The 57,671-nt window shown below is 39.7% G+C and carries 42 protein-coding genes, 2 pseudogenes and 1 other annotated feature (2 of these 45 running past the window's edge); of the genes and pseudogenes, 26 read left to right on the forward strand and 18 right to left on the reverse strand.

Annotated features, from left to right (window positions below):
* The 17 genes from der to ACR30L_RS07255 all read left to right on the forward strand — a co-directional run.
* Positions 1-891, forward strand: the 3' portion of a protein-coding gene (gene der / locus ACR30L_RS07175) for a ribosome biogenesis GTPase Der (RefSeq protein ID WP_435237346.1). 576 nt of this gene lie to the left of the window's left edge; only the last 891 of its 1,467 coding nucleotides appear in the window; its start codon lies beyond the left edge, outside the window; its stop codon occupies positions 889-891.
* Complete coding sequence (locus tag ACR30L_RS07180) at positions 891-1,124, forward strand: zinc ribbon domain-containing protein (protein WP_435237347.1); 234 nt, start codon at positions 891-893, stop codon at positions 1,122-1,124. The genes der and ACR30L_RS07180 overlap by 1 nt, the downstream gene beginning before the upstream one ends.
* 132 nt (positions 1,125-1,256) lie before the next feature.
* The gene (gene nrdR / locus ACR30L_RS07185) at positions 1,257-1,706 is read left to right on the forward strand and encodes a transcriptional regulator NrdR (protein ID WP_435237348.1); all 450 of its coding nucleotides are present in this window, start codon (positions 1,257-1,259) and stop codon (positions 1,704-1,706) included.
* A gap of 11 nt (positions 1,707-1,717) precedes the next feature.
* On the forward strand, positions 1,718-2,863 hold the full coding sequence (ribD, locus tag ACR30L_RS07190) for a bifunctional diaminohydroxyphosphoribosylaminopyrimidine deaminase/5-amino-6-(5-phosphoribosylamino)uracil reductase RibD (protein ID WP_435237349.1): 1,146 nt from the start codon (positions 1,718-1,720) through the stop codon (positions 2,861-2,863).
* A 1-nt stretch (position 2,864) separates the two neighbouring features.
* Entirely contained in the window at positions 2,865-3,524 is a 660-nt protein-coding gene (locus tag ACR30L_RS07195) for a riboflavin synthase (protein ID WP_435237350.1), read from the forward strand.
* Between the two features lie 67 nt (positions 3,525-3,591).
* A complete protein-coding gene (gene ribBA, locus ACR30L_RS07200; protein WP_435237351.1) occupies positions 3,592-4,698 on the forward strand; it encodes a bifunctional 3,4-dihydroxy-2-butanone-4-phosphate synthase/GTP cyclohydrolase II in 1,107 nt (368 codons plus the stop codon).
* Between the two features lie 73 nt (positions 4,699-4,771).
* Positions 4,772-5,239 carry a 6,7-dimethyl-8-ribityllumazine synthase gene (gene ribH, locus ACR30L_RS07205; protein WP_435237352.1) on the forward strand — a complete coding sequence of 156 codons (468 nt, stop codon included), beginning with the start codon at positions 4,772-4,774 and terminating at the stop codon, positions 5,237-5,239.
* Positions 5,240-5,244: 5 nt separating this feature from the next.
* Positions 5,245-5,676, forward strand: coding sequence for a transcription antitermination factor NusB (nusB, locus tag ACR30L_RS07210; protein WP_435237885.1), 432 nt, complete (start codon positions 5,245-5,247; stop codon positions 5,674-5,676).
* A 111-nt stretch (positions 5,677-5,787) separates the two neighbouring features.
* A complete protein-coding gene (locus tag ACR30L_RS07215) occupies positions 5,788-6,507 on the forward strand; it encodes a DUF445 domain-containing protein (RefSeq protein WP_435237353.1) in 720 nt (239 codons plus the stop codon).
* Between the two features lie 408 nt (positions 6,508-6,915).
* Entirely contained in the window at positions 6,916-20,478 is a 13,563-nt protein-coding gene (locus tag ACR30L_RS07220) for an Ig-like domain-containing protein (protein ID WP_435237354.1), read from the forward strand.
* Positions 20,479-20,649: 171 nt separating this feature from the next.
* On the forward strand, positions 20,650-22,821 hold the full coding sequence (locus ACR30L_RS07225; RefSeq protein WP_435237355.1) for a type I secretion system permease/ATPase: 2,172 nt from the start codon (positions 20,650-20,652) through the stop codon (positions 22,819-22,821).
* On the forward strand, positions 22,818-24,191 hold the full coding sequence (locus ACR30L_RS07230) for an HlyD family type I secretion periplasmic adaptor subunit (protein WP_435237356.1): 1,374 nt from the start codon (positions 22,818-22,820) through the stop codon (positions 24,189-24,191). The genes ACR30L_RS07225 and ACR30L_RS07230 overlap by 4 nt, the downstream gene beginning before the upstream one ends.
* 29 nt (positions 24,192-24,220) lie before the next feature.
* A complete protein-coding gene (locus ACR30L_RS07235; RefSeq protein WP_435237357.1) occupies positions 24,221-25,567 on the forward strand; it encodes a TolC family outer membrane protein in 1,347 nt (448 codons plus the stop codon).
* Positions 25,564-26,169, forward strand: a complete 606-nt coding sequence (locus ACR30L_RS07240; RefSeq protein ID WP_435237358.1) for an OmpA family protein — start codon at positions 25,564-25,566, stop codon at positions 26,167-26,169. Before ACR30L_RS07235 ends, ACR30L_RS07240 begins: the two co-directional genes overlap by 4 nt.
* 57 nt (positions 26,170-26,226) lie before the next feature.
* A complete protein-coding gene (locus ACR30L_RS07245) occupies positions 26,227-26,877 on the forward strand; it encodes a transglutaminase-like cysteine peptidase (RefSeq protein WP_435237886.1) in 651 nt (216 codons plus the stop codon).
* Positions 26,878-26,883: 6 nt separating this feature from the next.
* Entirely contained in the window at positions 26,884-28,815 is a 1,932-nt protein-coding gene (locus tag ACR30L_RS07250; protein ID WP_435237359.1) for a bifunctional diguanylate cyclase/phosphodiesterase, read from the forward strand.
* A 356-nt stretch (positions 28,816-29,171) separates the two neighbouring features.
* On the forward strand, positions 29,172-30,443 hold the full coding sequence (locus ACR30L_RS07255; RefSeq protein ID WP_435237360.1) for an HD-GYP domain-containing protein: 1,272 nt from the start codon (positions 29,172-29,174) through the stop codon (positions 30,441-30,443).
* Positions 30,444-30,847: 404 nt separating this feature from the next.
* Here ACR30L_RS07255 and ACR30L_RS07260 read toward each other — a convergent pair.
* From ACR30L_RS07260 to ACR30L_RS07275, 4 genes and pseudogenes are all read right to left on the reverse strand, one after another.
* Positions 30,848-31,333: pseudogene (locus ACR30L_RS07260) on the reverse strand (IS3 family transposase); the annotation flags it as partial.
* A 68-nt stretch (positions 31,334-31,401) separates the two neighbouring features.
* Positions 31,402-31,878, reverse strand: a complete 477-nt coding sequence (locus ACR30L_RS07265) for a group II intron maturase-specific domain-containing protein (RefSeq protein WP_435237361.1) — start codon at positions 31,876-31,878, stop codon at positions 31,402-31,404.
* On the reverse strand, positions 31,830-32,918 hold the full coding sequence (ltrA, locus tag ACR30L_RS07270; RefSeq protein WP_435237362.1) for a group II intron reverse transcriptase/maturase: 1,089 nt from the start codon (positions 32,916-32,918) through the stop codon (positions 31,830-31,832). The genes ACR30L_RS07265 and ltrA overlap by 49 nt, the downstream gene beginning before the upstream one ends.
* Before the next feature lie 664 nt (positions 32,919-33,582).
* A pseudogene (locus ACR30L_RS07275) lies at positions 33,583-34,293 on the reverse strand (IS3 family transposase); the annotation flags it as partial.
* Between the two features lie 168 nt (positions 34,294-34,461).
* Between ACR30L_RS07275 and pfkB the strand changes: the two are divergent.
* Both pfkB and ACR30L_RS07285 read left to right on the forward strand, forming a co-directional pair.
* Positions 34,462-35,403: a 6-phosphofructokinase II gene (pfkB, locus tag ACR30L_RS07280; protein ID WP_435237363.1), complete on the forward strand. Its 942-nt coding sequence runs from the start codon at positions 34,462-34,464 to the stop codon at positions 35,401-35,403.
* 82 nt (positions 35,404-35,485) lie between these two features.
* Positions 35,486-36,844, forward strand: a complete 1,359-nt coding sequence (locus ACR30L_RS07285) for an MFS transporter (protein ID WP_435237364.1) — start codon at positions 35,486-35,488, stop codon at positions 36,842-36,844.
* A gap of 35 nt (positions 36,845-36,879) precedes the next feature.
* On the opposite strand, the gene mqo is transcribed toward ACR30L_RS07285, so the two are convergent.
* The 11 genes from mqo to ACR30L_RS07340 form a co-directional block, all read right to left on the reverse strand.
* Positions 36,880-38,388, reverse strand: coding sequence for a malate dehydrogenase (quinone) (gene mqo, locus ACR30L_RS07290; protein WP_435237365.1), 1,509 nt, complete (start codon positions 38,386-38,388; stop codon positions 36,880-36,882).
* Between the two features lie 81 nt (positions 38,389-38,469).
* Positions 38,470-39,099 carry a bifunctional phosphoribosyl-AMP cyclohydrolase/phosphoribosyl-ATP diphosphatase HisIE gene (gene hisIE, locus ACR30L_RS07295; RefSeq protein ID WP_435237366.1) on the reverse strand — a complete coding sequence of 210 codons (630 nt, stop codon included), beginning with the start codon at positions 39,097-39,099 and terminating at the stop codon, positions 38,470-38,472.
* Entirely contained in the window at positions 39,096-39,869 is a 774-nt protein-coding gene (hisF, locus tag ACR30L_RS07300; RefSeq protein ID WP_435237367.1) for an imidazole glycerol phosphate synthase subunit HisF, read from the reverse strand. Before hisF ends, hisIE begins: the two co-directional genes overlap by 4 nt.
* Positions 39,851-40,588, reverse strand: coding sequence for a 1-(5-phosphoribosyl)-5-[(5-phosphoribosylamino)methylideneamino]imidazole-4-carboxamide isomerase (gene hisA / locus ACR30L_RS07305; protein ID WP_435237368.1), 738 nt, complete (start codon positions 40,586-40,588; stop codon positions 39,851-39,853). Before hisA ends, hisF begins: the two co-directional genes overlap by 19 nt.
* Before the next feature lies 1 nt (position 40,589).
* The gene (gene hisH / locus ACR30L_RS07310; protein ID WP_435237369.1) at positions 40,590-41,192 is read right to left on the reverse strand and encodes an imidazole glycerol phosphate synthase subunit HisH; all 603 of its coding nucleotides are present in this window, start codon (positions 41,190-41,192) and stop codon (positions 40,590-40,592) included.
* Entirely contained in the window at positions 41,189-42,259 is a 1,071-nt protein-coding gene (gene hisB, locus ACR30L_RS07315; protein WP_435237370.1) for a bifunctional histidinol-phosphatase/imidazoleglycerol-phosphate dehydratase HisB, read from the reverse strand. The genes hisH and hisB overlap by 4 nt, the downstream gene beginning before the upstream one ends.
* A gap of 10 nt (positions 42,260-42,269) precedes the next feature.
* On the reverse strand, positions 42,270-43,340 hold the full coding sequence (gene hisC, locus ACR30L_RS07320; RefSeq protein ID WP_435237371.1) for a histidinol-phosphate transaminase: 1,071 nt from the start codon (positions 43,338-43,340) through the stop codon (positions 42,270-42,272).
* A gap of 114 nt (positions 43,341-43,454) precedes the next feature.
* Positions 43,455-44,744 carry a histidinol dehydrogenase gene (hisD, locus tag ACR30L_RS07325; protein WP_435237887.1) on the reverse strand — a complete coding sequence of 430 codons (1,290 nt, stop codon included), beginning with the start codon at positions 44,742-44,744 and terminating at the stop codon, positions 43,455-43,457.
* 23 nt (positions 44,745-44,767) lie between these two features.
* Positions 44,768-45,664: an ATP phosphoribosyltransferase gene (gene hisG, locus ACR30L_RS07330; protein WP_435237372.1), complete on the reverse strand. Its 897-nt coding sequence runs from the start codon at positions 45,662-45,664 to the stop codon at positions 44,768-44,770.
* Positions 45,665-45,686: 22 nt separating this feature from the next.
* Positions 45,687-45,810, reverse strand: a sequence feature (His leader region).
* Between the two features lie 120 nt (positions 45,811-45,930).
* Positions 45,931-46,098 (reverse strand): DUF2986 domain-containing protein, encoded by a 168-nt coding sequence (locus ACR30L_RS07335; RefSeq protein WP_435237373.1) that lies wholly within the window; start codon positions 46,096-46,098, stop codon positions 45,931-45,933.
* 109 nt (positions 46,099-46,207) lie between these two features.
* On the reverse strand, positions 46,208-47,371 hold the full coding sequence (locus ACR30L_RS07340) for an MFS transporter (protein WP_435237374.1): 1,164 nt from the start codon (positions 47,369-47,371) through the stop codon (positions 46,208-46,210).
* Between the two features lie 244 nt (positions 47,372-47,615).
* Here ACR30L_RS07340 and ACR30L_RS07345 point away from each other — a divergent pair.
* The 4 genes from ACR30L_RS07345 (at position 47,616) to ACR30L_RS07360 (ending at position 52,458) form a co-directional block, all read left to right on the forward strand.
* A protein-coding gene (locus ACR30L_RS07345) for an IS630 family transposase (protein ID WP_435237375.1) occupies positions 47,616-48,639 on the forward strand; the annotation gives its coding sequence in 2 pieces (ribosomal slippage) (positions 47,616-48,070 and positions 48,069-48,639; 1,026 coding nt in all).
* Positions 48,640-48,936: 297 nt separating this feature from the next.
* Positions 48,937-49,551 (forward strand): NAD(P)H-dependent oxidoreductase, encoded by a 615-nt coding sequence (locus ACR30L_RS07350; RefSeq protein ID WP_435237376.1) that lies wholly within the window; start codon positions 48,937-48,939, stop codon positions 49,549-49,551.
* On the forward strand, positions 49,548-51,461 hold the full coding sequence (locus ACR30L_RS07355) for a cation:proton antiporter domain-containing protein (protein ID WP_435237377.1): 1,914 nt from the start codon (positions 49,548-49,550) through the stop codon (positions 51,459-51,461). The genes ACR30L_RS07350 and ACR30L_RS07355 overlap by 4 nt, the downstream gene beginning before the upstream one ends.
* Before the next feature lie 55 nt (positions 51,462-51,516).
* Positions 51,517-52,458: a LysR family transcriptional regulator gene (locus ACR30L_RS07360; RefSeq protein ID WP_435237378.1), complete on the forward strand. Its 942-nt coding sequence runs from the start codon at positions 51,517-51,519 to the stop codon at positions 52,456-52,458.
* Positions 52,459-52,521: 63 nt separating this feature from the next.
* Here ACR30L_RS07360 and acuI read toward each other — a convergent pair whose 3' ends face one another.
* Entirely contained in the window at positions 52,522-53,502 is a 981-nt protein-coding gene (gene acuI / locus ACR30L_RS07365) for an acrylyl-CoA reductase (NADPH) (RefSeq protein WP_435237379.1), read from the reverse strand.
* A gap of 273 nt (positions 53,503-53,775) precedes the next feature.
* On the opposite strand from acuI, the gene ACR30L_RS07370 reads away from it, so the two are divergent.
* The gene (locus ACR30L_RS07370) at positions 53,776-54,027 is read left to right on the forward strand and encodes a hypothetical protein (protein ID WP_435237380.1); all 252 of its coding nucleotides are present in this window, start codon (positions 53,776-53,778) and stop codon (positions 54,025-54,027) included.
* Between the two features lie 32 nt (positions 54,028-54,059).
* On the opposite strand, the gene ACR30L_RS07375 is transcribed toward ACR30L_RS07370, so the two are convergent.
* Positions 54,060-54,560 (reverse strand): hypothetical protein, encoded by a 501-nt coding sequence (locus ACR30L_RS07375; RefSeq protein ID WP_435237381.1) that lies wholly within the window; start codon positions 54,558-54,560, stop codon positions 54,060-54,062.
* Positions 54,561-54,852: 292 nt separating this feature from the next.
* Positions 54,853-55,242, reverse strand: coding sequence for a nitrous oxide-stimulated promoter family protein (locus ACR30L_RS07380; protein WP_435237382.1), 390 nt, complete (start codon positions 55,240-55,242; stop codon positions 54,853-54,855).
* 78 nt (positions 55,243-55,320) lie between these two features.
* Between ACR30L_RS07380 and ACR30L_RS07385 the strand changes: the two genes are divergently transcribed.
* Together ACR30L_RS07385 and tsaB are read left to right on the forward strand one after the other, a co-directional pair.
* Positions 55,321-57,243: an ATP-dependent DNA helicase gene (locus ACR30L_RS07385; RefSeq protein ID WP_435237383.1), complete on the forward strand. Its 1,923-nt coding sequence runs from the start codon at positions 55,321-55,323 to the stop codon at positions 57,241-57,243.
* Positions 57,244-57,314: 71 nt separating this feature from the next.
* Positions 57,315-57,671 carry the 5' end (the start) of a tRNA (adenosine(37)-N6)-threonylcarbamoyltransferase complex dimerization subunit type 1 TsaB gene (tsaB, locus tag ACR30L_RS07390; protein ID WP_435237384.1) on the forward strand. Its footprint extends 357 nt past the window's final position, so only the first 357 of its 714 coding nucleotides appear in the window; it begins with the start codon at positions 57,315-57,317; its stop codon lies off the right edge, out of view.

Raw genomic sequence — 57,671 nt, forward strand, 5'->3', positions numbered from 1 at the left:
CAAGAACGCTTACAGAACTTGCCGATAAAGTTAGCGTTAATTGGGCGCCCTAATGTTGGTAAATCAACCCTAACTAACCGTATTCTAGGTGAAGAACGAGTGCTTGTGTACGATATGCCAGGTACCACTCGTGATAGTATTTATATTCCGATGACACGTGATGATCGCGAATATGTATTGATTGATACAGCGGGTGTTCGTAAGCGCAAAAAAGTGAATGAAACCGTTGAAAAATTCTCAGTAATTAAAACCTTAAAAGCCATTGAAGATAGTAATGTCGTTATGCTAATTATTGATGCGCGTGATGGTATTTCGGATCAAGATTTATCGCTACTGGGCTATACCCTAAATGCCGGTCGTTCACTCGTGATTGCGGTGAATAAATGGGATGGTATGTCAGAATACGATAAGGAGCGGGTAAAAAGCGAACTTGATCGTCGACTTGGTTTTGTTGATTTTGCTAAAATTCATTTTATTTCTGCCTTACATGGGACTGGCGTTGGGCATTTATATGAATCCGTTGAAGAAGCTTATGAATCTTCAACTAAACGTATTTCGACTTCAATGCTAACTCGAATAATGGGGATGGCTGTTGATGATCACCAACCACCGATGGTGCAGGGACGTCGTGTTAAACTACGTTATGCACATGCGGGTGGTTATAATCCTCCGTTGATTGTTATTCACGGAAACCAAGTTAAAAAACTAGCTGATTCATATAAACGCTATTTAATGAATTATTTCCGTCGTTCACTCGGTATTATGGGAACGCCCATTCGGATTGAATTCCGTGAAGGTAGTAATCCATTTGAAGGACGCCGTAATAAGTTAACACCAAATCAAATGCACAAGCGTAAACGTATGATGAAGTTCCATAAAAAAGGAAAATAATGATGTCGTTAACATGCCCTAAATGCGGACAAGCAATAGAAAATGCGGGTATTCAAAAAAAGAATTACCATTGCGATAGTTGTGGGAGTGATTTAAAAATTCAAGCCGCCTGTGACAAGTGTGGTGAGACTTTAGAATTATTGCAAGCTTGTGGTGCTGCAAATTTGTGGTGTAATAATTGTAATGAGCTAAAAAGTAAATCGTCTGCTATTTACAGTTTACATCAAAGCTAAGCATTACCTTGATTCTATATTTTGTTAGATAAGAGGCTGAATGAATAATTCGGCCTTTTTTATCATGCAATTTATTATTATTTGGTATTATCCTTACTCTATCGGATTGATTTATCTAAAGAGAGAAAAATTATGTATTGTCCTTTTTGTGGCGCACAAGATACCAAGGTTATCGATTCTCGTTTAGTGGCTGAGGGCTATCAAGTTCGTCGCCGCCGTTCTTGTAATGAATGTGCAGAACGATTTACGACTTTCGAAGTTGCAGAATTGGTTATGCCACACCTTATCAAGTCAGATGGTCGAAGAGAGCCTTTTAATGATGAAAAGTTACTAGTAGGCATTCACCGCGCATTAGAAAAACGTCCGGTAAGTATTGAAGATATTGAAAATGCAGTCAATAAACTTAAATCCACGATACGTGCTACGGGAGAACGTGAAATTTCTTCAAAAATAGTCGGTGAGTTAGTCATGGAGTTATTAAAAAGCTTAGATAAAATTGCTTATATTCGTTTTGCTTCTGTCTATCGTTCTTTTGAAGACGTTAAAGAATTTGGCGAAGAAATTGCAAAATTAGAAAAGTAATTGGATAAAAAATGAATACCGTAAGTTTTACAGATTTAGATAGGCAATACATGGCTTGCGCTATCACGCTGGCTAAAAAAGGGCGATTTACTACTTCACCGAATCCTAACGTTGGCTGTGTTATTGTGAATAACGACACCATTGTTGGAGAAGGGTTTCATCTTAAAGCCGGATTGCCTCATGCTGAAGTTAATGCATTAGCAATGGCGAAAAACAAAACCGTTGGTGCCACTTGTTACGTTACCCTTGAACCTTGCTCTCATTATGGACGAACCCCACCTTGTGCTTTGGCATTAACTAAAGCGGGTGTTAAACGGGTTGTTATCGCAATGGAGGATCCAAATCCTCAAGTGGCAGGGCGTGGCATCCAAATTCTACTCGATGCTGGTATTGAAGTTGCAGTTGGATTGCTTGAGTCAGATGCGCGTAATTTAAACCTTGGTTTTATCAAACGTATGCAAGCCAATAGACCACGTGTAACGGTTAAACAAGCTGCAAGTTTAGATGGTAAAACCGCGTTGAAAAATGGCCAAAGCAAATGGATAACGGGTTCAGAGGCTAGAATTGATGTTCAGTATTATCGTGCTCAACAAAGTGCTATCCTAACAGGTATAGGTACTGTACTTGCTGATAATCCGAGTCTAAATGTTCGATATAATGAGCTACAAAAAGCACCACAATTCTTAAATGAAGTTAATGAGAAATTAGTTCGTCAGCCAATCCGCATTATTTTGGACTCTAACAATCAACTAACATTGAATGAAGGTTTGTTTGAGCTACCGGGGAAAGTCATTATTGTTTCACTTTCTAAGCGCTCAGATATCCGTAATAAAATATTGATTGCGGAGGTTGAGCAGATTGTTGGCGTACCCGATAGTCAAGGGCATATTGACCTTAATGATTTGTTAAATCGCCTACCTCAATATGAAGTCAATGACCTGTGGGTTGAAGCTGGGGCAAAACTTAGCGGTGAGTTTTTTAGAAACAATCTGGTCGATGAATTTATTCTTTATCAAGCACCAAAATTAATGGGTGATTTAGCAAGAAACTTAGTAAACTTACCCAACTTTTCAAAAATGGAAGATGTTATTCAATTGTCGCTTAAAGATGTTGCGATTGTGGGTGATGATCTTCGTATAATAAGCAACCGAGATTAATATGTTTACAGGTATTATAGAAGCAATCGGCACCGTTAAAGCAATTAAGCATCACGCACAGGATGTTACCATTAATGTTGATTGTGGAGCGCTTGATTTAAGTGATGTTAAATTGGGTGATAGTATTGCGCATAATGGAGTATGCTTAACGATCACAGCGTTAAGTGATCATGGTTTTTCTGTGGATTTATCGCAGGAAACATTGAAGCGTAGTGGTTTTTCACAAATAAAAACAGGGTTTGAAGTTAACCTTGAAAAAGCGATGCAGATGAATGATCGCTTTGGTGGCCATATTGTCAGCGGGCATGTCGATGGTGTTGGAGAAATATGTTCAATTAATCAACTGGGTAATGCTGTTGAATATTGGGTTAAAGCGCCTGAGCAATTAGCAAAATATATTGCAGAGAAAGGTTCGATTACCGTTGATGGTATTAGTTTGACGATTAATGACGTCGAAGGTGCTCGTTTTAAATTAACGATTATTCCACATACTATTTCACAAACTATTATGGCTAATTATAAAGTAGGTACACCAGTAAACCTCGAAGTTGATGTGATTGCGCGTTATTTAGAGCGCTTATTGTTAGGTGAAAAGGCCAGTCAGCCAGAGAGTAAACAATCAACTATGGAGCTTCTTGCTAAAAGCGGCTTTATGGGATAGTTCGAAAAATATAATAATGACTTCGTTTTATGAGAAGCCTTCTAAGAAGAAATATAGGAATTCAATAATGCAATTAAATACAACAGCTGAAATCATTGAAGATATTCGCTTGGGTAAAATGGTTATCTTAATGGATGATGAAGACCGTGAAAATGAAGGTGATTTAATTATTGCTGCCGATATGGTCACTCCAGAAGCAATCAATTTCATGGCTAAATATGGGCGTGGTTTAATCTGTTTAACATTGACTGAAGAACGTTGTAAGCAACTAAAATTACCCTTAATGGTCGACGATAATACGGCGGCATTTTCAACTAATTTTACGGTTTCTATTGAAGCTGCAAATGGTGTGACTACTGGGATTTCTGCTGCAGATCGTGCTATTACGGTACAAGCTGCGATTGCCAAAGATGCAAAACCGGCTGATATTGTGATGCCTGGACATATTTTCCCACTTAAAGCCCAGCCAGGTGGTGTATTAACTCGTGCCGGACATACAGAAGCTGGTTGTGATCTTGGTCGTTTAGCCGGTCGTGAACCTGCAGCTGTTATCGTTGAAATTCTTAATGAAGATGGGACCATGGCACGACGCGCTGACCTTGAAATTTTTGCTCAAGAACATGGCATTAAATTGGGAACAGTAGCAGATTTAATTGAATATCGTAATAATAATGAAACAACAATTGAACGCGTAAGCAATTGTAAATTACCAACAGAATTTGGTGAGTTTGATCTAATTGCCTATCAAGATACCATTGATAAACAGGTTCACTTCGTTTTAAAAAATGGTGAAATAAAATCAGGTGAGACAACAAATGTGCGTGTTCATCTACAGAATACGTTCAGTGATAATTTCTTTTCCGATCGTTTAGCTGAGCGTACATGGCCATTGCGTAATGTGATTAAACGCCTTGCCGAAGACAGTGGTGTGTTGGTGATGCTAGGTAATCAAGAAACACCCGAATCACTGATTGACAGTATTAAACAAATTGCGATGCAAGATGCCGGTGAAACCATTGGTAGTAAGCCGCTTGGTACAAGTCGTCGAGTCGGCGTGGGATCTCAAATTTTACGTGATTTAGGTGTTGAAAAAATGGCATTGTTAAGTTCTGAGAAAAAATATCATGCTTTATCTGGATTTGGTCTCGAAGTAGTTGATTACATCACTGAGTAATCACCTTAACAAAGAAAATAAATGTGTTAGAATGCACAAAATTATGCAATAAATAGATGCAAGAAGGGTAAAAATGAAAATAATTGAAGGTGGCTTAACAGCCCCACAAGCGAAAATCGCAATCGTCATCTCTCGTTTTAATAGCTTTATTAATGAGCAGTTATTAGCCGGGGCCGTTGATACCCTTAAACGTACAGGTCAAGTGACAGAAGATAATATTACCGTTGTACGCGTGCCTGGTGCTGTTGAACTCCCACTAGCAACTAAACGTGTTGCTGCATCTAAAAAGTTTGATGCAATTATTGCATTAGGTACAGTTATTCGAGGTGGTACGCCACATTTTGAATTCGTTGCCAATGAGTGTAATAAAGGTCTTGCACAGGTTTCTCTCGACTTTGATGTTCCTGTTGCCTTTGGTGTACTTACCACCGATTCAATTGATCAAGCGATTGAACGAGCGGGTACTAAAATGGGTAATAAAGGTAGTGAAGCAGCATTAAGTGCACTTGAGATGGTTAATGTGATGGCGGAACTGGGATAATGAAAATGAAACCTGCTGAGCGACGTCGCGCTCGCCAGTTTGCAGTTCAGGCTGTTTACCAATGGCAAATAACGAAAGCAAATGCTGGTCAAATTATTGATCAGTTTACCGTTGATCAGGATTTATCAAAAACTGATGTCGCTTATTTTAAAGAATTATTAACCGGTGTTATTAATCGTGTTGATTCCTTAGACGAAAAGTTATCACCTTATCTTTCTCGTAAAATTGAAGATGTAGATATGGTTGATATTGCAGTCTTAAGAATTGCAATGTTTGAGCTAACTTATCGTACTGATGTACCTCATAAAGTGGTATTGAATGAAGCGATTGAATTAGCAAAAGATTTTGCAACCGATGAATCTTATAAATTCGTCAATGGCGTATTAGACAAAGCATTACGTAGTTTAAAATTACGTGAAGAAAGTAATAACGATTAATAAGTAACGTTTTATTGATTGATAATAGAAATCCAGTAACCATTTATTTAGTTACTGGATTTTTTTGTATATAGCGTTTATTAAAATATATTTATAGTCTTGGAGGGATTAATGAACAAAAGTTTTCTAACTAATCTATTGGCCGCCATTATTTTATTAGTAGGTCTATTAATGGGCGAAAAAGAGTATGGTTCTATATTAACAATGATTGGTTTATTTGCATTATCTGGTGCATTAACGAATTGGCTTGCTGTTTTTATGTTATTTGAGAGAGTGCCTTTTTTATATGGTTCAGGTGTTGTGCCTGCACATTTTGAAGAATTTAAAAGTGGTATTCGTACCTTAATGATGGAACAATTTTTCACCCAGGAAAATGTTGAACGATTTTTAAATGCGGGTTCATTATCACCACTAAGTTTTAATTTAACGCCTGTGATTAATAAAGTCGATCTTGATCCTACCTTTGATGGTTTAGTAGATGTAATCATGGCTTCTTCATTTGGTGGTATGTTAGGTATGCTAGGTGGCAAAGAAGCATTAGTTCCATTGAGAGAGCCTTTTATAAAGCATATGAAAACTTCTATTATTGAGTTAACTGAAGATGAAAAGTTTACTGAATTAGTTAAACAAGAAATTGGGCAAGCAGAAATGATGCACGATATTTTAATTAAAATAGAAAAAATAATTGAGCAACGCCTCAATGAATTAACACCACTTTTAGTAAAACATATTATTCAAGCAATGATAAAAAAACATTTAGGTTGGTTGGTGGTATGGGGAGGTGTTTTTGGCGGTTTAATTGGATTGATAAGCGCTTTAATTGTGGCGTAAATGATCTGCTTTTTGAACTTTGTCGTATACTTTATCAATAATTAAAGCTTTTATATTGATTGCCGTTACAGTGATAGATAGACAATATAAAGTGTAAATCCAATTGTAATATTATCGATTTTTGAAGTAATTAAAATAATATAAATGACACTATATCATGTAACAAATCATTAACAAAAGTAGGGGTGATTGCTTGATTTATTATTAAATTAATGTACTTTTAACCTACATCATCTATTTTTTATGTGGGGTTCAATTTTTTGAATCTTTCGTTTTAATAAGTTATTAATTTTTAGAGGTATTTTTGATGAAACAATTCACATATGCACGTTCAATATTTAACTTGAAAAATAGTTGTGCAAACATTAATCAAACAACCTCAACAGTTTTGAATGCGGAGCAGAAATAATGAGTACAAATGACGAAAACAATAATGAAAAGAAAGTTTCTGAAAATGACTCTATTGAAGCAGTTAATCAAAATATAACAGTTAATAATGAAGCTGAAGATAAAGTCAATTCTGAAGATGCGGTTAACCAAGATGCACAACCAAGTGTTGATGAACAAACATTGCTTGAAATAGAAGCAATTCAAGCGGCCATTGAAGCGCAAGAAGGCGAAGAAATTTTAGATGAAGATACTGAAACGGCAGCAGGTGAAACCTCTGATGGCGGTAGTTCTTCAGCCGTAGAGTTTGAACGAGATGGTACAGAAATTATTGCAAGTACTGATTTTCAAACAGAAGGTTTTGGCTTTGAAACGATTGAACCCATTCAAATAAACCAAGACCTTAATGCAGTAGATGCGGATACAGCAAATGCACCAATTGTAATAAACGTTGACCTTACAGAAGCGATTACTGAAGATGATGTGACTAGTGACACTATTATCGCAACGGTAAGTGCGACCGATGAAGATGGTGGCGATATCATTTATAGTTTGAGTGATGATGATTCAGCCTACTATATAATAGATAACGATACTGGTGTAATTACTTTAACAGATGAAGGAATTGCGCTAGTTAATAGTGGTGAAGATTTACCGAGTTTCACTGTTACTGCAGAGTCGACTTCAGGAATAACATCAACGGGCAGCCAAATCGTTGAACCTTCCGCAACTATAGTTACTAACGATCCAATTGAACTGACTGTCGAAACCACAGAACTTCTGACCGAAGATACGGTCACGACCGATACCGTGATTGCGACAGCCAGCGCGACTGATGAAGACGGTGGCGATATTACCTATAGCTTAAGCGATGACGACAGCACTTACTTTGTTATCGATAGCGACACCGGTGTAGTGACCTTAACCGATGCCGGTGTGGCATTAGTGAATAGTGGTGAAGACTTACCTGATTTTACTATTACGGCAGATTCTACTTCAGGTGAATCTTCAACGACCAGTGAAGAAGTTAATCCTGCTGATACTATTGAGTACAACGACGCACCGACGGCAGAGGCAGAAACTGCGGCAGTGATTGAAGGTGAGACGATCACCGGCAGCATTGCGACCGCTGATATTGATGGCACTGTTGTGAGTGTAGCGGTTAGCGAGGGTAGTACAACGCCAACGGGCTTAACTCTGAATGCCGATGGCAGTTACGAATTTGATGCGAGCAGTTACGACAGCTTAGCAGTGGATGAAACTTTAGAATTCGTAGTTCCCGTGACTGTGACCGATAATGACGGCGTAACCACTACCACGAACTTAACCATCACCGTGACTGGTACAAATGACGCACCGATGGCAGAGGCAGAAACTGCGGCAGTGATTGAAGGTGAGACGATCACTGGCAGCATTGCGACCGCTGATATTGATGGCACTGTTGTGAGTGTAGCGGTTAGCGAGGGTAGTACAACGCCAACGGGCTTAACTCTGAATGCCGATGGCAGTTACGAATTTGATGCGAGCAGTTACGACAGCTTAGCAGTGGATGAAACTTTAGAGTTCGTAGTTCCCGTGACTGTGACCGATAATGACGGCGCAACCACTACCACGAACTTAACCATCACCGTGACTGGTACAAATGACGCACCGACGGCAGAGGCAGAAACTGCGGCAGTGATTGAAGGTGAGACGATCACCGGCAGCATTGCGACCGCTGATATTGATGGCACTGTTGTGAGTGTAGCGGTTAGCGAGGGTAGTACAACGCCAACGGGCTTAACTCTGAATGCCGATGGCAGTTACGAATTTGATGCGAGCAGTTACGACAGCTTAGCAGTGGATGAAACTTTAGAATTCGTAGTTCCCGTGACTGTGACCGATAATGACGGCGCAACCACTACCACGAATTTAACAATCACCGTTAATGATGAAGGTGTGCCAACGGCGGTTGCCGACACGGCGACAACGACCGAAGAAGTGGGCGTTGATATTGATGTATTGGGTAACGATACGTTGACCGATGATGCCACCTTGACGGGGTTTGATAGTACCTCCGCCAATGGCGGCACGGTGACTGAGAATCCAGATGGCACCCTGAACTACACACCGGCGGCGAATTTTGAAGGGACCGATACCTTTGATTACATCATTACCGATGAAGATGGCTCCACCTCCACCGCGACGGTGACGATCACCGTTAATGATGAAGGTGTGCCAACGGCGGTTGCCGACACGGCGACAACGACCGAAGAAGTGGGCGTTGATATTGATGTATTGGGTAACGATACGTTGACCGATGATGCCACCTTGACGGGGTTTGATAGTACCTCCGCCAATGGCGGCACGGTGACTGAGAATCCAGATGGCACCCTGAACTACACACCGGCAGCGAATTTTGAAGGGACCGATACCTTTGATTACATCATTACCGATGAAGATGGCTCCACCTCCACCGCGACGGTGACGATCACCGTTAATGATGAAGGTGTGCCAACGGCGGTTGCCGACACGGCGACAACGACCGAAGAAGTGGGCGTTGATATTGATGTATTGGGTAACGATACGTTGACCGATGATGCCACCTTAACGGACTTTGATAGTACCTCCGCCAATGGCGGCACGGTGACTGAGAATCCAGATGGCACCCTGAACTACACACCGGCAGCGAATTTTGAAGGGACCGATACCTTTGATTACATCATTACCGATGAAGATGGCTCCACCTCCACCGCGACGGTGACGATCACCGTTAATGATGAAGGTGTGCCAACGGCGGTTGCCGACACGGCGACAACGACCGAAGAAGTGGGCGTTGATATTGATGTATTGGGTAACGATACGTTGACCGATGATGCCACCTTGACGGGGTTTGATAGTACCTCCGCCAATGGCGGCACGGTGACTGAGAATCCAGATGGCACCCTGAACTACACACCGACAGCGAATTTTGAAGGGACCGATACCTTTGATTACATCATTACCGATGAAGATGGCTCCACCTCCACCGCGACGGTGACGATCACCGTTAATGATGAAGGTGTGCCAACGGCGGTTGCCGACACGGCGACAACGACCGAAGAAGTGGGCGTTGATATTGATGTATTGGGTAACGATACGTTGACCGATGATGCCACCTTGACGGGGTTTGATAGTACCTCCGCCAATGGCGGCACGGTGACTGAGAATCCAGATGGCACCCTGAACTACACACCGGCGGCGAATTTTGAAGGGACCGATACCTTTGATTACATCATTACCGATGAAGATGGCTCCACCTCCACCGCGACGGTGACGATCACCGTTAATGATGAAGGTGTGCCAACGGCGGTTGCCGACACGGCGACAACGACCGAAGAAGTGGGCGTTGATATTGATGTATTGGGTAACGATACGTTGACCGATGATGCCACCTTGACGGGGTTTGATAGTACCTCCGCCAATGGCGGCACGGTGACTGAGAATCCAGATGGCACCCTGAACTACACACCGACAGCGAATTTTGAAGGGACCGATACCTTTGATTACATCATTACCGATGAAGATGGCTCCACCTCCACCGCGACGGTGACGATCACCGTTAATGATGAAGGTGTGCCAACGGCGGTTGCCGACACGGCGACAACGACCGAAGAAGTGGGCGTTGATATTGATGTATTGGGTAACGATACGTTGACCGATGATGCCACCTTGACGGGGTTTGATAGTACCTCCGCCAATGGCGGCACGGTGACTGAGAATCCAGATGGCACCCTGAACTACACACCGGCAGCGAATTTTGAAGGGACCGATACCTTTGATTACATCATTACCGATGAAGATGGCTCCACCTCCACCGCGACGGTGACGATCACCGTTAATGATGAAGGTGTGCCAACGGCGGTTGCCGACACGGCGACAACGACCGAAGAAGTGGGCGTTGATATTGATGTATTGGGTAACGATATGTTGACCGATGATGCCACCTTGACGGGGTTTGATAGTACCTCCGCCAATGGCGGCACGGTGACTGAGAATCCAGATGGCACCCTGAACTACACACCGGCAGCGAATTTTGAAGGGACCGATACCTTTGATTACATCATTACCGATGAAGATGGCTCCACCTCCACCGCGACGGTGACGATCACCGTTAATGATGAAGGTGTGCCAACGGCGGTTGCCGACACGGCGACAACGACCGAAGAAGTGGGCGTTGATATTGATGTATTGGGTAACGATACGTTGACCGATGATGCCACCTTGACGGGGTTTGATAGTACCTCCGCCAATGGCGGCACGGTGACTGAGAATCCAGATGGCACCCTGAACTACACACCGGCGGCGAATTTTGAAGGGACCGATACCTTTGATTACATCATTACCGATGAAGATGGCTCCACCTCCACCGCGACGGTGACGATCACCGTTAATGATGAAGGTGTGCCAACGGCGGTTGCCGACACGGCGACAACGACCGAAGAAGTGGGCGTTGATATTGATGTATTGGGTAACGATACGTTGACCGATGATGCCACCTTGACGGGGTTTGATAGTACCTCCGCCAATGGCGGCACGGTGACTGAGAATCCAGATGGCACCCTGAACTACACACCGGCAGCGAATTTTGAAGGGACCGATACCTTTGATTACATCATTACCGATGAAGATGGCTCCACCTCCACCGCGACGGTGACGATCACCGTTAATGATGAAGGTGTGCCAACGGCGGTTGCCGACACGGCGACAACGACCGAAGAAGTGGGCGTTGATATTGATGTATTGGGTAACGATACGTTGACCGATGATGCCACCTTGACGGGGTTTGATAGTACCTCCGCCAATGGCGGCACGGTGACTGAGAATCCAGATGGCACCCTGAACTACACACCGGCAGCGAATTTTGAAGGGACCGATACCTTTGATTACATCATTACCGATGAAGATGGCTCCACCTCCACCGCGACGGTGACGATCACCGTTAATGATGAAGGTGTGCCAACGGCGGTTGCCGACACGGCGACAACGACCGAAGAAGTGGGCGTTGATATTGATGTATTGGGTAACGATACGTTGACCGATGATGCCACCTTGACGGGGTTTGACAGTACCTCCGCCAATGGCGGCACGGTGACTGAGAATCCAGATGGCACCCTGAACTACACACCGGCAGCGAATTTTGAAGGGACCGATACCTTTGATTACATCATTACCGATGAAGATGGCTCCACCTCCACCGCGACGGTGACGATCACCGTTAATGATGAAGGTGTGCCAACGGCGGTTGCCGACACGGCGACAACGACCGAAGAAGTGGGCGTTGATATTGATGTATTGGGTAACGATACGTTGACTGATGATGCCACCTTAACGGGGTTTGATAGTACCTCCGCCAATGGCGGCACGGTGACTGAGAATCCAGATGGCACCCTGAACTATACACCGGCAGCGAATTTTGAAGGGACCGATACCTTTGATTACATCATTACCGATGAAGATGGCTCCACCTCCACCGCGACGGTGACGATCACCGTTAATGATGAAGGTGTGCCAACGGCGGTTGCCGACACGGCGACAACGACCGAAGAAGTGGGCGTTGATATTGATGTATTGGGTAACGATACGTTGACCGATGATGCCACCTTAACGGACTTTGATAGTACCTCCGCCAATGGCGGCACGGTGACTGAGAATCCAGATGGCACCCTGAACTACACACCGGCGGCGAATTTTGAAGGGACCGATACCTTTGATTACATCATTACCGATGAAGATGGCTCCACCTCCACCGCGACGGTGACGATCACCGTTAATGATGAAGGTGTGCCAACGGCGGTTGCCGACACGGCGACAACGACCGAAGAAGTGGGCGTTGATATTGATGTATTGGGTAACGATACGTTGACCGATGATGCCACCTTAACGGACTTTGATAGTACCTCCGCCAATGGCGGCACGGTGACTGAGAATCCAGATGGCACCCTGAACTACACACCGGCAGCGAATTTTGAAGGGACCGATACCTTTGATTACATCATTACCGATGAAGATGGCTCCACCTCCACCGCGACGGTGACGATCACCGTTAATGATGAAGGTGTGCCAACGGCGGTTGCCGACACGGCGACAACGACCGAAGAAGTGGGCGTTGATATTGATGTATTGGGTAACGATACGTTGACCGATGATGCCACCTTGACGGGGTTTGACAGTACCTCCGCCAATGGCGGCACGGTGACTGAGAATCCAGATGGCACCCTGAACTACACACCGGCAGCGAATTTTGAAGGGACCGATACCTTTGATTACATCATTACCGATGAAGATGGCTCCACCTCCACCGCGACGGTGACGATCACCGTTAATGATGAAGGTGTGCCAACGGCGGTTGCCGACACGGCGACAACGACCGAAGAAGTGGGCGTTGATATTGATGTATTGGGTAACGATACGTTGACCGATGATGCCACCTTGACGGGGTTTGACAGTACCTCCGCCAATGGCGGTACGGTGACTGAGAATCCAGATGGCACCCTGAACTACACACCGGCAGCGAATTTTGAAGGGACCGATACCTTTGATTACATCATTACCGATGAAGATGGCTCCACCTCCACCGCGACGGTGACGATCACCGTTAATGATGAAGGTGTGCCAACGGCGGTTGCCGACACGGCGACAACGACCGAAGAAGTGGGCGTTGATATTGATGTATTGGGTAACGATACGTTGACCGATGATGCCACCTTAACGGACTTTGATAGTACCTCCGCCAATGGCGGCACGGTGACTGAGAATCCAGATGGCACCCTGAACTACACACCGGCAGCGAATTTTGAAGGGACCGATACCTTTGATTACATCATTACCGATGAAGATGGCTCCACCTCCACCGCGACGGTGACGATCACCGTTAATGATGAAGGTGTGCCAACGGCGGTTGCCGACACGGCGACAACGACCGAAGAAGTGGGCGTTGATATTGATGTATTGGGTAACGATACGTTGACCGATGATGCCACCTTAACGGACTTTGATAGTACCTCCGCCAATGGCGGCACGGTGACTGAGAATCCAGATGGCACCCTGAACTACACACCGGCGGCGAATTTTGAAGGGACCGATACCTTTGATTACATCATTACCGATGAAGATGGCTCCACCTCCACCGCGACGGTGACGATCACCGTTAATGATGAAGGTGTGCCAACGGCGGTTGCCGACACGGCGACAACGACCGAAGAAGTGGGCGTTGATATTGATGTATTGGGTAACGATACGTTGACCGATGATGCCACCTTAACGGACTTTGATAGTACCTCCGCCAATGGCGGCACGGTGACTGAGAATCCAGATGGCACCCTGAACTACACACCGGCAGCGAATTTTGAAGGGACCGATACCTTTGATTACATCATTACCGATGAAGATGGCTCCACCTCCACCGCGACGGTGACGATCACCGTTAATGATGAAGGTGTGCCAACGGCGGTTGCCGACACGGCGACAACGACCGAAGAAGTGGGCGTTGATATTGATGTATTGGGTAACGATACGTTGACCGATGATGCCACCTTGACGGGGTTTGATAGTACCTCCGCCAATGGCGGCACGGTGACTGAGAATCCAGATGGCACCCTGAACTACACACCGGCAGCGAATTTTGAAGGGACCGATACCTTTGATTACATCATTACCGATGAAGATGGCTCCACCTCCACCGCGACGGTGACGATCACCGTTAATGATGAAGGTGTGCCAACGGCGGTTGCCGACACGGCGACAACGACCGAAGAAGTGGGCGTTGATATTGATGTATTGGGTAACGATACGTTGATCGATGATGCCACCTTGACGGGGTTTGACAGTACCTCCGCCAATGGCGGCACGGTGACTGAGAATCCAGATGGCACCCTGAACTACACACCGGCAGCGAATTTTGAAGGGACCGATACCTTTGATTACATCATTACCGATGAAGATGGCTCCACCTCCACCGCGACGGTGACGATCACCGTTAATGATGAAGGTGTGCCAACGGCGGTTGCCGACACGGCGACAACGACCGAAGAAGTGGGCGTTGATATTGATGTATTGGGTAACGATACGTTGACCGATGATGCCACCTTGACGGGGTTTGACAGTACCTCCGCCAATGGCGGTACGGTGACTGAGAATCCAGATGGCACCCTGAACTACACACCGGCAGCGAATTTTGAAGGGACCGATACCTTTGATTACATCATTACCGATGAAGATGGCTCCACCTCCACCGCGACGGTGACGATCACCGTTAATGATGAAGGTGTGCCAACGGCGGTTGCCGACACGGCGACAACGACCGAAGAAGTGGGCGTTGATATTGATGTATTGGGTAACGATACGTTGACCGATGATGCCACCTTAACGGACTTTGATAGTACCTCCGCCAATGGCGGCACGGTGACTGAGAATCCAGATGGCACCCTGAACTACACACCGGCAGCGAATTTTGAAGGGACCGATACCTTTGATTACATCATTACCGATGAAGATGGCTCCACCTCCACCGCGACGGTTACTGTGACAGTGGATGCTGTCGATGATGTAAGTGTTGTTAAGCAAGATTTTGGTTATACAAACGAAGATCCAGATACTGCATTGATTGGAAATGTGTTAACTAATGATAGCGATGAAGACGATATATTAACCGTTGCAAGCTTTACTATCGAAGGTCAAGTTGATGAAGCTGGTGAATTAATTGAATATTCAACAGGAGAAAATGTACAGCTTGATGAAGGTACGCTAATGCTTGATGCAAATGGTACCTATACATTTACACCAACAGAAGATTGGAGTGGAACTGTTCCTGAAATAACGTATACAACAAATACTGGTTCTTCTTCTACTTTAGATATTACTGTAAGCGCTGTAGTTGATAGACCAACATTAACTGTTACTCAAGATACTATTGTAACTCAGTCAATCAGTGTGACTGCAGAAAATTATAATGATACAGATAATGGGTTTACACTTACTGCTTTCTCTACGGATGGAACTGAGTCAACTATTAGTTCAATTACTGGTACTGATCATGATGGTTTTGGTGTTCTTGGTAGTGCTTCTGGTAATACTGCTGAATTAGGTTATACAAATGGTGTAGGATCCGAATCCATAGTCGCTACTTTTGATAATGATATTTTATCTGCTGATGTCGCATTTGCTTGGTTAAATCCGAATGAAAGTGCCACTTATATACTTTACCTAGATGGTATTGAAGTTGGTACTGGCACTATTGATGGAGGAAGTGATACTGTTGATAGTCCTACTACTATTGATGCTGCTGGAACACTTTTTGATGAAATAGTGTTTACGGCTACGGGCAATGGGGATGATTATCTTATTCATTCAATTACGTTTGATCAAATTGTAGAAACTGAGGTTACTTCTGATCCAATAGAAGTTACAGAAGGTGATTCTATTGATTTAAATATTTATGCTGAGTTACTTGATACGGACGGTTCAGAGTCTCTTGCAATTATTATTTCAAACATTCCCAAAGATTTTACGTTATCTGATGGAGTAAATACATACACTACCACTAAAGATGGGGATACTGTTGATATAACTGATTGGGATTTAAATGATTTATCTCTACTCACCATAGATGTCGACTCTGATACTAGTTATGAATTATTGGTTACTGCAACGAGTACGGAATCTTCAACGAATGAAACAACAGAAATATCATCAAATATTTATATTAATGTTACAAGTGATGGCGTTGCTTCTGGAATAGAAGCTAATAACTCATTGTATAACACTCTTGATAATGACTCCATAAATGGACTTGGGGAAGATGATTACCTTATTAATTCCGTTAGTTTTGAAAATGCAGACGTAGTTGTTGCAACATCTGAAGAATCTTCTGGTGATTTAAGCAGTATATCCAAAAATATAACAATTGATATTGATGATGACTCAACGAGAAGTCTTTCTCAAATTGTTGAAATACCAGAAAATACCACTGAGGTTGATAATTACGCTGCAACTGATACAGAAAATGATGCTATTACATACAGTTTGAGTGGTGACGATTCTAGATTATTTGAAATTGATGACAATGGTAATTTGAGTTTTATTAATGCTCCAGATTACGACGCAGGTGAAACTGGCCCTTATTATGTAACTGTTATTGCTACAGATAACGGTGAAGGTGGTTTATCTGATACTCAGGATGTTATTGTTGGTGTTAGTAATGTAGTTGAAAATACAGCGCCAACAATCATCAATGAAATGGACAATGTCGATATTGTTGAGAATAGCACTGCTGTTGGTAATTATGCGGCTACTGATACAGAAAACGCTACCATTACATATAGTTTGAGTGGTGATGATGCAGCATTGTTTGAAATTGATGAAAATGGTGATTTAACCTTTATTAATGCGCCTGACTATGATGCCGAAGAAACAGGTCCATATAATGTAACCGTTATTGCTACAGATGATGGTGAAGGTTCATTGTATGCTACTCAGGATATTATTGTTGGTGTAAGTAATGAAATTGAAAATACTGCACCAAATATCGATAATACTGAAACAAATGTTGATATTGCTGAAAATACGACTGCTGTTGGTAACTATGCAGCAACTGATACGGAAAGTGATGCGATCACTTATAGTTTGAGTGGCGAAGATGCAGCACTGTTTGAAATTGATGAAAATGGTGATTTAAGCTTTATCAATGCACCTGACTATGATGCGGGAGAAACTGGCCCATATAATGTAACGGTCATTGCAACAGATGATGGTGAAGGTACATTGTCAGGTAGCCAAGATATAACAATCAAAGTGAATAATGAGATTGAAAATACAGCACCAATTATTAACAACGAAACAGATAGTATTGATATTGCCGAAAATACTGCTGCTGTTGGTAATTATGCGGCTACTGATGCAGAAAGTGATGTGATTACTTATAGTTTGAGTGGCGAACATGCGGCACTGTTTGAAATCGATGAAAACGGTGACTTAAGCTTTATTAATGCGCCTGATTATGATGCTGGAGAAACTGGGCCGTTTAATGTAACTATAACCGCAACTGATGATGGTGAAGGTACTTTATCTGCCACTCATGATTTGGTTGTCAATGTATCTAATGTTAATGAAGCGCCCGTTGCAGAAGCCGATACTGAAATGGCTTACGATACCACTATTCGTCTCGATGAACAGCCTGAGCATGGAACAGTACAAGTGCTGATCGATGATGAGTGGGTTGAAATGGTAGTCGGTGAAGAATATGCATCGGATGCTGAAGTTCAATTTATCCCAGATGAAGAGGCTGTTAAAGCAGATTCTATTGATATTAAAGTCGGTTCATTTAACACGGATAATTCTTCAGACTTCACCGCAAGTGTCGATGATTGGGGGACTGTAATTGACGATGCTGCTGTTTTTGTAAATGGCGATACGATAATCACAACCTCTGTTGTTACAACGGATCCTAATGATTCTACTACATTAGCCGCCTGGAACGGTGCCACACATATTGGTAATGGCATTGGTAACGAAAAAAATAATGGATTAAATAAAGGGCAAACTTTAGTTGTTGATATTGAAGGAGAAAATGTTAACCAGGTAACCTTTACCCTAGATGGATTAGGTGGCTTTTTTGATGCAACAAGTAAAAATGCGACTGAAGTACTGATAACGGCCTATTTTGAGGATGGGACGTCTGAGGTACAATCTGGTTATCGTGAAAGTGGTACATATGAAGATACTTATCAGTTTACTACAGACAAACCCGTTGATTACTTTACATTAACTACCCAAGGAAGTAACGGATCATATGTAGTTCAAAATATGACGCTATCTAGAACATTATCCGATGAAGTGACCTTTACTCGAACCCAAGCAGACGGGACTGAAACAACAGAAGCGCTTGGTTTAGATTTAAACTATGACTTAGCTCATGTTGCAATGGATTTAACTGCAAAAGTACCTCAAGTTAATACGGACATTACTCAAGGAACAATTTTTACCGATGAAGACAGTTCTATAAGTATTAATGCATTATCCAATGATAGTGATGTTGATGGTGATGAACTGACGATTACTGAAATTGAAGGCCAAAGCGTTTCTGATGGTGGTGCTGTTGATATCATTGATGATGGTAATTTACTAGGAACCGCTCAGGTTGTGAATGGTGAAATTGTATTTACACCGAGTAATGATTTGCAGCTTTCATTAACTGATGGAGAAAGCCAAGACGTTGTTCTTGAATATACTATTAGTGATGGATTGTTAACTGACGATGGCGCGGTAACTGTGCGTGTTGATGGGGCTGATGAAATATCAATTACAGTAGATACTCATAATGAAATTATTTCTGAGCTTAATTATACGAGTTATCTTGAAACTGTTAGTGGCAGTAATTTTAATACGAGCAGTGATGAGGATACCAGCTCTGTTTATAATGATGTTTATAATTCTTACTGGAATCTAAATGGTTCAGGTAATAATGAAATCGTTATTTTAGGCAGTTCGGAACTTATTACCATTAATTCTGGGGATGGGGACGACACGATTGCATTTGGTGAAAATCCTGGTACTAATGTAAATGTCAATGGTGGCAATGGTAATGATGTACTTATCTTACCTGGAAGTTCTACCGATTATAGTGGTAACGCTTTTATCAATCATAACGATAGTGATCAATATTATAGTGGTCAAATTGATGTGGTTGGTGGTGCAACCTTCACTATTAATCAAATTGAAACTATTGTCTTCTTAGGTGATTCAGTAACATTTGGCGATAGCGCATTGACACCAACTACATTCTTGGTTGAAGGCCTAACAACGGGGGTTGAAGAAGGCCAAAATGTTGCTATTACAATTACTGATGGCAGTGGTAATTCAGTGGAAGCTGAAACATCTATTTTGAATGATGGTAGTTATTCAACGAATGTCGATATCGGTGATTTAGACGATGCATCATTAACAACAGTTGTACAGGTGCTTAATCTTGATGGTGAAGAAGCGGTTAATACGTTAATTACAGGCAGTGATGGTAATGATGTTATTGATGGTACAGATGGCGGTGACAGTATCGATGGAGCCGAAGGAGATGACATACTTGATGGCGGCCTAGGAAATGACTTCTTAATTGGTGGCGATGGCAACGATACCTTAATTGGTGGGCTTGGACATAATACGCTTACTGGTGGTGACGGAGCTGACACTTATGTTTGGAACATTGGCGTGACTAGTTTATTGAATACCGATCATATTACTGATTTTGATGTTTCTGAAGATAAATTAGATTTGTCTGGATTACTTACCGATGTTGTGGCTGATAATCTTGATACATATCTCGATTTTTCAGTAACCGAAGAAGATGGAATAACCAGCACCACGATTAATGTTGCAACTGGTGTAGCAGATGTGACTCAGTCGATAGTGTTAGATGGCGTTGATTTATCAAGTTACGGTAGTGATGATGCCACCATCATTAATGGATTAATGGAAGGTGGAATACTTATTGTATCGGATACTACTGCTGAGACGGTATCGAGTGTTGCGGAGACAACCTCTGCTGATTTCGATGATTCATCGTTAATAAGTTAATTAGAGGTTGTTAATAGTACTACTGAATTGACCTTTAATTTAGTTTAGTAGTACTATTGTTTTTTATATTAGAAAGCCTACAATTTAATGTTTTTATTGAATAATTTGTATTCTCATCGATTAGTTTTTGAGTTTTCTGATACATTATTCACCCCTTAAGAGTGCGCTTACATGGCTTCATTATCACAATCAGAACAATGGCAAATTAACGGAACACAAAAAATTAGTAGTGATCCGCTTCTCGATTGCTTAGTTTTATTAAGTGAACATTATGGTAACCCTTGTTCGGCTGAAGCACTAACCGCAGGGTTGCCCTTTAATAACGTTATATTGACGCCGGATTTATTACCACAAGCCGCAAGTAGAGCGGGATTAAGTGCAAAGCTTAGCCGTAAAAATCTCGATCAATTACCTAAGATGTTACTACCTTGTGTTTTAATGCTTAAGGATCAAAAAGCCTGTATTTTACAAGAGCTAGACTTTAAAAGTAACGTCGCAATAATTTCGTTACCTGAAACCGGTGGAGAAGAAAAGCTAACAATAGAGCAGCTTGAATCAAACTATGTTGGTTATTTATTTTTAATTAAAAAGCAATATCATGGTGATCCGAATTTTGATGTTCATTTACATGATAATGAGAAACATTGGTTATGGTATACCATAAAAGAATCTGTTCCTATTTACCGAGATGTCATTATTGCTTCTGTTTTAGTTAATATTTTTGCTTTAGTTTCTCCTTTGTTAGTTATGAATGTTTATGACAAAGTGGTCCCTAATTTAGCCTTTGAAACTCTTTGGGTATTGGCGATTGGTGCAGCGATTGCTTATATATTTGATTTTATTATGAAACAGTTGCGTGGTTATTTAATTGATATTGCAGGTAAAAAAGTCGATATTCAAACATCTTCCAAGTTATTTGCGAAAGTAATTGGATTACCATTAGAGAAACGTGCGGCAAGTGTTGGTGGGATGGCTCGTCAGTTAGGTGAGTTTGATAGTGTTAGGGAGTTTTTATCTTCAGCAACCATTACTGCACTTGTGGACCTACCTTTTTCATTGTTGTTTTTCTTTATTATTTATTTAGTTGCTGGTGATTTAGCCCTATTTCCTGTCTTAGCAACTGTACTCATTTTAGGTTATACCTTGGTTGTTCAGCCTAAATTACGCCAAGCAATTGAAGAGAGTAATAAATTTTCAGGGTTGCGTCATGGTCATCTAATTGAAAGTCTTTCTGCTGTCGAGTCGATAAAAGCAAATGGTGCTGAAGGTATTGTTCAAAATTCTTGGCAGCAAATGCTTGGGCATACCGCTAATTGGCAATTAAAAACTAAAACAATCACAAATTCAGTGAGTAATGTTGCTAGTTTTATTATTCAAATGACCACCGTTGCTGTTATCGTTTTAGGAGTTTACCGTGTAGCTGATGGTGTTATTTCCTTAGGTGGTATTATTGCTGCTGTTATGTTGGCTAGTCGCGCTATTGCACCGATGGCTAGAGTCGCTGCATTAATGACACGTTATAATCAGACATTAAGCTCATTACGTCAACTTGATGGCATTATGGAGCAAGATGATGAATTTGAGAATAAAGGTCAATTAGTCAGTAAGCCGCAATTACAAGGGCATATTGTTGCCGATAATTTGGGATTTAGTTATCCAAATATAGAAAAACCAGCGCTTTATCCTTCTTCAATAAAAATTATGCCTGGTGAGAAAATAGCAATAATTGGACGAAATGGTTCTGGTAAAAGTACATTAGCAAAATTATTGTTAGGCTTATTTACGCCAACAACAGGAAGCGTTCGTTATGATGGACTGCACCAAGGACAAATTCATCCAAGTGATCTTCGCCGCAATTTCGGTTATTTAGCACAAGATATTGTGTTATTCCATGGTTCAATTAAAGACAATATTTTATTTGGTACTCGACAAGTCACTGAGTTTCAATTGATGCGTGCAGTTCAACTTTCTGGTGTGAGCTTATTTACCGATATGGAGTCGGAAGGGTTAGATTTACAAGTGGGAGAAGGAGGTCAATCTCTTTCTAGAGGTCAGCGTCAAGCTGTTGCATTAGCCCGATCAATTTTGAATGATCCTAAAATATTATTGTTGGATGAGCCTACGGCGAGTCTTGATGCACGGGCAGAGCAGCAATTTATGTCTTCAATGGCAAAAACGAGTAAAGAACGAACGTTAATATTAATTACACACAAAATGCATTTATTAAAATTAGTTGATCGCATAATCGTATTAGAGAACGGCCGATTAGTTGCCGATGGTGATAAAGATAAAATACTTGAGCAACTTAAGAAGGGACAGTTGTCTGCAGGAGCTAGGCAATGAAAGTAACTAAAGAAGATTTAGAAATGGCAGACGATGTTTATGGTGCCATTTTAACACCAGTACCAAGTATTCACCGATTAACTATTTGGGCAATGGCTGCATTATTTGTTTGCTTTTTTATATGGGCTTATTATGCAAAATTAGATCGTGTTACACGTGGAGAAGGAAAAGTTGTTCCCTCTTCCCAAGTACAAATGATTCAAAGCTTAGATGGTGGTGTTTTACAAGAATTGTTTGTACAGGAAGGAATGTCAGTTAAAAAAGGGCAAACCTTAGCGCGTATTGACGACACAAGATTTCGTTCCGATGCCGCACAACAAACTAAAGAGGTTGATTCATTAAGAGCGGATATTATTCGTTTAAGGACTGAATTAAGTAGCATTTTGGTTGCGGATGTTACCGATTGGCAATTGCAAATAAAAATCACGAAACAAAATTTAAATTTTCCCGATGACTTAAATGAAAGCTCCTCCGATTTGGTTAAATATCAACAGGATGAATATAGTGGGCGACTTAATAATTTAATTAATCAGGTTGCTATTCTGGCGCAGCAAATTAAACAACGTGAGCAAGAAATTAAAGAATTAGACTCAAAGATATCAACGCTAAAATCAAGTATTAAATTGATAAATCGTGAATTGGCCGTGACTCGTCCGCTTGCAAAGAAAAGAATTGTACCTGAAGTTGAGTTGCTGAAATTAGAAAGAACACTCAATGATACTAAAGGCGAGCTAAGTTCTTTGAGTTTATTAAAACCTAAATCAAAATCAGCTTATGATGAGGCTGTTTTAAAGCGTAGAGAAGCAGTACTAAAATACCGAACGGATGCTAGAGCGCAATTGAATGAATTACAATCCAAGTTTTCTCGTATCACAGAAGCACAAGTCGGTGTGCAAGATAAAGTGACAAAAGCACTTATAAAATCTCCTGTTGTAGGGACGATTAAAACGATTCATGTAACGACCCTAGGTGGTGTTGTTAAACCAGGTGAGGTTTTAATGGAAATCGTACCGACAGAAGATAAATTACTTGTAGAAGCAAAAATTTTACCAAAAGATATAGGCTTTATTCATTTAGGTTTACCCGCGATGGTTAAAATTACAGCCTATGACTTTACGCGTTATGGTGGTTTAAAAGGTGTCGTAGAACATATTAGTGCTGATACCACGCAAGATGAAGAAGGTAATAGTTTTTATATTATAAGAGTTAGAACAAATGAATCTAAAATGCAAAGCAATGAGAAAGAGGATATGCCAATAATTCCGGGAATGTTGACTTCTGTTGATGTTATTATCAGTAAAAGAACTGTTTTGGAATATATTTTAAACCCAATTTTAAGAGCGAAAGAATTGGCTCTTCGAGAACATTAAAAATGAAAACTAAAAATAATGGAGTGTGAATGAAGGCTTTTAAATTAAATATATGTACGGGGCTCTTATGTACAGGGATGTTAGTTTCAACGACTATTAATGCTCAGTCATTGGAGCAAGCTGTTGCTTATACTTTAGATACACACCCTGACATACGGGCTGCTTATACTTACTTTAAAGTAAGTGAGAAACAAGTTGATCAAGCTAAATCAGGTTACTTACCTACGCTAGATGTCACTGGCGGAATCGGTTACGAATACACCGATAGTCCAAGTACGCGTAGCGATGATGGAAGTGAAAATCTTGTTCGTCGAGAGTTAGGTGTTAGTCTCAAACAAAATTTATTTAGTGGCTTTCATACTCAAAGCGAAGTAGGACGTACGAGTTCTGCTGCAAGTGCTGAACAATGGCGTTTATATGCTTCAGCTGAAGATTTGGCATTAAAAGTAAGTCAAGTGTATGTAGACTACATTAAAGCTGAACAACTAGTTGGATTATCTGAAAAAAATCTTGCGTCTCATCAAGTTATCTATGATCAAATAAAAGTAAGAACTGATTCAGGTTTTGGTAGCAAAGCCGATTTATCTCAAATAGAAGGGCGTTTGGCAAACGCTGAGTCTAATTTGATTGCAGCAAAGAATAACTTTTTGGATAGCCAAGTTGCTTTTTATCGTGTCATTTCTCAATCACCTGATAATTTAGTGATTCCATACCCTGATTCTTCTTTATTACCGAGTACTAAAGAAGAGGGACTTAAATTAGCCTTTGAAAATCATCCCGTTATTCGAGCTGCTGCGAACGATATTAATTCTGCTGATTATCAATATGAGGCTGCTAAATCGACCGATTATCCCCAAGTTTCTCTCGAAATAGATGCAAACATGGATAATAATCTCGACGGAACTAATGGTGAATATAACGAAGTGGTCGCGATGGTTCGTTTTTCTTATAATTTATTTTCTGGCGGTAAAGATCATGCTTATACTAAAGAAACAGCCTATAAAATGAATGAAGCAAAGGAATTAAATCGCAGCGCATTTCGTCAAGTTGAAGAGGAATATCAATTGTCTTGGAATGCATATGAGTTACTTAACATGCAGAAAAAATTCATAAAAACACATGTGGTTTCTGCAAAAAATACTCAATCAGATTACCAAGAGCAATTCCAAATAGGTCAAAGAACATTGCTTGATTTACTTGATACTGAAAACGAATTATACCAAGCACGTAGAGATTTCTTAGCGGCTGAGTTTGATGAAATTTCAGCGCAATATCGTATCTTTCATGCGATGGGAATATTAATTGATGCTTTACGGGTTACTCGTCCCGATGCATGGAAAGGTGAAGCGCAATATACAGGAGGAGTTTCTCAATGAAACATTTATTAAGTATTATGTCATTTGTCATTATTTCAGGTTGTTCTGTACAAGTTATTGATATGGCAAAGGAACCAACTGAGCAAAAGTATGATTTAACTGATTCAGATAGTGATGGTGTTATCCTAGCAAGGGAACTTTGTGCCGATAGCGGTTATGGCGTGCAAGTTGATAATACTGGTTGTAGTCCAGAGCGAATTACGAAAATAAGACATGAATTAGTGATTAATTTTGATAATAGTTCATATACTATAAAACCTGAATTTAAAAGGGTTATAAAAGAGTTAGCTGACTTCATGCTGGTTCATCCTACTGTTTCTGTGACGATCGAAGGTCATACCAGCATGACTGGCTCAAGTGAATATAATCATCGATTATCACAGAATCGTGCTGAGGCAGTTAAAAACGTATTAGTTAATGAATTTTCGATTGAAAGTTCACGATTAAGTGCGATTGGTTATGGTTTCGATAGACCATTGGTCGATGGAACGGATGATTTTTCAAATGCGCGTAATCGTCGAGTTGTTGCAGAAATATCTGCAGATAAAGAAATTAAAGATTTGAAATGGACGATATATAGTGTTGATCAACCTGCTGAGTAATCAGACATAATGGTCTCAAACATTGGCCATAATGTAAGAATCTGTGTTTACAGCGTGATGTTATTATTCTCACTGACAGGCTTGCTTTATGGCGATTCTCCACCACAATTAAATGAAAAAAAGATTATTAGCGCGCTGGCTAAGAATTATGGTGAGCGGGCTGCTAAAAGAGGAAGCGCTTGGTTTAATGCCTTAGATCGCTCCTACAATTTACCTGAAAAAGAAAAGCTAAAAAGTATTAATGATTTTTTTAATCTCTTACATTTTATAGACGATATCAAATTATGGGGTGAGAAAAATTATTGGTCTACACCTGTTGAATTTATTGGTGCTAATGGTGGTGATTGTGAGGATTTTGCAATTGCTAAATATTTTTCTCTCCTTGAAATTGGTGTCCCAGATGAAAAGATGCGTATTACGATGGTAAAAGCACTTCGACTCAATCAATATCATATGGTTGTTGCTTATTATGAGACACCAAGCTCTGAGCCACTGATCCTTGATAATCTTGATGGCAGAATTAAGCCAGCCTCACAACGAACAGATTTATTGCCTATATACAGCTTTAATGGTAAGCAGTTATGGCTTAATAAAGAAAAAGGAAGAGGTACTTTAGCAGGTGAATCGCAGCGTATTAAACGCTGGAGTAATTTAAATCAACGTATGGGACTCTCTAAAATGAGACAACCTAAATTACGCATGGAGTAATTATAAATGACCCTTTTTAACCAGATAAACTCATTTTTATTTGGCTTGTTTTTATTAGTGATGTGCAGTTTAGTTTATTTTCAATTTACTGAAACGAAAGCATTTATGGTTAATCAGATGGAGTCTGATCTGAATAATACCAGTACTTCACTTAGCTTAATGCTTAAGCCTCACTTAGAAACAGGTGATGAAGCTGTCGTTGATACATTAGTTAATGTTATTTTTGAAGGTGGTTTCTACCAAAAAGTACAGTTAACTTGGTTATCTGATAAAAGAGAACAAGTTTGGGAAAATCCCGTTGTGATTGATGATGTGCCACAATGGTTCATTGATTTAGATCTTTTTCAGGCGAAAACTCAAGAAACTGTTATTACTTCAGGTTGGTTGCAATTGGCAACATTAAAAATTGAGTCTAATCCTGCAATTGGTTATCGAGAATTATGGCGAATAATGAATGATACCGCGATGGTATTATCTGCATTGTTTCTATTATCTATTTTGTTGATGCGAATTCGTCTTAAAAAGATTTTAAAACCACTTCATGAAGTGAGTATCCATGCACAAGAGATTGCTCAACGTAAGTTCAGTGAAGATATGCCATTGCCTAAAACAACTGAGCTAAAAGATATGGTTGGTGCAGTAAACTCGATGTCAGGACAACTTAAGCAAGTATTTAAAACATTAGATGATGAAGTTAACAGTTTGAAGCATGATAAATTACTTGATCACGTTTCTCAACTTCCTAACCGATTATGCCTAACAGGCCAATTAAATGGTTGGTTATCTCAACCCGGTTTCGGTGGTTTGATTTTGGCTAAATTTGATTGGTTAGAGGAAATTCACAGTAAATTCGGTTACCAATTACGTGATCAAACCATTCGTATTCTTTCTAATGAACTTGAAAAATCATTACCAAAGAATGACGATAATATTATTGCCCGTATTTCTAATGTTGAATTTGCTTTTTTAGTTAGCAGTGCGGAAAAAGAAAAAATACACGAGTATATTCAAACACTTATTCGGTTAGTTAATCAAGAAATGTTAAAAGCTGGCTGTGAACCAAATCAAGGGTTCGCTATTGGTGTAACAGAAAGAACTGAGGGAATATCAAGACCTGACTTCTTATCTCAGGCTGATCATGCACTACAAAATGCGCTGAATGAAGATAAGTTAAGTAGTTGGTTCTATATTGAAACTAAACAAGAGTTTAGTCGTGAACAGTGGCACACTCGATTAACCGATGCAATTACGAATAATCAATTTTTATTCAAATGGCAGCCAGTAAAAAATGCGAATAGTGATAATGTCATTCACAGAGAATTATATTGTCTTTTAAATATTGCCGATAAAACCGTACGTGCAGCTGAATTTATGCCTTATATAGAGCGTTTGATTTTAGGGGCACAGTTAGATAAATGTTTACTTGAAAATATAGTTAATCAAGAACGAATTATGTTATCTGATGGTCCTGTAGCAGTTAATTTAACTCGTGAAAGTATCACTGATCCAGAGTTTCATATATGGTTATCTCGTTATTTAAAATCATTACATAACCCTGAAAAATTACATTTTGAAATACATGAAGCAGGCGTTAAAAATAATATTGAAGATACAATTAAACTATCTAATATTATAAAAAATGCAGGGGCAATGTTCGGTATTGATAATTGTGGTAGACAAATGGGGTCGCTTGATTATCTTCAACATATCAAACCGGATTTTATTAAATTAGATATTTCACTCTCTACACTTGATAGTGATGACCAAGAAGAGAATCAACAAAAGCTACAAGTTTCAAGAGCTTTGATAAGTATTGCGCGTGGGTTTAATATCAAAGCTATTATTACTGGTGTTGAAGATGCAGCGCACCTAGAAGTCGTCAAGGGGCTTCGTGCTGATGCTTATCAAGGCTATATTTCTCCTCCTGAAGATCTTTAGCTTGTTTAATGAGTATTGTAAATACGATTAAATTCGTATTTACAATACTGTTAAAGGTTAATTCAAAAAAATGCATAAAACATATTATCTTTTATTTTCCAAATAATTTTGCTAAGTTCTCATTAACTGAACGATAGTTATAATCACTTTATAAAGGTAATGAAAAATTTCCAATATGATTATATAATATTCACATAGAATTTATTTGAGCTCTGAAATAGAGTGAATATTAAATAAAGTTAATCCTTTGTTTTACAAACTTTATATATAAGCGACGGTTGTATAGTTTTCATCTTCAATTATTTGTTGGTATTTGATATAAAGTGAAAAATTATAGTAATAATTAAAGGAATTGCATGTTTGATCGAAATCGGTACTACGTACCTGTTAAACAACTTAAAATAGGAATGTTTGTTTCTGATTTAGATCGGCCATGGTTAGGCACGCCTTTTCTTGTTCAAGGATTTGAAATTACATCGGAAGAAGAAATTCAACAACTCACTGAAATCTGTCAATATGTCTATATTGATAAAAAGAAGTCAGGGTTATTTGATTATAGTTTAGATGAATATGTTCCCGATGAAACGAGTTCAAAAATCCCTTTTAAGCGTTCTTATGAGCAATCTTCAATTAAATATCATCGTTATCAAATTCCTCTAGATAAATATAGCATTGTTGAAGAGCTTGATAATGTAAAATTTGTCTATGAGAAAACGCGTAGAAATATTCATCAAACATTAGAAAAATTAAAATTAGGTAACGAAATCGATGTTCGTCAATCCAAAGAAGTAGTTAACGATTGTGTCGATAGTATTTTTAATAATAAAGATTCTTTACTTTGGTTTACCTTAATAAAAAAACGTGATCCTTATACTTCTGAGCATTCACTTAATGTCACTATTTTATCGATTGCATTTGCACGTTATCTTGGTCATTCAGCTCAAGAATTACAAACCATCGGTCTGTGTGGGTTATTGCATGATATTGGAAAAGTAGACATTCCTTTGAGTGTACTGACAAAGGAAGGGCGCTTTACAGACGAAGAGTTTGAAATAATGAAACTTCACCCTGGATATGGGCGAGACTACCTGGTGAAACAGCCGAATATTGATTACGAAGTTGTTAATGTCGCCTATAGTCATCATGAACGGATGGATGGCTCTGGTTATCCTCAAGGTTTACTCGCACCTGAGATACCTTATTATGCACGTTTAGTTGCAATTACAGATACCTATGATGCGATTACTAATGATCGGTGTTACCAACGTGGACGTACGACATTACAAGCACAAAAGATACTCTATGAAGGGGCTGGTAACCATTATGATGAAGAGTTAGTGAAAAGCTTCATTCAATGGTTAGGTATTTATCCGCCAGCTAGTATCGTTGAAATGAGTAATGGTGAAGTCGGTATTGTACTCTCGGTGAATCCTGACTGGAAATCAAGGCCACGCGTAGTATTGATTCTTGATGAGAATAAAGAACCACAAACGCAACGCATTGTTGATCTGCACAAAAATGCATTAGATGAACATGGTAATACTTATCATATTAAAATGTCATTGCCTAATCATAGCTTTGGTATTAACTTGATTGATTTTGAATTAAATGAATTATTAAACGCATAATGTCAGTCATATACATCTGATCTATTCGTTTAATTTTTTACTGAGAGTTCGATTCCCTTGCAATGACGCATTAACAAATACCTTTCTTAAATAGACTTTTTTGAATATATGTTATTTTTACATGTCTTGAAATTAGCCATTATTACAATTATTCCTAGCTTCGTTTTTTTCAATCCTAATCACTAGCTATTATTCAATCCAACGCGTTTCTTTTATCCATTTGCCTACGATTAAATAGAATATTTAACTAACGAAGTTGGTATTGTTTTTAAAATTTAACATGTTAAAAGATCACAATATATAAAAGAGGGGAAACACCCGTTTGTTCGTTATTTTATAAGCTATCTGCTGCCGTGTTATATTTAAGTGTACAATCTATAAAAATTTTGTATTTAATATTCTGGTCAAGCACAACTGGACACCTGACTTTGTAAATTTTCATAATTAATCGGAGTTAAATCTCCGAGTGTTGTATGGAGTCGCTCATGGTTGTAATAGCGGATATATTCTTCTACATCAGCCTTCATTGATTCTCGTGTTAAATGCACAATATTCAATATCCACTCATTCTTTAAACTACCAAAAAATCGTTCTACAACTGCATTATCTAAACAAGCACCAACGCTGCTCATTGAGGCTGTAATACCATGTTTACTAAGTAACCGACTAAACCTACCACTCGTATATTGAGAGCCTCGATCACTATGAAACAGCAACCCTGAACTCGGTTGTCTAATATTAATAGCCATTTGTAACGCACGCTCAACCAAATCAACCGTCATTCGCGGTGAGATAGCCCAGCCAACAATACGTCGAGAATATAAATCCATGACAATAGCTAAGTACATCCAGCCTTGGTTAGTTCTTAGTAGAGTAAGAGGCAGAGCGTAGTCGAACTATTTCTCTGCTTCTCCTCCCCGAACCGTACGTGCACCTTTCAGCGCATACGGCTCTCCGCTTAATTGTGGCTAACAGCCATTGCAACATCACTATAGCGAGACGTAACAGTATTTCTAATTTCATCTCTAAGGTAGGGGTTTGATTTAGGTAATCGCCATCGAAATTGTAATTTAGGGCTGCTCACTAACCTAAAGAGTGATGCACCACATAAATCACCTCGATTGCTTTTACCAAATAATACCCAAGTCTTAGCCTGATTCGGTGTCGGGCGTTTGATCCATTTCATCATTAACGATTTAATAGAACAGCGATATTTCCTAGCCAACCATTTAGCAAGTTTCCAGAAAACAATACGATCAATTTTACTGTAAACTTTTGCGGTGTAATCAGTATGTCGATAAAATTGTGCCCAGCCCTTAAGTTTCCGACTGAGTTGTTCAACCTTGTCTATCTTGCTACAACTGTGATCACTAGATAAAGCTTGGCTCAATGAATGAGAAAATGCTTTAGCCTTAGCATGTGGAATACCACACACATATTACCTTTAGGACCACGTTTCCTTATGATCCTATGCCCAAGGAAGATAAAACCATCATCCACATGCGTAATATGGGTTTTTTCCATATTGAGTGTAAGTTTGAGCTTACCTTCAAGGAAGTTTCGACATTGATCGCGTATCACTTCTGCTTGCTGTTTATTACCTTTGACAATCACAAGAAAATCATCGGCATAACGACAATAAGCAACCGCAGGTTTCCATTGTCTCTTTTCCTCTAGCGCGATGTTGCGTTTATCTTGGATGGTACGATTCCAGTACCAGCGATCTTTACGTACTTTATTACTCAAGTAACATTTTTCCAAGTACTGGTCGAATTCATTAAGCATGATATTTGACAGCAATGGAGAAATTACGCCCCCTTGTGGAACACCTTCATTTGTTGCACAGAATAGGTTACGTTCAATATGTCCCGCCTTGATAAACCGCCAAAGCAATTCATTAAATCGTCGACAATTGATGCGTTTACGTATGCATGTCATGAGTAGTTGATGGTGAACCGTATCAAAGTAACTTGATAAATCTCCTTCAATTACCCAGCGTCCCCGTGGCACATTGGTATCAGTTAGCTGTAACTTAACTGTACGAATAGCATGATGAACACTGCGCTCAGGTCTAAAACCATAGGATAATGAATGAAAATCATTTTCCCATATCGGCTCCATTGCCATGAGCATGGCACGTTGTACTATTCTGTCTCTTAAAGTTGGTATACCTAAAGGTCGTCGCTTTCCATTCGCTTTAGGAATATAAATCCGCCTAGCTGGCATTGGTTGATAATTACCCGAGAGTAAATCATTTCTGATTTCATCTAAATAACCAGTCAACTTGCCCTGTAAGTGAATTTTAGTTATTCCATCAACGCCAGGCGTTTTAGCGCCTTTTGCGGAAAGTGTTACTTCAGCCGCTTGGTAAAGCCATTCAGGATGACTGATCAGGCGAAACAATCGATTAACGCGACGCGTTTTATCGGTTGCGGTCCATGTTGCTAATTTACGTTGCAGTTCGCTGATTATCAAAGGTCTTCACCTCATTAAGGTCAGGTAATTTGCTTGCGCAAATCAATTAAACTGCGTCCCTTCGCCATGTAATGGGCTTTCCCCACCTCAGACTACTACGAACGCTCCGCCAGCTTGTTTGTCATCGGGGTCGTGCTCCCTTACCATTCAAACAAACCTTCCCCGGTTTACCTATCTGAACTCAAACGTATTGGGGTGGATGCCGATCGCAGTCTTTAACCTTATCATCCTGTAAGGTGATGATGCTTAAACGTAGAATTGTGATATAAACGTTCATCCATTGATAAGCACATACATATTACTTCTCAAATAGGTAATAACACCGCTACATATAGTGTTATTACAACATCATACTACCTGTAAATTCGTGTAGGTAGTGGCGACATTTCAGCCCATAGATGCGGGTTAATCGGTTCATGTTCTTCATCCTTTCAATACTTAGTCTAGAAGAGCATCTTGGCGTAACGAATTCGCCTCACTCCCCATTGTCAGCGAGTTACATCACCTTATCAGCATACGATAAGTCACTGCCGCTCAGACTCAACTACCTGCACAACCAGATAGTGCCATAAACACTTTAGCTCCTGCTAGATTGCTCATGTATTTCAGATAGACTCGTGGTTCATTAAAGCATTCCATGCTAGTGCTGAACTCCGGGCACACAATATGTTACATCACCAGCCCAAACCAAGTTTGCCTGGGTTGGGTTAAACTGCTGATTTAAAACATTATCCGCAACACTATCGCTATGCTTACGCTTTGTTGTCACTTTATAAGCCTGCCGCTGCTTCACAATAAGCTTTAACTTCCGCATAATGCTACGTGTTCGATACCGGCCCACATTAAAGCCTTCAGCTCTTAACTTTTTGCACAGCTGACGAGACCCTAAGCTACCACGACTGCGTTTAAACAGCTTCCGTGCAGTACGGTATAGGTTCAGCTCTTCTTCACTAATTATTTTAGCTGGCCGTTCAAGCCAATCATAAAATGCACTACGACTGACTTTCAGCGTATTACAAAGCAACTTTATGGGGTATTTAGAACGGCATGCCCGAATATATCGAAACTTTATTTCATTTCTTTTGCGAAGAAGGCACTGGCCTTTTTTAATATTTCTTTCTCCATACGCAGCTGTTTAACTTCTTTACGCAGGGCTAATAGCTCTGCTCGTTCATCAGAATCTACTGTTGAATTTATATGCTCTTCTGCTTTTTGTTTCCAACTATAAAGTAGGCTAGTTGTGATACCTAAAGCGGATGCAGCTTCTTGAACGGTATAACCCTGCTCACTGATTAACGATAATGCTTCGGTTCTAAATTCACTGGTATAAGTTCTGTATTGACGTTTTGTATTCATGATCACCTCGATAGTGGATAGTATTATCCAGAATTAAAGTGTCCGGTTCAATTAGACCAGAATATAATGATTTAGATTAAGATATTAGTTTATTCATCTTTATAAATTTAACTTATTGAATATAATGAAAATTAATTAAAAAATTATGATAAGTTTCATTTTCCTACCCCTTAGAAGGAACTGTTAGATGGCTAAAATTATTACATTAACGTTAAATCCTGCGTTGGATTGTGCTTCGACCACGGAACGTATTGTTGCAGATGGAAAGTTGCGCTGCTCATCACCTATTTTTGAACCTGGTGGTGGCGGTATTAATGTATCGAGAGCGATTCATAAGTTAGGCGGCAAATCCGTTGCAATTTATCCCGCAGGTGGCTCTACAGGTCAGCATTTAACGCAATTACTTGAACAGGAAGGTGTATCGGCTTCACCATCAAGTTGTGCGCAATGGACTCGTCAGAATTTAAATGTTGTTACTAGCAGTGATAATGCTCAATATCGTTTTATTATGCCGGGTGCTGAGTTGACGATTGAAGAGCAGTCAGCGCTGTTAGATATTTTTGAAGTAAATAAAGATGCAGAATATTGTGTGATAAGTGGTAGTGTTGCAGATAATATGCCCGGTGATATTGTTGCCGATGTCATTGCATTTTGTCAGGCGCAAAAAATCAAAGTTATTTATGATGGTTCTGGTGCTTCTTTAGAAAATGCAGTTAATCGTGGTGGTTTATACCTAATTAAACCTAATGCGAACGAATTAGCGGTTTTAACTAATTCCGATTTTATCGAACCAGCTGAATTAGAAGAAAAAGCGCGTCAAATTATTAAAGAAGGTAAAGCTGAGATTGTATTAGTCTCATTAGGTCCACAGGGGGCATTGTTAGTGACTAAAGATATTTGCGAACAAGTTGTTCCACCTAGGGTACAAAAAAATAGCACAGTAGGGGCGGGTGATAGCCTTGTTGGTGCAACTGTTTTATCATTGGCAGAAGGCATGTCCATTCGCGAAGCTGCAAGACGAGGTGTTGCTGCAGGAACGGCTGCAACGATGAATCATGGCACCGAGTTATGTAAAGCGGCTGATGTACAAAGACTTTATGATTGGATACTTAAAAAATATCCTTTATAGGTTTTTAATAGTCGATAAGTTAGGAGAAACTGTCTCCTAACTTATTAAGCAGTGAAATTCTATGCCCTAAATAAGACGTTTCATGAATTCAATTTCCAACCCATTTTCTATAAAAAATATACGTCTGTTTATTGCCTTTCGTATTTTCTTTAATGCGCGTTTTTATTATCCAGTTTTTACAATTATATTTCTTGATTATGGTTTAACGATTGATCAATTCGCGTTGTTAAATAGTGTCTGGGCGATAACTATTTTTTGTGCCGAAGTCCCCTCTGGTGTACTAGCCGATCTATTTGGAAGAAGACGTTTAATTATTGCTACCTCGTTATTAATGGTAATCGAAATAGCAGTGATTGCATTTGTTCCTATTGAAAATTCGAACATTATTTTCTGGGCATTTTTAATTAACCGTATTTTAAGTGGTTTAGCAGAAGCAATGGCTAGCGGTGCCGATGAAGCGATTGCTTATGATGCATTAACAGATCAAGGAAATATAGAGGATTGGCCGAGCGTATTAAGTGTACAAATGCGTTTAAAATCACTTGCATCAATGATAAGTATGACGGTGGGAGCGTTAGTATATGATCCAAGTATTGTAAATCGAGTTATATCATGGAGTGGCGGGACATGGACATTAACTCAACAAACTACCATGCGTTTTCCTATTTACTTGACGTTAATTTTAGCCGTACTTTCATTATATTGTGCTTTTCAGATGGAAGAAAAAAAATCAATAAATCATAGTACACAACAAGCTAATTTAGCTTCTGCATTTAACATGACTTGGCAGACGGTTAAATGGATATTTGATACCCCTTTTGTGTTGGCTATTATCATCTTTGGGATGTCTTACGATCATATCTTACGAATGATAACAACGATGACCAGTCAATATTATAGATTGATTCATTTGCCCGAGGCTAGCTTTGGGGTAATTGGCTCTGGCTTTGCGCTATTGGGATTGTTTGTACCTAAAATAGCGGAGTATATGGTAATCAATAACGCGTTTAGAACGAATATTTTATGGTTATCCGGTATCACTATCATTGCATTATTTGGATTGACTGGTTTTTACCCCTATTGGGGATTGTTACCAATGAGTTTAGCGTTTGTGGCAATGATGTTAGTTTCTTTTTTTACAAGTCATTATCTCAATCGCGAAACGGCTTCGTATCATCGTGCGACAGTACTCAGTTTTAAAGGGATGGCATTTAATTTAGCCTATGGGGTGATTGGTGTTTTGTTTGCTAGTTTATTAAGTTATCAACGCGATATCGTGATGAAAGTTTCTACATCGTTACCTGAGAATGAGATTGAAACGAATGCGTTTAAACAGGCTATTGGATGGTTTCCATGGTATGGCATTTTTTGTTTGTTGCTTGCCGTTATTTTTTGTCGATATAAATTAAAGAACTTTACTAAGAGTAAGATTAAAGGATAAACCTAGGCGGAATTTTGCCTAGGTTTATTTGTATTTTACTGAGGTAAAATATCAAGTTTAAGTGTGTCGATATTATCGGTTCGTATTTTGGCTAATAATGCAGGATCTTTGATCAGAGATTGGCCATAGGATGGAATCATTGCTTTGATTTTTTCTTGCCACTCATCAGTTTTTATTTGCTCAGAGAAGCTTGATTCAACGATACTTAACATCGTATTGACCGCCGTTGATGCACCTGGAGAAGCGCCTAATAGGGCCGTTAAAGTTTCATCTTCTGAATGAATCACTTCTGTTCCAAATTCTAATTTTCCTGGATGGTCAATACCGGGTTTGATAATCTGCACACGTTTACCCGCCGTACATAAAAACCAGTCAACAGGATTAGCATTAGGATAATATTCCTGTAGAGATTCGACCTTTGATTTTTGGGTTTTTAATACTTCAGTGATGAGGTATTTAACAAGGTCAATATTGTGTAGACCAACGGATAACATTGGATAGATATTGGCCAAGGTCATCGACAGAGGGAGATCAAAAAATGAACCTTTTTTGAGGAATTTAGTTGTGAATCCTGCAAAGGGGCCAAATAGTAATGTTCTTTTGCCGTCAATAACACGCGAATCTAAATGTGGTACAGACATTGGCGGCGCACCAACAGAGGCTTTCCCATAAATTTTAGCATGATGCTGCGCAACTACTTTAGGGTTCGTACAAACTAACCATTGGCCACTGATTGGAAAACCTGCGTACCCTTTGCTTTCTGGAATACCTGATTTTTGTAATAGTGGTAAAGCACCGCCGCCCGCACCAAGAAATACAAATCCTGCATTAAATCGACGGCTGGATCCACCTGTTCTATTTTTTGTGGTAATTCCCCAACGTTTAGTTGATAATTTTTCTATTTTATCAACTGAATGTTGAACAAGCAGTTCGAAGTTATCTGTATCGCGGAGGTGTGCAATAAGATCATTTGTTAATGCGCCAAAGTTTACATCAGCCCCATAGCGAACACGTGTTGCTGCAACCTTTTGATTAGGGTTTCGGCCTTCCATGATAAGTGGCATCCACTGCTTAATAACAGCGGGATCATCGCTAAACTCCATGACCGAAAATAAAGGGTGACTACTTAATGCTTGATAACGAGATCGGAGAAATTCAACATCTTTTTCTCCTGTAACAAAACTATGATGAGGTGCTTGATTGATAAATTCTTCTGGGCTGGGCAAAATATCATTATCAACGAGATAAGACCAAAACTGGAGAGATTCTTCAAAGGCAGCATTAATTGATAAAGCTTTACTGATATCAACGGTGCCATCGCTTTGTAATTGTGTGTAATTAAGTTCACAGTAGCCGGAATGGCCTGTTCCTGCATTATTCCAACCATCGCTACTTTCAGCACCTGTAATCGGTAAACGTTCAACCATTGCAATTTTTAGTTGCGGATCTAATTGTTTTAATAACATCCCTAAAGTTGCGCTCATAATACCTGCACCAACTAAAAGCACATCCACATCATTATTTTTCAGAGTTTTGTCATTCATTATCGTCTAATTTTTTAAGGGTTAATAAAATGAAACGCTTGTGCTTACCATAAATTGATAAGCACTTATTGCCATAATCATTTATTTGCTATGGCGTTCCTGAAGGGTTGCAGCAACATCTGCAATTGATAAACCTTCATTTTGTAATAATACAAATAAATGATAGATCAAATCAGAACTTTCGTTAGTTAACTCATCCATATCCTTTGCCATTGCCGCTAGTGCGACCTCAACACCTTCTTCTCCCACTTTTTGAGCGATACGTTTGGTGCCGCGTGCATATAAACTTGCAGTATAGCTACTTTCTGGATCTGCACCTTTACGGCTACCGATGATTTTTTCAAGATCGGCTAGAAAAGTAAGAGCAGGTTGTTTTTCATTTTTGAAGCAACTTTCTGTCCCCAAATGGCAGGTTGGACCAATCGGTTCAACAATTGCAAGTAGAGTATCATTGTCACAGTCTGTACTAATTTCAAGTACATTTAAAAAGTTGCCAGATTCTTCACCTTTGCACCATAAACGTTGCTTAGTACGGCTGAAGAAAGTCATTTTTCCACTTTCTAATGTTGCTGTTAAGGATTCTTGGTTTACATAACCTAGCATTAAAACTTTACCAGAGGTACGATTTTGTACAATTACTGGCATTAGGTTATCAACTTTAGCCCAATCGAGTGCATTAAGTTGTTCTTCATTCATTAAAACATTACTCATAATCTGATCTCTACTTGTTCATTTTTAAGATAAGCTTTTAACTCACCAATATTAATAATTTGTTTATGGAAAACACTTGCGGCTAGCGCGCCATCAACATCTGCTTTTTTAAAAACATCTGTAAAATGGATCATTTCACCTGCACCGCCAGAAGCAATTAATGGAACATGACAAATTGCACGGGCTTGGCTTAGTTGGTCGATATCATAACCACCACGAACGCCATCTTGGTTCATCACATTTAGGACAATTTCGCCTGCGCCACGAGATTGGACTTCTTTAATCCAATCGAAGGTATTCCATGTTGTGGTCACCGTTGCATGTTCACTACCGGTAAATTGTTTTACATGGTACTGACCCGTTGCTTGGTCAAAGTAGCTATCAATGCCGATAACAATACATTGCACACCAAATTTTTCACTAAGGCGATTAATAAGAGAAGGGTCTGCAAGTGCGGGGCTATTAATTGATACTTTATCGGCACCAAATTGTAAAATACGTCGTGCATCTTCTTCGGTTTTAATACCACCTGCGACGCAAAAAGGAATATCGATGACTTCAGCGACACGGCTTACCCAGCTTTTATCGACAACCCGAGCATCGGAGCTTGCGGTTATATCATAGAAAACCAGTTCATCAGCGCCTTCTTCTGCGTAACGTTTTGCAAGTGGAACAATATCACCAATAATTTCATGATTTCTAAATTGTACACCTTTGACGACTTGGCCGTCTTTAACATCTAAACAAGGTATTATGCGTTTTGCCAGCATGCGATTGCCTCCTCAACGGTGAATTTACCTTCTAATAGAGCTCGGCCAACAATCATCCCTGACGCACCAGAACGTGCCACGGCAGCAATATCATCAAGTGAACCAATACCGCCAGAAGCTTGCCATTCTACTTGAGGATAAGCAGCTGCCATCTCTTTATAGAGGTCGACATTTGAACCCGTTAATGTTCCGTCTTTTGAAATATCGGTACACAGTACATGCTTTAGTCCAACGGTAAGGTAGATATCGAGCAGAGACTCAATCGTTTGACCACTCGCTTCTTGCCATCCTGATACGGCAACAATTTTATTGCCTTCCGCATCGATATTGATATCAAGTGCTAGAACAATATGTTCCGCACCGTATTTTTTCATCCAACCCGCTACCATTTCAGGCTCTTTTACTGCTGTGGAGCCGATAACAACACGTTGTGCGCCGGTGTCGAGCAGGTCTTTAACATCTTGTTCAGTGCGAACGCCTCCACCAATTTGAATTTTAGCTGGCGTATTAGCAATGAGACTTGCAATAACGTTGAGTTGGCGTTTAGTGATGTCTTTAGCGCCATCAAGGTCAACCAAATGAAGCCAGTCAGCTCCCTGTTGATTGTAAATAGTAAATTGACTTTGTGGGTTGTCACTGTAAACGGTTTTCTGTGCGTAATCCCCTTGATATAAGCGAACTACTTTGCCATCGATAAGGTCGAGTGCAGGAATTATCATATTAAAGCTCCAGGAAGTTTTTAATCAGTTGGGCACCGGCTTTACCAGAACGCTCTGGGTGAAATTGCACACCGTAGAAATTATCTTTATTAACAGCTGCGGTGAACGGTGTGCCATACTCACAACTCGCAATAGTGTGGTCGTTTACTGGTAGTGCATAACTATGCACAAAATAAAAATAACTGCCGACCGGAATATTTTTAAATAAGGGGTCATCTAGTTTTGGCGTGACTTGATTCCATCCCATGTGAGGAGCGCGCAGCGGAGCAACATCCATTTTCTCAATGTTGCCTTCAACGATGCCGAGTGTTTCAATAATCGGTTGATCGCCAAATCCTTCTTCTGAAGCCTGTGCAAGCATTTGCATACCAAGACAAATTCCTAAAACCGGTTGAGTTAGTTGTTTAATTTGTTCAACTAAGTTCCGTTCAATGAGATTAGCCATAGCTTCTTTTGCAGTACCTACACCGGGTAAAAACAGTTTATCTGCTTGCAGTAATATGGCCGGATCCTTGCTGACGGTAACATCATAATCAAGACGTTCGATGGCAAATTTAACCGAAGATAAATTTGCACAGCCAGTATCAATAATGACTATGTTCATAATACACCTTTACTTGATGGCAGCTCAGTTCCAACAATTTGAATACTTTGACGAAGGGTACGACCGAAGACTTTAAATAAACCTTCGACCATATGATGCGCATTACCATTTTCAACTTCAAGGTGCAACGTTGCACCTAAGGTTTGTGATAATGAATAGAAAAAGTGTTCAACCATTTCTGTCGACATCGTCCCCACTAATTCTCGTGGGAAATTTGCTTTAAATTTAAGGTATGGACGACCTGAAAGGTCTAATGTACAGACAGCTTTTGTTTCATCCATTGGAAGAACAAAACCAAATCGACCAATACCGCGTTTGTCACCTAAAGCCGTCTTTAAGGCTTCACCCAATGCAAGGGCGGTATCTTCAACGCTATGATGATCGTCAATATGTAAATCGCCTTTTACATTGACATCCATTTGGAAGCCACCGTGAGTTGCAATTTGATCCAGCATATGGTCAAAAAATCCCATACCTGTATCTATATTATTTTCGCCGGTACTGTCAAGATCCACACGTACGTTGATATCGGTTTCTTTGGTGGTACGGGTTACCGAAGCAATACGTCCCAGTGTGGTTAACTGCTTAACAACAGCTTTCCAACCAAAGGTGTCGCGATTATAAAGAATACCGGTAATACCCATATTATCAGCAAGTCCGATATCGGTTTCTCGGTCACCAATGACGTAGGAATTAGCAAAGTCAATACGACCTGATTGTAAGTACTCTTTGACCATACCTAAATGTGGTTTACGACAACTACAATTATCTTCTGGAAAATGAGGACAAAGCAATGTGGATTCAAATTTAACACCTTGAGAAGCAAAGATTTCCATCATTTTATTTTGTGGAATATCAAAGTCTGACTGTGGGTAACTGTCAGTGCCTAAGCCATCTTGGTTAGACACTATTACTAAAATAAAACCAGCATCTTGCAGGGTTAATAAACTTGGAATGACATAGGGTTCAAAGATTAACTTTTCTAAACTATCAACTTGTTTATCGGACACTGGCTCATCTATTAATGTACCGTCACGATCGATAAATAGAAATTTCTGTTTGCTCATTGTATTTTCCCTATAGCGATTTTAATGTTGTTAATGTAGCTTGCATTTCAGCTTCAGTCCCGATAGTGATTCGGATACAGTTTTCTAGGCGAGGTTTGTTAGCAAAGTCACGCATAACAATACCATCGTTTGCAAAGGCTGAAAATACCTGCGCAGAATCTTTAAAACGTGCTAGCACATAATTTCCCGTTGCTGGAAATATCTCCGTGATGCAGTCTATGTTGGCTAGTTCATTTTGTAATAATCGGCGGTTATTATTCAGTATTTTTACTCGTTCCAACATAATGGATAAACCACTTGTTGATAGTGCCTGTGTTGCTATTTGCGCAATTGGAGCGGGCACGGGATAAGGCGCAATAACCTTCGATAGCATTTCAATAACAGACGCTTGTGCGAGTGTGAAACCGCAACGAATTGATGCTAATGCAAATGCTTTTGATAATGTGCGGGTTATAACTAAATTTTCATGTTGTGCGATTAAGTTGACTTGACTGAATTCTGGGCAGAATTCAATGTAAGCTTCATCTGCGACAATGAGTGCTTTTCCCTGTGTTGCTTTTAGTAATGCGATTAATTTTTGTGTATCAAGCATATTCCCCGTTGGATTATTAGGGGCGCATAAAAAGACGATTTTAATATTACTATTTGGTGCATTAACGGCTTGTTCAACGGCGAGATAATCAACATCAAAATTAGCTTGCAATGCCACTTCTCTCACTTCCACTCCACAAGTTTCAGCACTAATTGAATACATACCATAGGTGGGAGGGCAGATTAAAATACTGTCATCGCCGGGTTCACAAAAAGTACGTATTAAAATTTCAATACTCTCATCGGCACCACGTGTACATAAAACTTGTGTATTATTAACTGAAGCATAGTCTGCGTAGGCATTGATTAATTCGGGAGGTTGAAATTCAGGGTAACGGTTGAGTTGGTGACAATCTAATTGGTATTCATTGCAATCAGGGGCTTCATTCGCATTTAACCAGACATTGCCTTTACCACCAATTCGACGAGCTGAAAGATAAGGTGTTAATGCCTGAACAGTCTTACGGGCGAGTTTTTGAATATCACTCATTGTATATCTTCCCTAACGAGTAGCAATATATATGAAGCGTTGAATTGGTGACTTATATAGATTGCTATAAACTATTTTTTAGTCGCGCACCATGTATTGTCGTGCGCGGATTCTTTATTTATTTAATTTATCCATACGGATAGTGACGGCACGCTCATGTGCTGTTAGGCCTTCTGCCGCAGCTAGACATGTGACAGCTGGTGCGAGATTACGTAACCCTTCTGAACTGAGTTCTTGAACGGTGTAGCGTTTTACAAAATCAGCTAAACCTAGGCTTGAGTATGTACGTGTGTAGCCATAGGTTGGCAGTACATGATTGGTGCCACTTGCATAATCGCCAACAGATTCGGGTGTCCAAGCGCCTAAGAAAATAGAACCAGCATTTTTTAATTTTGGCTGTAATGTTCTAGGATCCTTGGTTTGAACAATTAAATGCTCGGGTGCATAGCGATTTGAAATTTCCGCTGCTTGGTCAAGGTCAGAACAAATAATACTGACACTGTGAGATATGGCTTGTTTAGCAATGTCACGACGCGATAGCAATGCGAGTTGGTTATCTATTTCAATGGCAGTTTGAGCGGCTATTTCTGCACTTGGGGTTACTAAAATAGTTTGCGAGTCATGGCCATGCTCTGCTTGAGATAGAAGATCCGATGCGATAAATGCGGGATCTGCATCTTGGTCGGCAATGACTAAGACTTCAGAAGGACCCGCTGGCATATCAATCGCTGCGCCTGCAAAATCATTGCTGACTTGACGTTTTGCTTCAGTGACATAGGAGTTACCTGGACCAAATATTTTATCGACAGAGTTAATGGTTTCAGTACCGTAGGCTAATGCCGCTATGGCTTGAGCGCCACCAATTGTATATATTTCATCTACACCACAAAGTGATGCTGCGAATAGTATTTCATCGGCAATGGGGGCTGGAGAGCATAACACTAAACGCGAACATCCTGCTATTTGAGCAGGTGCCCCGGTCATAATAACCGTAGAAGGAAGTGGTGCGCTACCGCCTGGGATGTAGAGGCCAACCGATTCGATAGGTTGCGTATGCATTTCACAAACCACACCTGGCATTGTTTCAACACGGATTACATCCTGTTGTTGTGCTTGGTGAAATTTTACAACCTGTTGATAAGCGATTGTGATGGCTGATTTAATATCATCCCCTAAACGCGCGGTTGCTTGTTCGATATCTGCATTTGTTTTAGTAAAATTATCGCTTTCTAGTTTGTCAAAGCGCTTGCTCAATTCAACTAAGGCACTATCACCTTGGGTGCGAATTGAGGTAATAATTTCTGATACTGTATTTGAAAGTGCAGTTGAGTCAGTCATTGCTGGGCGAGAAAGTAATTGCTGCTGCTCTTCGCCCGATAAATCTGACCAATTTACACTCCGCATTGCGGTTTGTGTTGTTGGCATAACTACTCCATCATTTTTTCAATTGGTAGTACTAAGATTGAGCTTGCACCCAATGCTTTTAGTTGTTCCATTGTTTCCCAGAAAAGATTTTCTTTACTTACTACATGTAATGCAACATGGTCATCGCGACCAGCTAGTGCTAACACAGTTGGTTGTTCTGAACCTGGTAATAGTTTATTAATTGCTTCCAAGTTTTCTTTTGGCGCATGTAACATAATGTATTTAGATTCTTTGGCTGTTTGTACGCCATCAATACGCGTTAAAATACGGTCAACTAATTCTTGTTTTTCAGGTGTTAATGCTTTTTCACGTTGCATTAAGACGGCAGTTGAACGATAGATAACGTCTACTTCTTTTAGACCATTAGCTTCTAGAGTTGCGCCGGTCGATACTAAGTCACAAATGGCATCTGCAAGTCCGGCACGAGGCGCAACTTCGACTGAGCCAGTTAGCATACAAGGTGTGTAGGGTACTTTTGCTTCATTCATAAAGCGTTTAAGAATATGTACATAGGTTGTTGCGATACGTAAGTTGGCAAGCGATTGTACACCTTGATAATCAAAGTCATTGTCAACGGCAAGTGAAAAACGGCATTCGCCAAAGGCTAACTCTTTCACTACTTTATGTGCTGTTGGTTCATTGATGGCATCACGCATCATTGTTTCTTCTTCAAGGACATTTTGACCAATAAAACCAAGGTCAACGACACCGTCCATGACTAAACCAGGAATATCATCATCGCGTACACGCAAAATATCAATTGGCATATTTTCACTATGGGCAATTAAACGTTGAGTGTTTAGGTTTACTTTAACACCACATGCTTTTAGTAATTTAACCGTATCGTCGCTTAAACGACCTTTTTTTTGTATTGCGATTCTTAAATTTTGCTCTGGCATTGCTATTTTCCTTGCTTTAAAAACTAAAAAACCCTCGGAGGTTGCCTTCCGGGGGTTTGATTTTTTTTATTAACCTCTGGAAGCACGTGAAAACTCTTCCAAGAAATAATATCCTGAAAGATTAGGTGATATGATGGTGATGTTGTGCTTTCAGAATGACTTTTTTCACGGTTATTTAAATCTCTTTCAATTAAGTGTGGTTAGAGTATCAACCCAAACGCTAAATGTGAACTGTTTTTGACTAAAAAAAATAAAAAACAGCGTAATTATGCATTATCTGCATTTTCGTCTATGTGTGTTTCGGTTGTAGAGGCTTCTAATTTTGCGCGTTCAGCCTTACTGATGTATTTTGGTTTTTTACTAGGATTGGCTTTCGCATTTATTTGTTTCATGCGTTTTTTTAGAATGCTGTTAATTTTTTTCTTTCGGTTCATTGTAATGTCCTAGCTAAATGAAATGTCGTTTAGATCAATCAAGTAAAAAGGATCTAAACGTCACATTGTAAAGTACTCTTTAACAAACACAAGTATATGATGATTATTCTTACTGCAACTGTTCCTTAGAGAGTCTAGTCTTTATTCGATCCCGTTTAATGATTAAATAGAAAGTATAGGTAGCAGAAAAGAGTGTCGCAAAACCGAATACATTTTGACTATTACCGGGAATAAACTCTAAGAATGAAGTTAAAAATTGACCCGAAAAAACAGCCATCGTGATATATGATAAATTTCGTCCTCGATTATCTACAGAACTTTGCTCTACGGTCATGTGATTTAGTAGTGGGATAGAAAGACCGAAACCAATACCAGCAAAAATGGTCCCCATTATTAGGATAAAAATATCCGTTGAAAAATAAAAGGCAATATGTGCAATGCTGTAGCTGATGAAAGCAATAATTAATGTGGCATTATTACCAATACGACCGAGTAATTTTGGCATTCCAATAACTGTTAGCACGGCTACTAAAGAGATGAATGCAAGAAAACGACCCGTTTCCGATTCACTAAATCCAAGCGTACTGAGCTGCAAAGGTAATGTTACTATAACAGCGAAAAAGGCAATCATAGAGGCACCCGCTGATAAATACACGGTAATTAATGATTGTGGTATATCATTTTTTTCAGATGTTGGTTGATGTGTTTTTTCCAGAGTATTCGGAGAAGAGGGGGGCACATAAAGGTAAAGCATCAGTAAGAAGACCCAAGCGAATAAGTATAATAAGAAAGGCCATTGCCATCCCATTTCTGCTAATACTCCGCCGATAAATAAAAAGATTACACCACCGAGCTCAATGGACATTCCCTGCTTTGCAATCATATTAAGACGTGCATTACCTTGGTACCATTCGGAAATCAATACCGTGCCGCTTGCCATCACGACTGCCGTGATTGAACCAAGTACAAAACGGTTAATAAATACCGTGCTATCACCATGAAAAAAGACGCCTATCGCACCTACTAACCCATAGAAGAATAGTCCGATAAACATAGACTGATATGCCCCAAAACGGTCAATTAAGCGACCTGCAAAAGGGGCAAAAACAACGGCGCCTAATGAAGGGAGTGTGATTAACCAAGTTGCTTTATCTGCCACGCCCATTTGTGTTGATATAGAGGTTAGCCCTGGAGCTAAGACACAGCCGACCATGATAGTTAAGCATGAAATAAAAAGTAATGTATAGCGACCTTTTGTAGAAAGTTCTTGCATGAAATACTCCGTTTAATGATGTAGGCGAGATACTAAACCGGAAATAAACATAACAAAAATACTTAAATGTCATGTTACCCATAGCAAAAACGTATTAATAAACCGTGATGTGATTTAATGCTGTAATATTGGTTTGATAAATTGATTGTTGGGCACTTTACGTTGCTAATCAAAATGGACCTATTGGTTATACCAATTCCATTAATTTTATGATCTAATAAAGCAATCATTAAAGGTGCTGAATATGACTCAAGAATTATCGAAAATGATTAGCTCAACCTCAGATGCGAGATTAAAACTTCGTTTATTAGCGGTATCTCACTTTCTTGATGGTAAAAATAGAACTCAAATATCTGAATACTTAAAAGTAAGTCGAACGAGTGCAAATAGTTGGATACAAACCTATTTAACACAGGGAATTTCAGGGTTAAAAGAGAAAAAACATACGGGGCGCCCAAAAGGCCTAAGCGAAAAGCAACTGTCTCAACTGAAAGAGTTTGTTGTTTCTTCGGCTGTAAAGGCAGATGGTGGCAGACTCCAAGGAAAAGATGTCCAGCAGTATATTTTAGTTGAGTTTGGTATTGAGTATAAAAAGTCCAATATTTACAACCTATTACATGAATTAAATCTAAGCTGGATAACTACACGTTCAAAGCATCCCAAGCAGTCAATTGAACGTCAGGAAGATTTTAAAAAAATTCAAAATAAAAACGATCCTTAAGATCCCTGGTCATGTTGCGTTAGATCGGGTTGATATCTGGTTTCAAGATGAGGCGCGTTTTGGACAACAAAATACGACCACTAGAATATGGGCTGAAAAAGGAACGAGACCACGCGTAGTACAGCAACAACAATACACTTACGCTTATCTATTTGGTGCTGTTTGCCCAGCAAATGGTAAAACAGAAGCTATCATTGCTCCTTTTAGTAATATGGAAATCATGAAAGAACATCTAGCGCTTATTTCCAAAGCAACGGAAGCGGGTCGCCATGCTGTAGTGATAATGGATGGTGCCAGCTGGCATCAGGAATACTTAGATCAAGCATTTGCTAATCTAAGCATTATTCACATCCCACCTTATTCTCCTGAATTAAATCCAATCGAGCAAGTATGGTCATGGATGAGACAAAATGAAATTGCCAATCGTGTTTTTAGTGATTATGAAGATATTGAAGGGAAGTGCACTATTGCTTGGAATAACTTTAGAAGTGATATTAATAGAGTCATGTCACTATGCTTAAGATCGTGGATTAATTTGACCAGTTAATTAATGGAATTGGTGTTATTCGTTTCGGCGTCAAATTAAGGTTGAAGGTGGTAATGTGAGTGATGCCTAGTGGGTTTTTGTAAGCGATTGATTTTAAATGTAATGAATTTGTTTTTATATCCGTAATTAGTTCACTTTTGGCTTGCTAGTTTTTTGCATATTGAATGAGAGCAGGTATATAATCGTTTCGCTGTTTTTATTGGATAAACTCGCCTTAAGCATGCATCTGATTAGATTAATAAATTAAATTTAGTCCTCAAAAATATTATTAAACGACCTTGTTTTAGTGGAAATAACATGCAAAAAAATAAAGTGTTGGTGCTGTATGCGCATCCTTCTCAACATCGATCTGAAGTGAACCACCCATTATTTAATGTATCTCGTCAAATTGAAGGGGTGACTGCCGTTGATCTTTATGGAGAATATCCAAGTTATAATATTGATATTAGTAAAGAGCAGCAGCGTTTACTCGACCATGAAGTCATCATTTTTCAATTCCCACTGTTTTGGTACTCAACGCCAGCCATTTTAAAGGAGTGGCAGGATCTGGTTTTAGAATATGGTTTTGCTTACGGCGATGGTGCCGATGCATTAAAAGATAAAGTTTTTATGTGTGTGCTTTCTGCTGGTGGTAAAGAAGAAGCTTATCAAAGTAATGGCTATCTACACTACACCATTGAAGAGTTATTGCGTCCGCTTGAACAAATGGCCAATCTATCGAGTATGAAATATTTAAATCCCTTTGTTTTATTTGGATCGCGAACGGCGAAAGAAGAAGGGCGTCTAGAGCCACATCTTATTCAATGGAAAAAATTGATTGTTGCGTTAACAGAAGGGCATATAGATATTGGTGCTTCACAGGCGACTGATCAGCATAACCAATATATTACCCATTCAGGAGCCCATTTATGACTGGTATTTTTCTCCAAGCTTTTATTTATCTGGCGGCTGCAGTTATTGCTGTCCCACTTGCTAGTCGATTTGGTTTGGGATCCGTATTAGGTTACCTCATTGCAGGTGTGGTTATTGGGCCCATTATAGGTTTGGTCGGTGAAGAAACGACGACGATCCAGCATTTTGCTGAATTTGGTGTCGTTATGATGCTTTTCTTGGTCGGCCTTGAATTAGATCCGAAAAAGTTATGGGCAATGCGACTGCGTTTGATTGGTTTAGGTGGCTTGCAAGTAGGGGGGACAATTGCTGCCGTCATGGGAATTGCGCTCTTTTTCGGGCAACCTTGGTCGATTGCATTGACCATTGGATTAATATTTTCTCTATCTTCAACGGCGATTGTATTACAAACATTCAAAGAAAAAGGATTAGGTAAAACCGTCGGGGCGCAGAATGCTTTTTCTATTTTACTGTTTCAAGATATCGCAGTTATTCCGATGTTGGCGTTTATTCCATTATTAGCGATTCCTGAATTAATTGAGCAAGCAGCCAATTTAGCGACAACCGTGGACAGTCATGAACAATTAAGTTTAGTTGCTGGATTGCCTGGTTGGGCTTATGGACTGGTGATTATTTTATCTATTTCTGCTGTTGCCATCAGTGGGCATTTTTTAAGTCGGCCTTTATTTCGTTTTGTGGCAAATTGTGGTTTAAGAGAAATTTTTACTGCTACGGCATTGATGTTGGTGATTGGTATTGCCGCTTTAATGAGTTTGGTCGGTTTATCGCCTGCATTAGGGGCGTTCCTCGCAGGCGTTGTTATGGCTAATAGTGAATTTCGCCATGAGTTAGAGTCTAATATTGAGCCCTTTAAAGGGTTGCTACTTGGGTTGTTTTTTATTACGGTCGGCGCAGGTATCGATTTTTCAGTCCTATGGAATGAATTCTTTTTAATTATCGCGTTAACCTTTGGCGTTATTATGATTAAGGCGGTGATATTATATCTGCTGGCATTGATTTTTAAGATTAAAAACAGTGACAGGTGGTTATTAACCTTAAGTCTTGCACAAGCAGGGGAATTCGGTTTTGTATTGCTTGGTTTTACATTACAAAGTCATGTATTACCCGTAGATTTAACACAGAAATTATTTTTAGTAGTCGCACTTTCTATGTTCTTAACGCCGGGGTTATTTATTTTCTTTGATAAAATGATTCAACCGCGTTTTGTACAAAAATCCAATGATCGAGAGCAGGATACGGTGGATGAGCATGGCACGGTTATCATTGCTGGAATTGGTCGTGTAGGCCAAATTATAAATCGTATGTTGGTGGCCAATGGTGTTAAAACAGTCGTACTTGATCATCAAGTTAATCAAGTCGATGCAATGCGTCAGATTGGTACAAAAAGTTATTTTGGTGATGCAACACAACCCAATTTACTCCATACCGCAGGCATAGAAACGGCAATGGCCTTTGTTATTGCCATCGATAATCAAGAAAGTAGTGTTGAATTAGTGAAATATGTTCATCATAGTTATCCTAATATCAAAATTATTGCTCGTTCCTTTGATCGTGGGCATGCGTACTTACTTAAGCAAGCTGGGGCGGATATTATTGAATCTGAAACTTATCACTCAGCGCTAGAATTAGGTGCTCATACAATGCGTGCACTTGGGCATCATCCTTATTTTGTTGAGCAACAAAAATCGACCTATAAAAATGTAGAGGAACAAAAATCTGAATTGCTTTATCAAGCTTGGGCCGATGATGCTGGCGGAGAACGTGTCGACAATAATTACATTAAATTATTTATGCAGCTTGAAGATCATATTGCCGATGCGATGGGTAAAGATAAAAGAGGGATTCACTCTTTGTCTGAACGTGAGTGGACACCTCCTCCCAAGGGATATGTTGATGAGTTGAGTGAGTAACATTGCAGGTTGTTGTTCACAATTAATGGGGTATTGATCATTATGGATTTGAAGTATGGAACTTGAAGAAGTCTATCGACGTGACTTAAATTTATTAGTGGCGTTAAAAGTGTTGATAGAAGAGGGGAGTGTTAGTCGCAGCGCTATTCGCCTTAATCTTAGTCAATCGGCTATGAGTCGAGTGCTTGGGCGATTAAGGGCGTTATTGCAGGATCCTTTATTTATTCGCCAAGGACAATATCTACAGCCAACGGAGCGAGCTATCGAAATCAGTCAGGCTCTAAATCAGCCATTAGAATCATTAAGACTGTTACTTTCACCATCAAATTTTGAGCCGAAACAGTGTAAACAGCATTTTGTTATTGCAACGACGGATTACGCAATGCAAACCATTTTACCCTATGCCTTACCGACTATTTATGAGCAAGCACCTCATATCACCATTGAGTTTCCTCCGTTACAACAAGATCAAATGGTCAGTCAATTATCCTCGGATGGTGCTGATATGGCTATTTGCCGCTTAATTCATCAGGTGGAGCCATTACAGCGACAAACCCTAGGTCGCGTAAGTGTATGTTGCATGTTATCTAAATCGCACCCCTTAGCAAAGAAAGCATTAACCCTAGCGGATTACCTTGCGTACCCCCATGCATTAATTGCCATTAGTGATGGCGTTAAGGCGTTGATTGATAATGCCATTAATGATTGCCCCAAGCCTAAAACGGTATTGCGTGCATATCATTTAGAAGCTGCGTTGGCGATTGTCGACAGTATGCCATTAATTATCACTGTACCTGCGGATTTAGCGTATTTAGTGGCAGAGCAACATAGCCTTATTGTTAAACCGCTTCCCTTTGAATTTGATCCATTTGAATATTCTTTAATTTGGCATCCGCGTTGCGATCATTCAACTGCACAAATTTGGTTAAGAAATGTATTAAAGGAACAATGTGGGAAATTAATGGAAGAAAGGGGATATCAATTAGGTTTATTGTAATAAAAAGGTCTGCACAGCAGACCCATTTCTATTTACATTGGTACAAGTCTTAATAATCTTAACTCATAGTTTAATAACAATGCGTCCAGTAACTTGACCATTGGTGATGGCTTCTGCTACTGCTGGCGCTTCCTCAAGTGCAACTTCTTTACAGGCTTGTTGATAATAGCTTTGTGGTAATAATTCAACCAAACGATTCCAAGCAGCAACTCGTTTTTCATAAGGACATGCCACTGAATCAACGCCTAATAATTTAACGCCACGCAATATAAATGGCATAACGGTTGTTGGAAGATCAAAACCAGCAGCAAGACCGCAGGCAGCCACTGCGCTATTGTAATCCATTTGCGATAGTACTTTTGCTAGAATTTTACTCCCTGCAGTGTCAATCGCGCCTGCCCATAGTTGTTTTTCTAATGGGCGAGCAGGCTCTTCTAAATCGCTACGTTCAATGACGCGAGAAGCACCAAGCTGTTTTAATAACTCGCCATTTTCTGTAATACGGCCAGTGACGGCAACGACTTGATAGCCAAGTGTTGCTAATAATGTCACGGCAACGGAACCTACACCACCACTTGCTCCGGTCACTAATATTTCTCCGCTGTCCGGTGTGACACCCGCATCAATTAAAGCTTGAACACATAGCATTCCCGTTAAGCCCGCAGTACCAATCATCATGGCTTGTTTCCCACTTAACCCGTTAGGTAAAGGAACTAGCCAGTCAGCTTTTAAGCTTGCTTTTTCTGCCATGCCACCCCAATGGCCTTCACCAACGCCCCAACCCGTTAAAACGACATTATCACCGGTTTTATAGCGAGTATCTTTAGACTCAATAACTTGTCCTGCTAAATCAATGCCTGGCACCATTGGAAATTGACGCACAATACGGCCTTTACCCGTTATTGCTAAGCCATCCTTATAATTTAACGAAGAATACTCGACCGCAATTAAAACTTCCTCCTCGGGTAACATCGATTCATCTATTTGGCGAATATCTGCCGTGGTCTTTTTGTCTTGTTGCTCAAGGATAAGTGCTTTAAACATAAGGTAACTCCAAAATAGGGAAAGATAATTATTAAAGTGTAAAACTGAATCTATCATGAATAAAGTGAAAGTTAATCATAGTAAATATGCATAATACACATAGATGGTTGATACCATTTAATATGGTATTTTTTACATATTGTATCGTACCGGTATATTTTCAAATTGGAGAGCATACTATCAGGTTGTTAAATGGTGGTGATTGATATGAATCACTCAAGTTAAATGCATATCTGCCGATAAAATGAACAATAGGTATGTAAAGGAGGCGATATGAGTCAGCATCTAATTACAGAGTTTATCAATCGAACGTATGTATTTAAGCCATTTAATGACAGTAAAATAACGAATCGACCAATTAAAAAATATCAGGGATCAAATAGGAAAAATAATATTTCACCTGAAATGATTGCACAAAGTACGCCGTTGAAGCACAAAGAGGCAAGGAAACAAGAAATAAAGAATGATTCAGAAGAGGATAGAGAGCAAAAAAGTGAAGCAAAACATATTGATATTATTATTTGACTTCACTTATTACGGATAATTATAAATAAATATTAATACTTACCCATTTCAATAACGGTTTCAGCATTAACTTGATCGCCCTTAACGGCTTTAACGGTTAAGTAATATTCATGATTTTTTGCACCTGAACAAGGTGGCATATAAGCACCGGCAATATCCCAACCAGGGCTGCGATGAGCTTCCATCATAGTAAAACGATCCGGTAGTGAAAAAGTATGTCCGGGAACAGAAGGAATTTGCACCATCATACCGGGAGAGGTGAGGGAATATTTCATTATCCCGTGACCGCCATTATTCATTTTTTCAGAATCTCTATCACTGTATTCCAACACAATGGCATCAGAACCAGCTGGAATATCTAAAACCATTAACTTGGGGGTCATTGGATTATCACCACCAAACTTTTGGCATTGTTGTCCCTCTGGGATGATTTTCCCATTCCATGCGCTCTCGGTGAATTTGACTTCAAGTGCTGATGCTCCGCTTGATAAGGCGAATAGAGTTGAAAAAGCGATTAAAAGTTTTAAATTCATTATAAAAATCTCCATTTAGGTTATTGCTATTACAGGATCCGTTTTGTTGCTTTGTCTACTCATTACGATGCAATAGATATTAATATCGTAACGTGTATATGACATAAATTTTACAACCACCAACAATAATAGATGGTTTATTAAGCGATGTAGGTTCATTTACAATAATTTACATAAATTTATCACGCTATTGTGAGCTATACGTTTGATAGGAAGCTTTGGTTTACTTTTGTTGATAAAGTTATTGTTTTATGGATGCACGCTCTTGTTACGTGCTGTAATATTTTTCGTATTATTTCTTTTTATGTTTATGTCTAATGTGCCGATTTGACGCGGTATGGGGGATTCGACTAGGGATGGAACGTTGTTCTCCTATAATATGTTTAAGTGCTAAAATGGGGTGCCATAACAGCATACGTGGGCCTGCATAACGCATAATTTTCTTTGCCTGTTCACGTCTATTACTTTTATAACAATGAATAGGGCATTTATTACAGGTCGGCTTAATTTGTCCATAGGGGCAGCGATCGAGCTTTTCATTGGCATAAACTAAAAATGATTGGCATTCAGCACAGGGGATAGAATCAGCGTGATGATGTGCTTTGCAATAAATAGTTACCATCTCAGAAATAGTTTTGTATTCGATTCCTAATTGCCCTGGCAGGTGATGTAATTTATTCATCCTTACTTAACTCATTTTAATTGTACTGATTTCGCGTAGAATACCTCGAGTTAATCTAACTACAAAGAGTATCCTGTTTTGATTTCATCTTTTTTTTCATCTTTTGGCGCATTAAGCCAAAAACTGCCGCATTTTATTGCTCGTGATGCTCAGGTCGAAATGGCTAAGGCTGTTGCGAATGTGATTAACACAAAACAACAGCTGGTGGTCGAAGCGGAAACGGGAACAGGAAAAACCTTTGCTTATTTAGCACCCGCTTTACTGTCCTATGATAAAGAAAGCGGATCAAAAATAATAATATCGACCGGAAGTAAAGCCTTGCAAGAGCAGTTATTTACGAAGGATCTTCCCCTGCTAGTTGAAACGACAAACTTCACGGGCAAAGTGAGTGTGTTAAAGGGGCGAAATAATTATCTTTGTAATGAGCGATTAAATCGTTTTATGTTAGAAACTAAACATAAAGATAGAACGCTTCAGGTTGAATTAGTTAAAATTAAAAACTGGTCATTAAAAACAAAAACGGGCGATATTGCCGATATCGAAAACTTAGCTGAAGATGCTGCGATAATTCCGTCTATTACTAGCAATAATGACAATTGTTTAGGGCGTGAATGCCCGAGTTTCGATGACTGTTTTATTGTTAAAGCACGTAAAAAAGCAATGGAAGCTGATTTAGTGGTTATTAACCATCACTTGTTTTTCGCGGATTTAGCGGTAAAAGAGACGGGGTTTGGTGAATTAGTACCTGAAGCAGGTGTCTATATTTTCGACGAAGCACATCAATTACCCGATATTGCGAGTATGTATTTTGGTGAATCATTATCAAGCCGTCAGTTAATTGAATTAGCCAAAGAAATTGATTATGTATATCGCACTGAGATGCGAGAAGCGAAACAAATGTCTAAGGCTGCTGATCAATTACGTACAGCGGCATTAGATTTTCGTCTTGCTTTTGCGATGGATAAAGGCGCGGGAAGTTGGCGCGATAAATCACGTGACCGCATTATGGAATTACATGCACAGCGTTTATTACAAGTGATGGATTTTTTAAATGAAGTCGTATGTGAGTTATTAGGAAAAAGTGAAGTCTTAGATCACTGCTTTGATCGTTTAAATCAATTTACCTTATTATTCAAAAAGCTTAATAGTGTTAATGAAAGTGGTTTTAGTTATTGGTATGAATGTACAAAACAACACTTTTCATTGAATATTACGCCACTCAGTGTAGCGCAGCGATTTCAGTTAGAATGTCAGAAAAAAGAGGCGGCTTGGGTATTTACCTCAGCAACATTGTCTGTAAAAGGGCGTTTTGAACACTTTACTGATTTACTGGGATTGCAAAATAGTCAATGTCTACAGCTAAATAGTCCCTTTGATTATGCTAAACAAACGCTCTTTGTTGTGCCAAGATTATTACCTGAACCGGGGACGCCGGGGTTAGCAGAAAAATTAGTCGAGCGTTTATCGCCTGTTATTCGTGCTAGTAAAGGACGGTGTTTCTTTTTGTGTACCAGCCATGCCATGATGAATCAATTGGCGACTGGTTTTCGGCGAACCTTAACGTTACCCGTTTTATTGCAAGGAGAGAAAAGTAAACAGGCGTTATTAGATGAATTTGTCAGTCAGGGAAATGCATTATTAGTTGCCACGGGAAGTTTTTGGGAAGGTGTTGATGTTCGAGGGCAAGCGTTGTCTTGTGTGATTATCGATAAAATTCCCTTTGCTTCTCCCGATGAACCTCTACTAAAAGCACGAATTGAAGATGCACAATTAAAGGGAAAAGATCCTTTTTCTGATGTGCAGCTCCCCCAAGCAGTCATAACCTTTAAACAGGGGATTGGGCGTTTGATTCGAGCAGAGCAAGATAAAGGCGTGGTGATAGTTTGTGATAATCGCTTAGTGACGCGTCCCTACGGTAGTTTATTTTTGAATAGTTTGCCGAGTATGCCAAGAACTAGAAATTTAGATAATGCGATTGAATTTTTAAAGCAAATTGATTGAAGGCGTATAAGCTTTTCTAAAAATGGGTTAAAATCCACAACATAATAATTAAATGTATAAATAGGTTAACTATGTCTCAAGCAGTAAATATTTTATGTGTCGATACTTCAACGGAAGCGTGTTCGGTTGCAGTGCTTTGTTCAACAGAAAGCGAACAAATAATTAGCGATCATTTTATGCTCGCACCTCGAGAACATACTCAAAAAATATTGCCGACAATTGAACAAGTAATTAAACAGTCTGGTTTAACGCTTTCGGATATGGATGTGATTGCCTATGGTCGAGGTCCGGGTAGTTTTACTGGGGTAAGAATTGGCATTAGTATTGCTCAAGGTTTAGCCTATGGAATAGAAAAACCGATTGTTGGCGTCTCTACTTTACAAGCAATGTCTCAGGAAGCCTATAAAAGCAACAAGGCTAAGCATGTT

The sequence above is a fragment of the Psychromonas saccharinae genome, assembly GCF_051201515.1.
Lineage (GTDB): Bacteria > Pseudomonadota > Gammaproteobacteria > Enterobacterales > Psychromonadaceae > Psychromonas.

What these genes read in the sequence shown, in the direction of transcription:
- ACR30L_RS07180 (WP_435237347.1), top strand. Translation starts at nt 891, where the DNA reads ATGATGTCGTTAACATGCCCTAAATGCGGACAAGCAATAGAAAATGCG.
- nrdR (WP_435237348.1), top strand. Translation starts at nt 1,257, where the DNA reads ATGTATTGTCCTTTTTGTGGCGCACAAGATACCAAGGTTATCGATTCT.
- ribD (WP_435237349.1), top strand. Translation starts at nt 1,718, where the DNA reads ATGAATACCGTAAGTTTTACAGATTTAGATAGGCAATACATGGCTTGC.
- ACR30L_RS07195 (WP_435237350.1), top strand. Translation starts at nt 2,865, where the DNA reads ATGTTTACAGGTATTATAGAAGCAATCGGCACCGTTAAAGCAATTAAG.
- ribBA (WP_435237351.1), top strand. Translation starts at nt 3,592, where the DNA reads ATGCAATTAAATACAACAGCTGAAATCATTGAAGATATTCGCTTGGGT.
- ribH (WP_435237352.1), top strand. Translation starts at nt 4,772, where the DNA reads ATGAAAATAATTGAAGGTGGCTTAACAGCCCCACAAGCGAAAATCGCA.
- nusB (WP_435237885.1), top strand. Translation starts at nt 5,245, where the DNA reads ATGAAACCTGCTGAGCGACGTCGCGCTCGCCAGTTTGCAGTTCAGGCT.
- ACR30L_RS07215 (WP_435237353.1), top strand. Translation starts at nt 5,788, where the DNA reads ATGAACAAAAGTTTTCTAACTAATCTATTGGCCGCCATTATTTTATTA.
- ACR30L_RS07220 (WP_435237354.1), top strand. Translation starts at nt 6,916, where the DNA reads ATGAGTACAAATGACGAAAACAATAATGAAAAGAAAGTTTCTGAAAAT.
- ACR30L_RS07225 (WP_435237355.1), top strand. Translation starts at nt 20,650, where the DNA reads ATGGCTTCATTATCACAATCAGAACAATGGCAAATTAACGGAACACAA.
- ACR30L_RS07230 (WP_435237356.1), top strand. Translation starts at nt 22,818, where the DNA reads ATGAAAGTAACTAAAGAAGATTTAGAAATGGCAGACGATGTTTATGGT.
- ACR30L_RS07235 (WP_435237357.1), top strand. Translation starts at nt 24,221, where the DNA reads ATGAAGGCTTTTAAATTAAATATATGTACGGGGCTCTTATGTACAGGG.
- ACR30L_RS07240 (WP_435237358.1), top strand. Translation starts at nt 25,564, where the DNA reads ATGAAACATTTATTAAGTATTATGTCATTTGTCATTATTTCAGGTTGT.
- ACR30L_RS07245 (WP_435237886.1), top strand. Translation starts at nt 26,227, where the DNA reads ATGTTATTATTCTCACTGACAGGCTTGCTTTATGGCGATTCTCCACCA.
- ACR30L_RS07250 (WP_435237359.1), top strand. Translation starts at nt 26,884, where the DNA reads ATGACCCTTTTTAACCAGATAAACTCATTTTTATTTGGCTTGTTTTTA.
- ACR30L_RS07255 (WP_435237360.1), top strand. Translation starts at nt 29,172, where the DNA reads ATGTTTGATCGAAATCGGTACTACGTACCTGTTAAACAACTTAAAATA.
- pfkB (WP_435237363.1), top strand. Translation starts at nt 34,462, where the DNA reads ATGGCTAAAATTATTACATTAACGTTAAATCCTGCGTTGGATTGTGCT.
- ACR30L_RS07285 (WP_435237364.1), top strand. Translation starts at nt 35,486, where the DNA reads ATGAATTCAATTTCCAACCCATTTTCTATAAAAAATATACGTCTGTTT.
- mqo (WP_435237365.1), bottom strand. Translation starts at nt 38,388, where the DNA reads ATGAATGACAAAACTCTGAAAAATAATGATGTGGATGTGCTTTTAGTT.
- hisIE (WP_435237366.1), bottom strand. Translation starts at nt 39,099, where the DNA reads ATGAGTAATGTTTTAATGAATGAAGAACAACTTAATGCACTCGATTGG.
- hisF (WP_435237367.1), bottom strand. Translation starts at nt 39,869, where the DNA reads ATGCTGGCAAAACGCATAATACCTTGTTTAGATGTTAAAGACGGCCAA.
- hisA (WP_435237368.1), bottom strand. Translation starts at nt 40,588, where the DNA reads ATGATAATTCCTGCACTCGACCTTATCGATGGCAAAGTAGTTCGCTTA.
- hisH (WP_435237369.1), bottom strand. Translation starts at nt 41,192, where the DNA reads ATGAACATAGTCATTATTGATACTGGCTGTGCAAATTTATCTTCGGTT.
- hisB (WP_435237370.1), bottom strand. Translation starts at nt 42,259, where the DNA reads ATGAGCAAACAGAAATTTCTATTTATCGATCGTGACGGTACATTAATA.
- hisC (WP_435237371.1), bottom strand. Translation starts at nt 43,340, where the DNA reads ATGAGTGATATTCAAAAACTCGCCCGTAAGACTGTTCAGGCATTAACA.
- hisD (WP_435237887.1), bottom strand. Translation starts at nt 44,744, where the DNA reads ATGCGGAGTGTAAATTGGTCAGATTTATCGGGCGAAGAGCAGCAGCAA.
- hisG (WP_435237372.1), bottom strand. Translation starts at nt 45,664, where the DNA reads ATGCCAGAGCAAAATTTAAGAATCGCAATACAAAAAAAAGGTCGTTTA.
- ACR30L_RS07335 (WP_435237373.1), bottom strand. Translation starts at nt 46,098, where the DNA reads ATGAACCGAAAGAAAAAAATTAACAGCATTCTAAAAAAACGCATGAAA.
- ACR30L_RS07340 (WP_435237374.1), bottom strand. Translation starts at nt 47,371, where the DNA reads ATGCAAGAACTTTCTACAAAAGGTCGCTATACATTACTTTTTATTTCA.
- ACR30L_RS07350 (WP_435237376.1), top strand. Translation starts at nt 48,937, where the DNA reads ATGCAAAAAAATAAAGTGTTGGTGCTGTATGCGCATCCTTCTCAACAT.
- ACR30L_RS07355 (WP_435237377.1), top strand. Translation starts at nt 49,548, where the DNA reads ATGACTGGTATTTTTCTCCAAGCTTTTATTTATCTGGCGGCTGCAGTT.
- ACR30L_RS07360 (WP_435237378.1), top strand. Translation starts at nt 51,517, where the DNA reads ATGGAACTTGAAGAAGTCTATCGACGTGACTTAAATTTATTAGTGGCG.
- acuI (WP_435237379.1), bottom strand. Translation starts at nt 53,502, where the DNA reads ATGTTTAAAGCACTTATCCTTGAGCAACAAGACAAAAAGACCACGGCA.
- ACR30L_RS07370 (WP_435237380.1), top strand. Translation starts at nt 53,776, where the DNA reads ATGAGTCAGCATCTAATTACAGAGTTTATCAATCGAACGTATGTATTT.
- ACR30L_RS07375 (WP_435237381.1), bottom strand. Translation starts at nt 54,560, where the DNA reads ATGAATTTAAAACTTTTAATCGCTTTTTCAACTCTATTCGCCTTATCA.
- ACR30L_RS07380 (WP_435237382.1), bottom strand. Translation starts at nt 55,242, where the DNA reads ATGAATAAATTACATCACCTGCCAGGGCAATTAGGAATCGAATACAAA.